Source organism: Streptomyces sp. NPDC001668, assembly GCF_042893155.1.
Classification (GTDB): domain Bacteria; phylum Actinomycetota; class Actinomycetes; order Streptomycetales; family Streptomycetaceae; genus Streptomyces.
In genome coordinates this window covers 961,474-1,017,020 of the sequence record NZ_JBIAUQ010000001.1, presented here as the reverse complement: position 1 = coordinate 1,017,020, position 55,547 = coordinate 961,474, and the positions used below count along the sequence as shown (strand labels likewise).

General features: G+C 71.8%; 51 protein-coding genes, 1 pseudogene and 1 riboswitch (1 of these 53 running past the window's edge). Of the genes and pseudogenes, 27 read left to right on the top strand and 25 right to left on the bottom strand.

The window, feature by feature from the left end; translation table 11 throughout:
* The 3 genes in view from ACFYZ8_RS04575 to ACFYZ8_RS04565 are tightly spaced (at most 12 nt apart) and all read right to left on the bottom strand, a layout consistent with a single transcriptional unit that may run on beyond the window.
* On the bottom strand, window positions 1-1,045 hold the 5' portion of the coding sequence (locus ACFYZ8_RS04575; protein WP_388535702.1) for a bifunctional RNase H/acid phosphatase. The gene continues 86 nt to the left of window position 1, outside the view; 1,045 of the gene's 1,131 nt are visible here — the first part of the coding sequence; it begins with the start codon at window positions 1,043-1,045; its stop codon lies off the left edge, out of view.
* 12 nt (window positions 1,046-1,057) lie between these two features.
* Window positions 1,058-1,801 (bottom strand): zinc ribbon domain-containing protein, encoded by a 744-nt coding sequence (locus ACFYZ8_RS04570; RefSeq protein WP_082319556.1) that lies wholly within the window; start codon window positions 1,799-1,801, stop codon window positions 1,058-1,060.
* Window positions 1,798-2,637 carry a Nif3-like dinuclear metal center hexameric protein gene (locus tag ACFYZ8_RS04565; protein WP_388535704.1) on the bottom strand — a complete coding sequence of 280 codons (840 nt, stop codon included), beginning with the start codon at window positions 2,635-2,637 and terminating at the stop codon, window positions 1,798-1,800. Before ACFYZ8_RS04565 ends, ACFYZ8_RS04570 begins: the two co-directional genes overlap by 4 nt.
* A gap of 574 nt (window positions 2,638-3,211) precedes the next feature.
* Between ACFYZ8_RS04565 and ACFYZ8_RS04560 the strand changes: the two genes are divergently transcribed.
* Both ACFYZ8_RS04560 and ACFYZ8_RS04555 read left to right on the top strand, forming a co-directional pair.
* Window positions 3,212-4,414, top strand: a complete 1,203-nt coding sequence (locus ACFYZ8_RS04560) for a hypothetical protein (RefSeq protein WP_388536328.1) — start codon at window positions 3,212-3,214, stop codon at window positions 4,412-4,414.
* Between the two features lie 96 nt (window positions 4,415-4,510).
* Window positions 4,511-4,663, top strand: a complete 153-nt coding sequence (locus tag ACFYZ8_RS04555) for a hypothetical protein (RefSeq protein WP_212672426.1) — start codon at window positions 4,511-4,513, stop codon at window positions 4,661-4,663.
* Between the two features lie 63 nt (window positions 4,664-4,726).
* Here the strand turns inward: ACFYZ8_RS04555 and ACFYZ8_RS04550 are convergent, their stop codons facing one another.
* From ACFYZ8_RS04550 to ACFYZ8_RS04540, 3 genes are read right to left on the bottom strand one after another with little or no spacing between them, the layout of a single operon-like run.
* On the bottom strand, window positions 4,727-5,689 hold the full coding sequence (locus tag ACFYZ8_RS04550; protein WP_388535706.1) for a 3-oxoacyl-ACP reductase: 963 nt from the start codon (window positions 5,687-5,689) through the stop codon (window positions 4,727-4,729).
* A 9-nt stretch (window positions 5,690-5,698) separates the two neighbouring features.
* Entirely contained in the window at window positions 5,699-6,775 is a 1,077-nt protein-coding gene (locus ACFYZ8_RS04545) for a Zn-dependent alcohol dehydrogenase (RefSeq protein WP_388535708.1), read from the bottom strand.
* A gap of 31 nt (window positions 6,776-6,806) precedes the next feature.
* Window positions 6,807-7,682, bottom strand: a complete 876-nt coding sequence (locus tag ACFYZ8_RS04540) for a MaoC/PaaZ C-terminal domain-containing protein (protein ID WP_359032470.1) — start codon at window positions 7,680-7,682, stop codon at window positions 6,807-6,809.
* A 278-nt stretch (window positions 7,683-7,960) separates the two neighbouring features.
* On the opposite strand from ACFYZ8_RS04540, the gene ACFYZ8_RS04535 reads away from it, so the two are divergent.
* Both ACFYZ8_RS04535 and ACFYZ8_RS04530 read left to right on the top strand, forming a co-directional pair.
* On the top strand, window positions 7,961-9,310 hold the full coding sequence (locus ACFYZ8_RS04535) for a histidine kinase (RefSeq protein WP_388535710.1): 1,350 nt from the start codon (window positions 7,961-7,963) through the stop codon (window positions 9,308-9,310).
* Between the two features lie 157 nt (window positions 9,311-9,467).
* Entirely contained in the window at window positions 9,468-10,100 is a 633-nt protein-coding gene (locus ACFYZ8_RS04530; RefSeq protein ID WP_388536330.1) for a response regulator, read from the top strand.
* Between the two features lie 13 nt (window positions 10,101-10,113).
* On the opposite strand, the gene ACFYZ8_RS04525 is transcribed toward ACFYZ8_RS04530, so the two are convergent.
* The 3 genes from ACFYZ8_RS04525 to ACFYZ8_RS04515 are packed head-to-tail and all read right to left on the bottom strand — an operon-like array spanning window position 10,114 to window position 12,956.
* On the bottom strand, window positions 10,114-10,902 hold the full coding sequence (locus ACFYZ8_RS04525) for a hypothetical protein (RefSeq protein ID WP_388535712.1): 789 nt from the start codon (window positions 10,900-10,902) through the stop codon (window positions 10,114-10,116).
* 29 nt (window positions 10,903-10,931) lie between these two features.
* Window positions 10,932-11,471, bottom strand: coding sequence for a SigE family RNA polymerase sigma factor (locus ACFYZ8_RS04520; protein ID WP_359032476.1), 540 nt, complete (start codon window positions 11,469-11,471; stop codon window positions 10,932-10,934).
* A gap of 51 nt (window positions 11,472-11,522) precedes the next feature.
* The gene (locus tag ACFYZ8_RS04515; RefSeq protein WP_388535715.1) at window positions 11,523-12,956 is read right to left on the bottom strand and encodes an MFS transporter; all 1,434 of its coding nucleotides are present in this window, start codon (window positions 12,954-12,956) and stop codon (window positions 11,523-11,525) included.
* 157 nt (window positions 12,957-13,113) lie between these two features.
* Here ACFYZ8_RS04515 and ACFYZ8_RS04510 point away from each other — a divergent pair, with 157 nt between their 5' ends.
* The 7 genes from ACFYZ8_RS04510 (at window position 13,114) to ACFYZ8_RS04480 (ending at window position 19,643) form a co-directional block, all read left to right on the top strand.
* Complete coding sequence (locus ACFYZ8_RS04510; protein ID WP_388535718.1) at window positions 13,114-14,847, top strand: MFS transporter; 1,734 nt, start codon at window positions 13,114-13,116, stop codon at window positions 14,845-14,847.
* A 634-nt stretch (window positions 14,848-15,481) separates the two neighbouring features.
* The gene (locus tag ACFYZ8_RS04505; RefSeq protein ID WP_359032482.1) at window positions 15,482-16,135 is read left to right on the top strand and encodes a class I SAM-dependent methyltransferase; all 654 of its coding nucleotides are present in this window, start codon (window positions 15,482-15,484) and stop codon (window positions 16,133-16,135) included.
* 22 nt (window positions 16,136-16,157) lie between these two features.
* On the top strand, window positions 16,158-17,057 hold the full coding sequence (locus ACFYZ8_RS04500) for an N-acetylmuramoyl-L-alanine amidase (protein ID WP_388535721.1): 900 nt from the start codon (window positions 16,158-16,160) through the stop codon (window positions 17,055-17,057).
* An 86-nt stretch (window positions 17,058-17,143) separates the two neighbouring features.
* Window positions 17,144-17,980 carry a hypothetical protein gene (locus ACFYZ8_RS04495; RefSeq protein WP_359032486.1) on the top strand — a complete coding sequence of 279 codons (837 nt, stop codon included), beginning with the start codon at window positions 17,144-17,146 and terminating at the stop codon, window positions 17,978-17,980.
* A 103-nt stretch (window positions 17,981-18,083) separates the two neighbouring features.
* Window positions 18,084-19,094 (top strand): LLM class F420-dependent oxidoreductase, encoded by a 1,011-nt coding sequence (locus ACFYZ8_RS04490; protein WP_388535723.1) that lies wholly within the window; start codon window positions 18,084-18,086, stop codon window positions 19,092-19,094.
* Window positions 19,091-19,309 (top strand): hypothetical protein, encoded by a 219-nt coding sequence (locus ACFYZ8_RS04485; protein ID WP_388535726.1) that lies wholly within the window; start codon window positions 19,091-19,093, stop codon window positions 19,307-19,309. The genes ACFYZ8_RS04490 and ACFYZ8_RS04485 overlap by 4 nt, the downstream gene beginning before the upstream one ends.
* Window positions 19,310-19,349: 40 nt before the next feature.
* On the top strand, window positions 19,350-19,643 hold the full coding sequence (locus ACFYZ8_RS04480) for a hypothetical protein (protein WP_037721172.1): 294 nt from the start codon (window positions 19,350-19,352) through the stop codon (window positions 19,641-19,643).
* Between the two features lie 96 nt (window positions 19,644-19,739).
* Here ACFYZ8_RS04480 and ACFYZ8_RS04475 read toward each other — a convergent pair whose 3' ends face one another.
* From ACFYZ8_RS04475 to ACFYZ8_RS04465, 3 genes are read right to left on the bottom strand one after another with little or no spacing between them, the layout of a single operon-like run.
* The gene (locus ACFYZ8_RS04475; protein WP_388535728.1) at window positions 19,740-20,810 is read right to left on the bottom strand and encodes a prenyltransferase; all 1,071 of its coding nucleotides are present in this window, start codon (window positions 20,808-20,810) and stop codon (window positions 19,740-19,742) included.
* Window positions 20,807-21,550: a class I SAM-dependent methyltransferase gene (locus tag ACFYZ8_RS04470; RefSeq protein WP_388535730.1), complete on the bottom strand. Its 744-nt coding sequence runs from the start codon at window positions 21,548-21,550 to the stop codon at window positions 20,807-20,809. Before ACFYZ8_RS04470 ends, ACFYZ8_RS04475 begins: the two co-directional genes overlap by 4 nt.
* A complete protein-coding gene (locus ACFYZ8_RS04465) occupies window positions 21,544-22,944 on the bottom strand; it encodes a glycosyltransferase family 4 protein (RefSeq protein ID WP_388535733.1) in 1,401 nt (466 codons plus the stop codon). Before ACFYZ8_RS04465 ends, ACFYZ8_RS04470 begins: the two co-directional genes overlap by 7 nt.
* Window positions 22,945-23,126: 182 nt before the next feature.
* Between ACFYZ8_RS04465 and ACFYZ8_RS04460 the strand changes: the two genes are divergently transcribed.
* A complete protein-coding gene (locus ACFYZ8_RS04460) occupies window positions 23,127-23,807 on the top strand; it encodes a TetR family transcriptional regulator (protein WP_388535734.1) in 681 nt (226 codons plus the stop codon).
* Between the two features lie 116 nt (window positions 23,808-23,923).
* Here ACFYZ8_RS04460 and ACFYZ8_RS04455 read toward each other — a convergent pair whose 3' ends face one another.
* From ACFYZ8_RS04455 to ACFYZ8_RS04445, 3 genes are all read right to left on the bottom strand, one after another.
* A complete protein-coding gene (locus tag ACFYZ8_RS04455) occupies window positions 23,924-24,787 on the bottom strand; it encodes a tetratricopeptide repeat protein (protein WP_359032499.1) in 864 nt (287 codons plus the stop codon).
* Window positions 24,788-25,089: 302 nt separating this feature from the next.
* Window positions 25,090-25,323 carry a ferredoxin gene (locus tag ACFYZ8_RS04450; protein ID WP_359032501.1) on the bottom strand — a complete coding sequence of 78 codons (234 nt, stop codon included), beginning with the start codon at window positions 25,321-25,323 and terminating at the stop codon, window positions 25,090-25,092.
* Window positions 25,324-25,329: 6 nt separating this feature from the next.
* On the bottom strand, window positions 25,330-26,787 hold the full coding sequence (locus tag ACFYZ8_RS04445; RefSeq protein WP_388535737.1) for an aldehyde dehydrogenase: 1,458 nt from the start codon (window positions 26,785-26,787) through the stop codon (window positions 25,330-25,332).
* A 168-nt stretch (window positions 26,788-26,955) separates the two neighbouring features.
* On the opposite strand from ACFYZ8_RS04445, the gene ACFYZ8_RS04440 reads away from it, so the two are divergent.
* From ACFYZ8_RS04440 to ACFYZ8_RS04420, 5 genes and pseudogenes are all read left to right on the top strand, one after another.
* Window positions 26,956-27,981, top strand: a complete 1,026-nt coding sequence (locus ACFYZ8_RS04440) for an MBL fold metallo-hydrolase (protein ID WP_388535740.1) — start codon at window positions 26,956-26,958, stop codon at window positions 27,979-27,981.
* Window positions 27,982-28,053: 72 nt separating this feature from the next.
* Window positions 28,054-28,124: riboswitch (cobalamin riboswitch) on the top strand.
* Window positions 28,125-28,206: 82 nt separating this feature from the next.
* Window positions 28,207-28,515: pseudogene (locus tag ACFYZ8_RS04435) on the top strand (energy-coupling factor transporter transmembrane protein EcfT); the annotation flags it as partial.
* A complete protein-coding gene (locus tag ACFYZ8_RS04430; protein ID WP_388535741.1) occupies window positions 28,512-30,212 on the top strand; it encodes an ABC transporter ATP-binding protein in 1,701 nt (566 codons plus the stop codon). The pseudogene ACFYZ8_RS04435 and the gene ACFYZ8_RS04430, both read left to right, overlap by 4 nt.
* Window positions 30,209-31,018 carry an ECF transporter S component gene (locus tag ACFYZ8_RS04425; RefSeq protein ID WP_388535744.1) on the top strand — a complete coding sequence of 270 codons (810 nt, stop codon included), beginning with the start codon at window positions 30,209-30,211 and terminating at the stop codon, window positions 31,016-31,018. Before ACFYZ8_RS04430 ends, ACFYZ8_RS04425 begins: the two co-directional genes overlap by 4 nt.
* A 285-nt stretch (window positions 31,019-31,303) precedes the next feature.
* On the top strand, window positions 31,304-31,723 hold the full coding sequence (locus tag ACFYZ8_RS04420; RefSeq protein ID WP_359032517.1) for a transglycosylase SLT domain-containing protein: 420 nt from the start codon (window positions 31,304-31,306) through the stop codon (window positions 31,721-31,723).
* A gap of 43 nt (window positions 31,724-31,766) precedes the next feature.
* On the opposite strand, the gene ACFYZ8_RS04415 is transcribed toward ACFYZ8_RS04420, so the two are convergent.
* The gene (locus tag ACFYZ8_RS04415) at window positions 31,767-33,017 is read right to left on the bottom strand and encodes an alpha/beta hydrolase (RefSeq protein WP_388535746.1); all 1,251 of its coding nucleotides are present in this window, start codon (window positions 33,015-33,017) and stop codon (window positions 31,767-31,769) included.
* A gap of 104 nt (window positions 33,018-33,121) precedes the next feature.
* On the opposite strand from ACFYZ8_RS04415, the gene ACFYZ8_RS04410 reads away from it, so the two are divergent.
* Window positions 33,122-33,820 carry a YoaK family protein gene (locus tag ACFYZ8_RS04410; protein ID WP_388535748.1) on the top strand — a complete coding sequence of 233 codons (699 nt, stop codon included), beginning with the start codon at window positions 33,122-33,124 and terminating at the stop codon, window positions 33,818-33,820.
* Between the two features lie 30 nt (window positions 33,821-33,850).
* Here ACFYZ8_RS04410 and ACFYZ8_RS04405 read toward each other — a convergent pair whose 3' ends face one another.
* Entirely contained in the window at window positions 33,851-34,684 is an 834-nt protein-coding gene (locus ACFYZ8_RS04405) for an alpha/beta hydrolase (protein WP_359032523.1), read from the bottom strand.
* Window positions 34,685-34,817: 133 nt separating this feature from the next.
* Here ACFYZ8_RS04405 and ACFYZ8_RS04400 point away from each other — a divergent pair, with 133 nt between their 5' ends.
* Entirely contained in the window at window positions 34,818-37,082 is a 2,265-nt protein-coding gene (locus ACFYZ8_RS04400; protein WP_388535751.1) for an ATP-binding protein, read from the top strand.
* Window positions 37,083-37,139: 57 nt separating this feature from the next.
* Here ACFYZ8_RS04400 and ACFYZ8_RS04395 read toward each other — a convergent pair whose 3' ends face one another.
* Window positions 37,140-38,309 carry a steroid 3-ketoacyl-CoA thiolase gene (locus tag ACFYZ8_RS04395; RefSeq protein WP_359032527.1) on the bottom strand — a complete coding sequence of 390 codons (1,170 nt, stop codon included), beginning with the start codon at window positions 38,307-38,309 and terminating at the stop codon, window positions 37,140-37,142.
* Window positions 38,310-38,539: 230 nt separating this feature from the next.
* On the opposite strand from ACFYZ8_RS04395, the gene ACFYZ8_RS04390 reads away from it, so the two are divergent.
* Window positions 38,540-39,778 carry a cytochrome P450 gene (locus tag ACFYZ8_RS04390; RefSeq protein ID WP_388535753.1) on the top strand — a complete coding sequence of 413 codons (1,239 nt, stop codon included), beginning with the start codon at window positions 38,540-38,542 and terminating at the stop codon, window positions 39,776-39,778.
* Here ACFYZ8_RS04390 and ACFYZ8_RS04385 read toward each other — a convergent pair.
* On the bottom strand, window positions 39,771-41,807 hold the full coding sequence (locus ACFYZ8_RS04385; RefSeq protein ID WP_388535756.1) for a bifunctional glycosyltransferase 87/phosphatase PAP2 family protein: 2,037 nt from the start codon (window positions 41,805-41,807) through the stop codon (window positions 39,771-39,773). The genes ACFYZ8_RS04390 and ACFYZ8_RS04385 overlap by 8 nt on opposite strands.
* A gap of 311 nt (window positions 41,808-42,118) precedes the next feature.
* Between ACFYZ8_RS04385 and proP the strand changes: the two genes are divergently transcribed.
* The gene (proP, locus tag ACFYZ8_RS04380) at window positions 42,119-43,483 is read left to right on the top strand and encodes a glycine betaine/L-proline transporter ProP (RefSeq protein WP_359032533.1); all 1,365 of its coding nucleotides are present in this window, start codon (window positions 42,119-42,121) and stop codon (window positions 43,481-43,483) included.
* Window positions 43,484-43,568: 85 nt separating this feature from the next.
* Window positions 43,569-44,240 carry an O-methyltransferase gene (locus ACFYZ8_RS04375; RefSeq protein ID WP_359032535.1) on the top strand — a complete coding sequence of 224 codons (672 nt, stop codon included), beginning with the start codon at window positions 43,569-43,571 and terminating at the stop codon, window positions 44,238-44,240.
* A gap of 10 nt (window positions 44,241-44,250) precedes the next feature.
* Here ACFYZ8_RS04375 and ACFYZ8_RS04370 read toward each other — a convergent pair whose 3' ends face one another.
* The 4 genes from ACFYZ8_RS04370 to ACFYZ8_RS04355 all read right to left on the bottom strand — a co-directional run bounded on the left by ACFYZ8_RS04370 (window position 44,251) and on the right by ACFYZ8_RS04355 (window position 48,693).
* Window positions 44,251-44,643, bottom strand: coding sequence for a hypothetical protein (locus ACFYZ8_RS04370; protein WP_020116060.1), 393 nt, complete (start codon window positions 44,641-44,643; stop codon window positions 44,251-44,253).
* Between the two features lie 157 nt (window positions 44,644-44,800).
* Window positions 44,801-45,457: a hypothetical protein gene (locus ACFYZ8_RS04365; RefSeq protein WP_388535759.1), complete on the bottom strand. Its 657-nt coding sequence runs from the start codon at window positions 45,455-45,457 to the stop codon at window positions 44,801-44,803.
* A 6-nt stretch (window positions 45,458-45,463) separates the two neighbouring features.
* Window positions 45,464-46,159: a hypothetical protein gene (locus tag ACFYZ8_RS04360; RefSeq protein WP_359032539.1), complete on the bottom strand. Its 696-nt coding sequence runs from the start codon at window positions 46,157-46,159 to the stop codon at window positions 45,464-45,466.
* Between the two features lie 494 nt (window positions 46,160-46,653).
* Window positions 46,654-48,693 carry an MDR family MFS transporter gene (locus ACFYZ8_RS04355; protein WP_359032541.1) on the bottom strand — a complete coding sequence of 680 codons (2,040 nt, stop codon included), beginning with the start codon at window positions 48,691-48,693 and terminating at the stop codon, window positions 46,654-46,656.
* Between the two features lie 160 nt (window positions 48,694-48,853).
* Here ACFYZ8_RS04355 and ACFYZ8_RS04350 point away from each other — a divergent pair, with 160 nt between their 5' ends.
* Window positions 48,854-49,801, top strand: a complete 948-nt coding sequence (locus ACFYZ8_RS04350) for a peptidoglycan-binding domain-containing protein (RefSeq protein WP_388538406.1) — start codon at window positions 48,854-48,856, stop codon at window positions 49,799-49,801.
* 64 nt (window positions 49,802-49,865) lie between these two features.
* Here the strand turns inward: ACFYZ8_RS04350 and ACFYZ8_RS04345 are convergent, their stop codons facing one another.
* Both ACFYZ8_RS04345 and ACFYZ8_RS04340 read right to left on the bottom strand, forming a co-directional pair.
* Window positions 49,866-50,534 carry an HAD-IA family hydrolase gene (locus tag ACFYZ8_RS04345; protein WP_388538408.1) on the bottom strand — a complete coding sequence of 223 codons (669 nt, stop codon included), beginning with the start codon at window positions 50,532-50,534 and terminating at the stop codon, window positions 49,866-49,868.
* 181 nt (window positions 50,535-50,715) lie between these two features.
* Complete coding sequence (locus ACFYZ8_RS04340) at window positions 50,716-51,294, bottom strand: TMEM165/GDT1 family protein (RefSeq protein ID WP_359032547.1); 579 nt, start codon at window positions 51,292-51,294, stop codon at window positions 50,716-50,718.
* A gap of 344 nt (window positions 51,295-51,638) precedes the next feature.
* Between ACFYZ8_RS04340 and ACFYZ8_RS04335 the strand changes: the two genes are divergently transcribed.
* From ACFYZ8_RS04335 to ACFYZ8_RS04320, 4 genes are all read left to right on the top strand, one after another.
* Complete coding sequence (locus tag ACFYZ8_RS04335; RefSeq protein ID WP_359032549.1) at window positions 51,639-52,283, top strand: HNH endonuclease family protein; 645 nt, start codon at window positions 51,639-51,641, stop codon at window positions 52,281-52,283.
* 71 nt (window positions 52,284-52,354) lie between these two features.
* On the top strand, window positions 52,355-54,025 hold the full coding sequence (locus tag ACFYZ8_RS04330; protein WP_388538410.1) for an alkaline phosphatase D family protein: 1,671 nt from the start codon (window positions 52,355-52,357) through the stop codon (window positions 54,023-54,025).
* Between the two features lie 216 nt (window positions 54,026-54,241).
* Window positions 54,242-54,691: a DoxX family protein gene (locus tag ACFYZ8_RS04325; protein ID WP_359032553.1), complete on the top strand. Its 450-nt coding sequence runs from the start codon at window positions 54,242-54,244 to the stop codon at window positions 54,689-54,691.
* A gap of 175 nt (window positions 54,692-54,866) precedes the next feature.
* Window positions 54,867-55,493: a VTT domain-containing protein gene (locus ACFYZ8_RS04320; RefSeq protein ID WP_359032555.1), complete on the top strand. Its 627-nt coding sequence runs from the start codon at window positions 54,867-54,869 to the stop codon at window positions 55,491-55,493.
* The last annotated feature ends 54 nt before the right edge of the window (window positions 55,494-55,547 follow it).

Here is a 55,547-nt window from a genome sequence, read left to right as displayed (position 1 = left end):
CGGAGAGTTCCATGCGGAACAGGGACTCCGGCGGGGCGCCCAGAGCGAGGCGGACGAACGTCTTGATCGGGGTGACGTGGGTGACGAGCAGGACCGTGCGGCCCGCGTACGCCGCGACGAGCTTGTCCCTGGTCGCCGCGATCCTCGTCGCCGTGGCCGCGAAGCTCTCGCCGCCGCCGGTGGGTTCGGCCTCGGGGTCCGCGAGCCACTTGGTCAGGTCGTCGGGGTAGCGCTCGCGCACCTCGCCGAAGGTGAGGCCCTCCCAGGCGCCGAAGTCGGTCTCGATGAGGCCGTCCTCAATGGTGACCTCGATACCGAGCCGCTCGGCGACGGCGGCGGCGGTCTGGCGGGTACGGGTCAGCGGCGAGGCCAGGATGTGCTGGATCGTGCCTCGCCCGGCCAGCGCTTCGGCCGCCCGCTCGGCCTGTTCGCGCCCGACCTCGGAGAGGGAGGGATCCGTACCGCCGCTCCCGGAGAACCGCTTCTGGGGGGTCAGCGGAGTCTCGCCGTGCCGCAGGAGCACGAAGGTGGCCGGTGCGCCCATGTCGGCCGGGGCCCAACCGGGGCTCGCCACGGCCTTGGCCGCCCGTACGTCTGCCTTGGCGTCGGCGTCGGACAGCTTCCGTACCGAACTCGCCGAACCCTCGGAGTCCATCGCCTCGTTCGCCAATCGGTCCGCCCGCTTGTTCTGCTCGCGCGGGATCCACTCGTATGTGACCTGCCCGGGCGGGAACACCCGCCCCGCCTCCAGGGCGAGCGGCTTCATGTCGGGGTGCTTGATCTTCCAGCGGCCCGACATCTGTTCCACGACCAGCTTGGAGTCCATGCGGACGTGCACGCGGGCGGAGGGGTCGAGGTCGCGCGCGGCGCGCAGGCCCGCCAGCAGGCCCCGGTACTCGGCGACGTTGTTGGTGACGACGCCGAGGTACTCGTACGTCTCGACCAGGGTCTCCCCCGTCGCCGCGTCCAGCACCACGCAGCCGTAGCCGGCCGGCCCGGGGTTGCCCCGCGAGCCGCCGTCGGCCTCGACGATGAACTCCCGCACGCCCGGCGTCCCTTACAGGCCGGAGTCGGACGTGCGCACCAGGATGCGACGGCAGTTCTCGCAGCGCACCACGGTGTCGGGCGCGGCCGCGCGGACCTCGTTGAAGTCCGTGATGGACAGCTCCTGGCGGCAGCCCTGGCAGGTGCGCTGGTACAGCTTGGCCGCGCCGACGCCGCCCTGCTGCTCGCGGAGCTTCTCGTAGAGCTTGAGGAGGTCGGCGGGGACGGAGGCGGCGATGACCTCGCGCTCCTTGGTCACGGAGGCGATCTCGCCGTCGAGGGTCTCGAAGGCCGCGTCCCGGCGGGCGGTCGCGTCCTCGATCTTCGACTGGACGGAGGAGACGCGTCCGGTCAGCTCGGCCACCCGCTCCTGTGCGGACTCCAGACGCTCCATGACCTCAAGGACGACGTCCTCCAGGTCGCCCTGGCGCTTGGCGAGGGAGGTGATCTCGCGCTGGAGGTTCTCCAGGTCCTTGGGCGAGGTCACGGCGCCGGAGTCCAGGCGCTGCTGGTCGCGGGCGGCGCGCTGGCGCACCTGGTCCACGTCCTGCTCGGCCTTGGTCTGCTCGCGGGCGGTGTCGCTCTCCTCGGTCTGTGCGGCGACGAGCAGGTCGCGCAGCTGGGTGGCGTCCTTGGTGAGCGACTCGATCTCGGCGTGCTCGGGCAGCGACCGGCGCTTGTGGGTGAGCTGCTGGAGGCGGACGTCGAGGGCCTGGACGTCGAGAAGGCGGATCTGGTCGGCGGGCGCGGCGTTCAGTTGGGGGCTCCAGGTGAAGGGGAGTGGCTGGTCCAGGGGTCGGTGACCGTCTTGGAGACGTGCACACGCAGGTTCCAGCCGTGGCGGTCGGAGATCTCGTCGAGCTGGGCGGCGGCCAGCTCGCACCAGGGCCACTCTGTGGCCCAGTGCGCCGCGTCGAGCAGCGCGAGGGGGTTCTGGGCGCGGGCTTCGGACACCGGGTGGTGGCGCAGGTCCGCGGTGAGGAAGGCGTCGACGCCGGCCGCGCGCACCTGGTCGAAGAGGCTGTCGCCGGAGCCGCCGCTGACGGCGACCGTGCGGACGACCGCCTCGGGGTCGCCGGCGACGCGGATGCCCTGCGCGGTGGCGGGCAGGCGCTCGGCGGCCCGCGCCGCGAGTTCACGGACCGTGGTCGGGGGGTCGAGCTCACACACCCGCCCGAGACCCCGGCGCCCTTCCGGGTCCATCGGGTCCGGCACCAGCGGTCGTACGACCCTGAGGTCGAGCGCGCCCGCGAGGGCGTCCGAGACGCCGGGGTCGGCGGTGTCGGCGTTGGTGTGGGCCACGTGCAGCGCGATGTCGTTCTTGATGAGCGTGTGGACGACGCGGCCCTTGAAGTGCGAGGCCGCCACGGTCGTCGTACCGCGCAGGTAGAGGGGGTGGTGGGTGACCAGCAGGTCCGCGCCCAGCTTCACCGCCTCGTCGACGATCTCCTGGACCGGGTCGACGGCGAACAGGACCCGGGTGACCTCCTGGTCGGGTTCGCCCACGACGGTGCCGACCGCGTCCCAGGACTCGGCCCGCGCGGCGGGCCACAGGTTCTCCAGCGCGGCGATGACTTCAGACAGACGGGGCACGGGGAAAGGCTACCTGCCTGGTCTGTCCTGCTGAACCTGAGCCGCCCACGGCTGTCCCGCTCAGCACAGTCGCCCCGGTTTCCTCAGGCGAATCGTTCCTGGGCCACCCCTTTGTGTGAAGCGGAAGCCCGCCCGTCCCACGCCAGTGCGTGCGAAAACTACTTTCGTGGCCGGAGGTGACCGGACGATGACGGCCTGTGCCATCGAACCCGCGGCGGCGAACGAGGAGAGCGGGGGGAACGGGGAAAGCGGGGAGAACGGGGAGAACGGGGACGGCGAGACCCCGCGGACGGAGCGCGCGATCACCGAGGGCGACGAGACACCACGGACGGGGTACGCCGGCACCGAGCACGGCGCGACACCACGCACCCCGTACGCGATCACGGGGAACGGTGAGACCCCGCGCACGGACCTCGCGAACACCGAGCACGGCGCGACACCGCCCACGGGGTACGCCGACGCCGAGCACGACGCGACACCCCGAACGGACCTCGCGAACACCGAGCACGGCGCGACGCCACGGACGGGGTACGCCGACACCGAGCACGGCGGGACACCCCGCACTCCATACGCGATCACCGGAAGCGGCGAGACCCCGCGCACCGAGTGCACCATCACCGTCGACGGCTCCTACGCGGCCCGTCTCGCCCGGGACGGCGGCGGCTCCTGGTTCCCGGAGCGGTGGACCCTGGACGGCCCGGAGCCCTACGCGGTGCCGCTGCCCGGCAACCAGCCCGAGGAGCCCGGCACCGAGGTGCAGCCGATGGGCGACGGGCGGGTCCTGATCAGGCGGTTCGCCGACCGGCGGCACGCCTTCTCGCTGCTCTACCCGACCGGCCCCCAGACCGGCGAGCTGCCGCTGGGCGCGGTCGAGTGCCCGGAGGCGGAGACGGTCCTGCGTCTGCTGCCGCCGGCGCCGGGCGGCGAGAAGGCGTACGCCCTCGCCGTGGGCCGCCGCTCCAGTGCCGTGTGGCTGGTGGCGGGCGGTGCTTTCGGGCCGGAGCACCTCGCGGAGATCCCGGGCCGTTGCTCGGGCGGGGTGTGGCTGGACCGGGCCGGGCGGATGCTGGTCCTGGACCGGGAGCTCGGCGGGCGGACCAAGGCGGTGGTGGTCGATCTGGAGCGGGGCGGGGAGATCTCCCCCCTCCTCCAGATCGCCGACGGCAGTGACGACCGGCTGCTGCTGGCCGACCCGGACAGCGGGCTGCTGCTGATCTCCTCGGACGCGCCGTCGCCCGGGCGCGCGCGGCTGGGCTGGGGGGTACTGGGCAGCACGCTGCCGGTGCGCTTCCCGGAGTGCCTGCGGATGCCCGAGTGCGTGGTGACGCCGTTCGCGATCCAGCCGGGGCAGGTGCTGATGCCGGAGAGCTGCGGGGTGGCGCTGCGCGTCGACGGCCCGGCGGCAAGCTGGGTGGGCGTGTGGCGGCCCGCCGCCCGGCAGGTCCAGCATCTCCCGGCGCCCGAGGGGTGGTTGGCGGGTTCCGGGTTGTGGACCGAGGACGGGGAGCTGCTCCTGCCGTACGCCACGGTGGAGGCGCCGTGCGGGGTGGCGCGGTGGGCGGCGGCTGCACGGAACGGGGCCCTCACCGGGGAAGCGGAGGGCCCGGGGGAAACGGGGGGAACCGGGGGAACGGGGGCGGGGGACGCGGGCCCGGAGGATCCGGAGGGCGGCGGCGGTACGGCCGCGCAGCCGCCCGAACCGGGTCCTCCGGAGCCTGTCGTGGCACGTCCTGTGCCCCTGCAGCAGGCCCCGTTGGGCAATCTTGTAACGAAGTAGTGCCGGTTGGTCTTGCCGCCTGGATTCGCCCCGCGGTGTGCCGGTTAAACTCGCCCCGCTGTAAGAAAGATCATGTTGACGGGGTGAATTACTTCCATGAGCGACGCCAGCACGAACCAGTCGACTGCAGACGTCCAGGAGTCCACGGGACGCGGTAAGCACCGGGGTCCGGTCTCGGTCCAGGACAGCGAGACGGCCCCGCGTGGCCGTCACCGCAAGTCGGTCGAGCAGACCGAGGCCGCGGCCTGAGGCAGACGACGACACACGGCCCCGCCCTGCTCACTCGCAGGGGGTGGGGCCGTTTCGTCGTCTCTACTCCCGCCTGAGGCCCAGTACTTCGGCCGCCGCGAAGGTCTCCCCCGCCGGCCGTCGCGCGTAGTGCGGGGTGAGCAGCGCGTCCAGTTCGTCGTAGGTGAAGGCGTCCTGTTTGCTGTCGAACTTGGCCTGCACCCGCGGTCGTTCGACGATGACGACCATCCCTCCGTGTACGACGAGCAGCTGTCCGTTGACGCGCTCGGCGGCCGGTGAGGCCAAGTAGCCGACGAGCGGGGCGACATGCTCGGGGGCGAGGGGGTCGAGTCCCGACTCCGGCTGCTCGAACCCCGCTCCGGAGAAGACGTCCTCGGTCATCCGGGTGCGGGCGCGCGGGCAGATGGCGTTGGCCGTCACGCCGTACTTGGCGAGGGCGAGGGCCGTCGAGGTGGTGAGTCCGACGATCCCGCCCTTGGCGGCCGCGTAGTTGGGCTGTCCGGCGGACCCGGCGAGGAACGCCTCCGAGGAGGTGTTGACGATACGGCCGTACACCGGCCCGCCCGCCGCCTTGGACCGCTCGCGCCAGTGCGCGGACGCGAACCGGGTGGTGTTGAAGTGGCCCTTGAGGTGGACCCGGATCACCGCGTCCCACTCGCCCTCGGTCATGGAGAAGACCATGCGGTCGCGCAGGATGCCCGCGTTGTTGACGAGGATGTCGAGCTTGCCGAACTCGGCGATCGCCAACTCGACCAGTTCCCTGGCCTGTTGGTGGTCACCCACGTCCCCGGTGTGGGCGATCGCCTGGCCGCCCGCGGCCCGGATCTCGTCGGCGACCTGCTCGGCGGGGCCCGCGTCGGCCTCGCCGGAGCCGTCCCGGCCGGGCTGTCCGTAGTCGTTGACGACCACGGCGGCGCCGAGCCGGGCCAGCTCCAGCGCCTCAGCCCGGCCGAGCCCCCGGCCGGCGCCGGTGACGATCGCCGCGAGCCCCTCGAGTGGCAGTGGCCGTGGCAGTGGCACGGTCATCGCGGCCCCTCAGATCTCGATGCAGGTACGGAGGGAGGTCCCGGTGCGCATCTGGTCGAGCGCCTCGTTGATCTCGCTCAGCGGCACCCGGTGGGTGATCAGGCCGTCCAGGTCGACGCGGCCGGCCCGCCACAGGGCGATGGTCCGCTCGTAGGAGCGCAGGACGTCCCCGCCGCCGTACATGGAGGGCAGGATGCGTTTCTCGTCGAAGAACAGCTCGAACATGTTGAGTTGGAGGAAGTCGTCCATGGCGCCCGCGCCGACGACGACGAGGGTGCCGCCGCGCCGGGTGGTCTCGTACGCGGTGCGGGCGGTCGTGGACCTGCCGACGACCTCGAAGACGTAGTCGAAGCCCTCGCCGGCGGTCACCTGCTGCTTGGCGTCGGCGAGTTCGTCCGGGGAGACGGCCCGGGTGGCGCCGAACCTCAGGGCGGCCTCGCGGCGGGAGGCGACCGGGTCGACGGCGACGATCTCGGCGGCGCCCTTGAGGCGGGCCCCCTGGATCGCGGAGATGCCGACGCCTCCGCAGCCGATGACGGCGACCGACGAACCGGCCTCCACGTCCGCGGTGTTGAGGGCGGCGCCGAGTCCGGTGGTGACCCCGCAGCCGATCAGCGCGGCGATGTCGAAGGGCACGTCGTCGGGTATCGGCACCGCGCAGCCCGCGTCGACGACGACCTCCTCGGCGAAGGTGCCGGTGCCCGCGAAGCCGAAGACATCACCGCCGGGGCGGCGGAAGTTGGGAGTGCCCGCGTTCATGAATCCGGCGAGGCACAGTTCGGTCTGGCCGCGCTTGCAGGCGGGACAGGCGCCGCAGGCGGGCAGCCAGCAGACGACGACCCGGTCGCCCGGCTTCAAGTGGCCGACATCCTCCCCGACTTCGAGGATCTCGCCCGCGCCCTCGTGCCCGGGGACGAAGGGCGCCGGCTGCGGGAGGACCCCGCCCATCGCGGACAGGTCCGAGTGGCACAGCCCCGTGGCCCGCACCCGGATCCTGACCCTGCCGGGGCCGAACCCCACCGCCTCGACGTCGTCGTGGACTTCGAGCTTTTCCTGGCCGATCTCGTGCAGTACGGCTGCGCGCATGGTGCGGCTCCCCTCGTACGGCGTGCTGGGTTCAGGAGTGTTCGACGACGGTGTCGGCGAGGACGGGCGCGTCGTCGCGTTCCACGGCACTGACGGCGACCCTGGTGGACTCCGGTGTGTGCCACATCCGGATCCGCAGGGTCTCCCCCGGGTAGACGACCCCGGCGAACCGGGTGGTGTAGGACCGCACCCGGGTCACGTCCCCGCCGAGGAGTGTGTCGACGACCGCCTTGAGCGTCATGCCGTAGGTGCACAGCCCGTGCAGGATGGGCCGTTCGAACCCGGCGACCTTGGCGAACTCCGGGTCGGCGTGCAGCGGGTTCCAGTCGCCGGAGAGACGGTAGAGCAGGGCCTGGTCCTCGCGGATCGGGCGCTCGACGGTCCGGTCGGGCTCACCGGTGGGGGGCTCCAGGCGGGCCGAGGGGCCCCGGTCGCCGCCCCAGCCGCCCTCTCCGCGTACGAAGATCTGGGCGTCGTTGGTCCACAACGGGCCCTCGCCGTCCGCGACTTCGGTCCGCATGACCAGGACGGCCGCCTTGCCCTTGTCGTACACGGCGGCGATGCGGTGGGTGGCGGTCGCGGTGCCCTGGGCGGGCAGGGGGCGGTGGACGACCAGTGACTGGCCGCCGTGCAGGACCTTGGCGAGATCGACGTCGATGCCGGGCATGGACAGACCGCTGATCACTCCCGGCGATCCCGAGCCCGCGACCGTGGCGAAGCTCGGCAGGACGTGCAGCCGGGATTCGAGGGTGTAGCGCAGTTCGTCGGGGTCGGTGGCGGGGCTGGGCTTGTCGGGGTGCGAGCCCGCCCCGATTCCCAGGTGATAGAGCTGGACGTCCTTGGAGTTCCAGGAGATCTCGCCGGTCCGGGGTTCGGCGGCGAGGGCCTTGGCTGCGTCGATGGGCATACGGCTCCTGACAGGGGCGGAGTCAAGACCTCGGTACGGCCGTCCGCACCGTCGGCCGCACCGAGGTCGTCGCGGGCCGATCTAGAACGCGTTCCAGTCCGGCGCCCTCTGTATAGCCGAGCCCACCGCACTTGTGAAGGCTCCTGACGGTGTGTCAGGTCTGGTCGGCCCGGTGTATCAGGCCGGTCCCCGGGGTTCCGCCGCCGTGACATTTGTACTGCCCAAGTCCGTACACGCACATCTGCCGGGCAGGGTCCGCGATGCGTAGCGTCGTCGGTATGACACAGGGGATGCGCGAGGCGGTGCGCTCGGCGCGGGAGCAGCAGCGGTGGTACAAGGCGAACAAGGAACGCCTCAAGGCCGAGTGCGAGACCGCGCGCAAGGCCGGGGAGGTCCCCACGGAAGTCGGCCTCGGCAGCGGGTTCGGGCTGCTGCCCTGGCTGCTGATGGGGATGGGCGCCTGCTCCAACCTCTTCAAGGGCGAGACCCCCAACCCGTGGATCGGCGGCCTCGGGCTGCTCGCCTTCAACTCGCTCTACGTCTACGTCGCGTTCCGCGCCTTTCGCAAGGAGACCCGGGAGGCCACCTCCACGCGGGTGGCGCTGGTGCTGATGGGCCTGGTGACCTGCGGTCTGGCGCTGGGATACGGCGGCAACTGGCTGCTGTTCTTCCCCCTGTTCGGGCTCGCGACGGGTGCGATCGTGCGGCTGCCGCACCTGCGATGGGTGGGAGCGGTCGTGACCGTCATCGCCGGCGCGGCCTCCGTCCTCCGCGACGGCTGGGGCGGGCTCGACGCCGCGTACGCCACCTGGATCTCCACGATGGTCACGGCCGCGATCATGTCCCTCTCCGAGGCGGTACGGCAGTTGCGGGAGGCCCGCGAGGAACTGGCCCGGCGCGCGGTCGAGGAGGAACGGCTGCGGTTCTCCCGGGATCTGCACGATCTGCTCGGGCACACGCTGTCGGTGATCGTGGTCAAGTCGGAGGCGGCCCGGCGCCTCGCACCACGCGACCTGGACGCGGCACTCGTCCAGGTCGGCGACATCGAGTCGGTGGGACGGCAGGCGCTCACCGAGATCCGCGAGGCGGTGACCGGCTATCGCGAGGGCAGCCTCAGCACCGACCTCGACCGTGCCGTCTCGGCCCTGCGCGCCGCGGGCATCGAGCCCGCCGTCCGCCGCTCCGGTCACCCGCTCACCGCCCAGACCGAGGCCCTGCTGGGCTGGGTGGTCCGCGAGGCGGTGACCAACGCGGTACGGCACAGCGGGGCGAGGCGATGCGAGATCTCGGTGGAGGGCTCGGCGGAACGGGTGCGGCTGCGCGTCTGGGACGACGGCCGGGGGACGACGGCGGCCACAGGGGCGACCGTGGGTGACGACACCCTCGACAAGGTGGGTGACGGCACCCTCGGCACCATGGGTGAGGGCGCCCCCGACAAGGGCGGCACCGGTCTCAAGGGGCTCGCGGAGCGGCTGGCCGCGGCGGGTGGGCGGCTGGAGGCGGAGCCGGGGCCGCGGGGCGGGTTCGTGGTGCGGGCCGAGTTGCCGGTCGAGTCGGTGGAGCCGTTGCCGCCCGGCGGGCCGGCGGAGGACGCGCGCCGGGCCCGGATCGGGGATGCGGCCAGGTGACGCCGTACAGGCCCGGCCGCCCCTCCGCACCCCCCGGCCGCCCCCTCCCCTTCCCCCCTCTTCACTCTTCTGTTCTCAAGGATCGGGCGCCTCAGCGCAACGGAGTCACACCCCCACCGAGCCCGCCCCCGCGCCCTACGCTTGGGCCGTGAACGAGATGCCCCGGGATCACCGGCCCGCCAAGTCGATCCGCGTGCTGCTCGCCGAGGACCAGGGCATGATGCGCGGGGCGCTCGCGTTGTTGCTCGGGATGGAACCGGACATCCAGGTCGTGTCCCAGGTCGCGGCGGGGGACGTGATCGTGGACGCGGCGCTCACGCACCGCCCCGACGTGGCGCTCCTCGACATCGAGCTGCCGGGGATGAGCGGTCTGGACGCCGCCGCCGAACTGCGCGACCAGGCGCCGGACTGCCGGGTGCTGATCCTGACCACCTTCGGACGACCTGGCTATCTGCGCCGGGCCATGGAGGCGGGTGCCGCCGGTTTCCTCGTCAAGGACGGTCCCGTCGAGGAGCTGGCCGCCGCGATCCGCCGAGTCCTGACCGGCGAGACCGTGATCGACCCCGCCCTCGCCGCGGCCGCCCTCAGTGCCGGCCCGAACCCCCTCACCGCCCGTGAGTGCGATGTCCTCAAGGCCTCCGCGGACGGATCGACGGTGGCCGACATCGCCGACGGACTCCGTCTCTCCGAGTCCACCGTCCGCAACTACCTCTCCGCCGCCATCGGCAAGACCGGCACCCGCAACCGGATGGAGGCACTGCGGGCGGCCCGGCAGCAGGGGTGGCTGTGAGTCCGGCGGTGCCCTACTCGACCACCTCCGCCGTCTTGTACTCGGCCCCCTTCGGCGCCAGGCACACGAACCAGTCGTAGGGGGAACCCTCCGCCGGGCGGATCGCCTCGACGTCGGTGCCGGTGCCGGAGGCGGCCCGCTCCACCACGGTCGCCGTCCGGTTCGTCCAGGCGCAGTTGACGCGCTGGGCGGTCTTGGCGACATAGCCGATGACGAGACGGACGTCCTTCGTGTCGCCGGGTTCGAGGGGCAGGGAGCCGGACATGAGATCCGTGCCCGTCAGAGCGTCCGACTCGGGGACGGTGTTCTCCATGACTTTCCTCGACTCGCCGCCGTAGTCGAGGTGCACGAAGTAGGCGATCCTGCCCACCAGGTCCGAGGCCTCGCGGACGTCGGGCGGGGACTCGCCGTGGGCCCGCATCGCGTTCATCGTGGCCCGGGCCTCCGCCGTGTCGACCGGCGCCTGCCATGAATCGAGGGTGACCCGCCACTCCTTGCCGTCATCCGTGCCGCTCGCCAGCGTGGTCCGGTTGACGGGCTCGAACGCGCGGGGCGTGCCGGTGGCCGACGGCCGGGTGGCCACCGCGCCCCCGCCACCGTCGCCACCGTCGCCACCCGGCAGCCCCGCCACCGCGAGCGTCGCCGAGGAACCCGCGAGAACCAGTGCCGTGGCCGCGGCCACCGCCCAGCGGCGGGCCCGGCGCCTGCGGCCACCGCGGAGCACCTCCTGGTAGGGGGCTATGCCGATCTCGACCTCGTCGGCGGCGTCGGCCAGCAGGAGGGCGATGTCGCTGTCGCTCATGTCGTGGTTCCTCTCCCGGTCCGCGCTCATCACTTCCGCCCTCCCTGCGTCACCATGTCGGCCAGTCCTGGTATGGCGCGGAGTTTCGCGATCCCCTTGGCCGCGTTGCTCTTCACCGAGCCGACCGAGCAGCCCATCGCCTCGGCCGTCTGGGTCTCGGTCAGGTCCTCCCAGTACCGCAGGACCACTGCCTCCCGCTGCCGGGGCGGGAGTTGGGCCAGCGCCGTCAGCAGGGCGCCGCGGTCGTCGGCCTGGGCGATGCGGTCACCGGTGTCGGCGATCTCGCGCACCAGGCCCGAGTCGTCCCCCCGCGCCAGGAACTCCCTGAGCCTCTTGCGGTGCTTGCGCGCGTGAGCGTTGATCATCACGCGCCGTACGTACGCCTCCGGATCGTCCGCCGAGCCGACCCTGCGCCAGGCCACATAGACCTGTTCGAGCGTCGACTGGACCAGGTCCTCCGCCGCGTGCTGCTCCCCCGTGAGGAGAAATGCCGTCCGCATCAGCCGCGGCCAGCGGCCGACGACAAAGCTCTGGAACTCCTCGTCCCGAGCCTGTTTCCGATCCCCCATGGGCACCTCCTAGATGTCTTAAGGAGTCCATGAGCGGCCCGGACCGTTGCCTCACGCCCCCGGAATTCTCCGAGGCAGCCACACCAGCATGAGCACCACCCCTGCCAGCAGCACCCCGGTCCCCACTCGGAACGCCAGCGCGTACCCCTCCGTCAGCGCCTCCGGCGCCTCCACATCCCCCGTCCGGGCCGCCGCCAGCGTCGACAGGACCGCGAGCCCGAGCGAGCCGCCCATCGTGCGCGACGTGTTCACCAGGCCCGACACCAGGCCGGCCTCTCCCGGTGCCGCCCCCGAGGTGGCGAGCGAGGCGAGCGGGGTCGAGGCGAGGCCCGCGCCCAGCATCATCAGGATCCCGGGGCCCATGATCGAGGTGACGTAGCCGCCGTCCGCGGTCATCGTCGACTGCCAGCCGTAGCCGGCCAGCGCGACGAGCGTCCCCAGGACCGCCACCCGGCGCGCCCCGAGTCCGTGCATGAGGCGGGGCGCGAGCTTGGAGCCGAGCACGATCGCCAGGGAGCTCGGCAGCATGGAGAGCCCGGCTTCGAGCGGGGAGTATCCGAGGACGTTCTGGGCGTACAGCGTGATGAAGTACCACGTGCAGAACAGGGCGGAACCGGTCAGGAACATCGCCGCGTTCGCCGACGCCACCGCCCGCACCCGGAGCAGTCCGAGCGGCATCAGCGGGGCCGCCGTACGGGACTCGACGAGCAGGAAGCCGCAGATCAGCACCAGCCCGACCGTCAGCGGGACCAGTGTGGCGGCCGCCGTCCACCCCTCGGCCCCGGTCTGCGAGATGCCGTACGCCAGCACCGCCAGTCCCCCGGTGACCAGCAGCGCGCCCGGCAGGTCCAGGCGCCGCCCGTCCCCTCTGCGGCTCTCGGTCAGCCACCACAGCGAGCCCAGGAGCACCACGGCGCCTACGGGGACGTTGATCAGCAGCACCCAGCGCCAGGACAGGGTGTCGACGAGGAGTCCGCCGAAGAAGCCGCCCGCCGCGCCGCCGCCCGCGCCCACCGCCGTCCAGGTGGCGATGGCCCGGGCCCGCGCGGGACCTTCCGGGACCGCCGAGGTCACGATCGTCAGCGTGGCGGGGGCGAGGACCGCCGCGCCGAGGCCCTGCGCGGCCCGGGCGGCCAGCAGTTCGCTGCCCTGCCGGGCCAGGCCGCCGGCCAGCGAGGCCGCCGTGAACAGGCCGAGGCCGACCAGGAACATCCGCTTGCGGCCGTAGAGGTCACCGGCCCGGCCGCCGAGGAGCATGAACCCGGCGAAGGCGATGGAGTAGGCGTTCACGACGAACTGCAGGCCGGACTCGCTCATGCCCAGGTCGGCGCGTACGGAGGGCAGCGCCACGTTGACGACGGACACGTCGAGGACGACCAGGAACTGGCCCGCGCACGCCAGCGCGACCACGAGCCAGGCGGGCGGAGCGGGTCGGGTACGGCGGGGTCCGCGGGCGAGGTCGGCGGCTTCCAGCATGGTCGTCATGCTCTCAATCCGGCTCCGCTTCCCCAAGAGAATATAAAGAAATCGTTAGTACGCCGAAGCATCGGAATAGTTGCCCACGCATACGTAGTTCAAGCCACACGTAACCAGAGTCCACGTCCCACACAGCCCCATCTCCAGGCCCGGAGGCCTCCCTCACATGACGCACACGCCGACCGACCAGCCCACCCGGAGAGCGTCCGGCGCTGTCGTCCCGGTGCTCGCCTTCGCGGGCATCGTGGTCGCGGTGATGCAGACCCTGCTCGTCCCGGTCATCAAGGACCTGCCGCAACTGCTGGACACCGAGCCCAGCAACGCCACCTGGGTCCTGACGTCCACCCTGCTCTCGGGCGCCGTCGCCACCCCGATCATGGGCCGCCTCGGCGACCTCTACGGCAAGCGCCGCATGCTCATCCTCAGCCTCGCCGTGATGGTGGTCGGCGCCTTGGTCAGCGCCCTCACCAGCGAGCTGCTCACGATGATCGCCGGCCGCACGCTCCAGGGCTTCGCCATGGGCGCGATCCCCCTCGGCATCGGCCTGATGCGCGACATGCTGCCGCGCGAGAAGCTCGGCTCGGCGATGGCCCTGATGAGCTCCTCCATCGGCGTCGGCGGCGGCCTCGCGCTGCCCCTCGCCGCCCTGATCGCCCAGCACGCCGACTGGCACGCCCTCTTCTACGGCGCGGCCGGCATCGGCGCCCTCTCGATCGCCCTCACCCTCCTCGTCGTACCGGAGTCCCCGGCACGCGCCGAGGGCACCTTCGACGTGCTGGGCGCGATCGGCCTCTCCACCGGACTCGTCCTCTTCCTCCTCCCCATCACCAAGGGCAGCGACTGGGGCTGGACCTCGGGCACCACGCTCGGCCTCTTCGCCGCCGCCGCGGTCGTCCTCGTCCTGTGGGGCGTCATGGAACTGCGGGTGAAGGCCCCCCTGGTCGACCTGCGCACCACGGCCCGCCCGGCGGTCCTCTTCACCAACCTGGCGTCGATCATGGTCGGTGTCTCCTTCTACGTCGTCTCGCTCGTCCTTCCCCAGCTGCTCCAGCTCCCGAAGGCGACGGGCTACGGCCTCGGCCAGTCGATGGTCGTCGCGGGTCTGCTGGTCGCTCCGCTGGGCCTGACGATGATGTTCACGGCGCCGGTGTACGCGCGGCTGTCGGCGAAGTACGGCCCCAAGTTCACCCTCATCCTCGGCATGCTGGTCATCGCGATCGGCTACGGCGCGGGCCTCGGCCTCATGAGCGCGGCCTGGCAGAGCCTCGTGATCGCGGTCGTGCTGGGCGCGGGCATCGGTCTCGCGTACTCCTCCCTCCCCGCGCTGATCGTCGGCGCGGTGCCGGCCTCGGAGACGGGCGCGGCCAACGGCCTGAACACGCTGATGCGGTCCATCGGTACGTCCGTGTCGAGCGCCGTGATCGGGATGGTGCTGGCGAACACCGCGAACAACGTGGGCGGCGTCGCGGTACCGACCATGCACGGTTTCCGGGTGTCCTTCCTCATCGCGACCGGTGCGGTGGCGATCGGCCTGCTGATGGCCCTGTTCCTGCCGAAGCCGAACAAGGCTCCGCAGCTCCGGGCCACCAGTGAGGAGGAGACGGCCATCGAGCGCGCCGAGGAGGTGCTGCGGGGCTTCCGTGGCCGGGTCCTGGACGCCTCCGGCTCTCCCGTCGCCCGCGCCAAGGTCACGCTGATCGACCAGCGGGGCCGACAGGCGGGCGCCACCCTCTCCGCCGACGACGGCTCCTACGTCCTCACCGTCCCGGCCCAGGGCTCCTACGTCCTCGCCGCCCGAGCCACCGGGCACGGCCCGCTGGCCTCCTCGGCCACCCACGCGGGCGACGACCGGGCGATCGACCTGGACCTGGCCCTGCCGGGGGAGACGGTCACGGCCTGACCGGTCCCCTGAACACACCGCACCCCCGTCCCGGGTTGTTGGGGACGGGGGTGCGGTGTGTTTGGGGGGTGGCGTGTCCGGGGGTGCCGGTGTGATCGGGAGTGCGGGGTAATCGGAGGTGCGGGGGTGATCGGGGGTGGTGTGTCCAGCGGTGCGGTGTGTCCGGCAGCTGTGCGTCCGCAGGCGGTGCGTCCGGAGGCGGTGCGTCCGAAGGTGCGTGGAAGGGCGTAGGCCGGAGGTCTGCCTGCGGTCATCGGCCCCAGGTCCGCGCGTGGCCGTCGGGTCGCCGGGGTCGCCGGGATCGGCTGGCCGCGGGGCTGATGTCGGCTGGCGGAGGGCTGATCGGGGGCAGGGGCCGCCTGCACGGACGGCGGGGGACGGAGCCGGCTCGTGGGGGACGGCGGCAGGTCGGAGCCGACCGACGCGGGACGACGGAGAGCCGGGACGCAGGCCGCAGGTCGCAGGCCGCAGGTCGCAGGCCGCAGGTCGCAGGCCGCAGGCCGCAGGCCGCAGGCCGCAGGCGACCGCAGGTCAGGTCGGCCTGCGTCACGGCCGCTCACGCCACCGAGCCGCCCACCACTGCAATCCCCCGCCCCCTTAGGCTGCCCGTACCGGACGACTGGAAGGAACCCCCATGGCCGCGGCCGCACCCAAGCCCGAGATCCTCGCCGCCTTCGAGGCCGCGAAGGGGTTCATGCCGGTCGGCGAGGGGCTGGCCCTCTACGAGGCCGCCCTGGACGCCGGGCGGCTCGGGCTGCCGTTGCTTGAGGTCGGGACGTACTGCGGCCGTTCCGCGATCCTGCTCGGGGACGCGGCCCGCGAGGCCGGTGTCACCGCGCTGACCGTCGACCACCACCGCGGCAGCGAGGAGCAGCAGCCGGGGTGGGAGTACCACGACCCGGAGACCGTGGACCCGGAGCTCGGGGTGATGGACACCCTGCCGACCTTCCGCAGGACCCTGTACCGGGCCGGCCTGGAGGACCACGTGGTCGCCGTCGTCGGACGCTCCCCGCAGATCGCGAAGATCTGGCACACCCCTCTCGCCCTCGTCTTCGTCGACGGCGGCCACACCGACGAGCACGCGAACGCCGACTACGAGGGCTGGGCCCCGCACGTGGCCGAGGGCGGGCTGCTCGTCATCCATGACGTGTTCCCGGAGCCGGAGGACGAGTTCACCGGGCAGGCCCCCTACCGTATCTACCTCCGGGCCCTGGCCTCCGGGGCGTTCACGGAGGTCTCCGCGACCGATTCCCTGCGGGTGCTGCGGCGAACGCGGGCGGGGATCTGAGAGCAGGGTTAGAGTCGCAGACGTGTCGTACGCAGGCCCTGAATTCGATTCCCCCCAGCCCCGCCGCCCCCGGCCCCGGCCGCTGGCCCTCTCTCTCGCCGTCCTCGTGCCGGGCGCGTTGCTCGGGTGGCTCGTGTACGCGGGCGTGAGCGGGGCCGCCGACGGCAACGGGACGGCGGCCGAGGCGAGTCCGCGGGCGAGTGCTCCGCCGGCCGTCTCCTCCACCACCGCCGACGACAAGGAACCCACCTCGCTCAGGGGCAAGGTCGTCGTCATCGACCCGGGGCACAACCTCACCAACTTCCGGCACACGGCCGAGATCAACCGCAAGGTCGACATCGGCACGAACCGCAAGGAATGCGACACGACGGGGACGTCCACCAACTCCGGTTACGCGGAGGCCAAGTTCACCCTCGACGTCGCCCACCGGCTGCGCACGCTGCTGGAGAGGCAGGGCGCGACGGTGAAGCTGACGCAGGACGGCGACCGGCCCTACGGGCCCTGCGTGGACGAGCGGGCCAGGATCGGCAACCGGGCCAAGGCCGACGCGGTGGTGTCGATCCACGCGGACGGCGCGGGCGCCGGGCAGCGCGGCTACCACGTGATCCTGCCGGGCCGCGTCCACCAGGGCATCGCCGACACCCGCCGTATCGTCGCCCCCTCGGCGCGACTCGGCAAGGACGTCGCGGCCGACTTCCGACGCGCGACGGGCACGCGCCCCTCCAACTACGTCGGCGACGGCACCGGCCTGGTCACCCGCACCGACCTGGGCGGCCTCAACCTCTCGACGGTCCCCAAGGTGTTCATCGAATGCGGCAACATGCGCGACAGCAAGGACGCGGCACTCCTCACGAGCGCGGCCTGGCGCCAGAAGGCCGCGCAAGGAATCTCTGAGGGAATCGTGAGTTTCCTGCGCGGGTAACGATCGGCGCGCAGATCCCGTCGTACGCTCCGCCCCGCCGGGCGATAGGGTCTACCGACGACGAGACGACCTACGAAGGACTTGAAGTGAATATCCGCTCCCTCACTCGAGGCGACGGCGTGGTGATCGGTGCAGCGGTGTTGCTGTTCATCGCGTCGTTCCTCGATCTGTACTCGGTCGACGGAGCCCCCGACGACGCCGACCTCCCCAGCGCCTGGGCGAGCGGTCCGGTCGTGATGGGGGTTGTCCTCGCGGGCATCATCGGCGCCGCCCTCGTCGTCGTGTCGCGCGGGCTGCCGCAGCTTCCCAAGCCGGCGGGGCTCGACCTCGGCCAGGTCGGCACCGCGTTCACGGTGTTCGCCGCGTGGAGCGCGCTCGGGAACGTCTTCGACCCGCTGAGCGCCGCGGACTACGGCTCCAGTTCGGACACCGTCAGCGCCGGCATCGGCCTGATCCTCGCTCTCGTCGCCACCGTGGTGATGGCCGGGGCCGCCATCGCCACCCCGCTCGTCCCCGCCCTCCAGGCCGGCCTGATCCCGGCCCCCAAGCCGCCCCAGCCGCAGCCCTACGGCGCCCAGCCGCCCGGTGGTTACGGCTACCCGGGTGCCCAGCAGCCGGGGCAGCAGGGCGGGCACGGGCAGCCGTACGGCGGTCAGCCGCAGCCGGGGCAGCCGTTCGGCTCGCAGCCCCAGCCGCAGGCGCAGGCCCCGCAGCCGCCGGCCGCCGAGTTCTCGCCGTTCTGGTTCGCCGTGCCGGTGCCGCGTCCGCTGTTCGCGGAGGACGGCTCGCCGACGCCGATCGCCGAACTCGCCCCGGGCACCTGGTACCTGGCCGTGGAGCAGCGTGGTCCGGCTCTGGTCGCCCAGACGCAGGACGGCCGCCGTGGCGTGCTGCAGGACACGAGCGGCATTCAGCGCGGCTGAGCCCTTCGAGGTCGTACGACGGCCCCTCGCCCCTTCCGGGCGGGGGGCCGTTGCCGTACATTCGCGAGCGGCCCTGATAGCTGACGAACCGTCAGGAGGTGTCGTGCGACTCGGACTTGCGCTCGGCTACTGGGGCCGCGGCCCCTCCCCCGACCAGGTGCCGCTGGCCCAGGAGGCGGAGCGGCTCGGCTACCACTCGGTGTGGACGGCCGAGTCGTGGGGGTCGGACGTGTTCACACCGCTCACCTGGATCGCGGCGCGGACCTCAACGATCAGGCTGGGTACGGCGGTTGCGCAGATGGCGGCCCGTTCGCCGACCACCACCGCCATGCACGCCCTCACCCTGGACCATCTCTCCGGCGGCCGGGTCATGCTCGGGCTCGGGCTGTCGGGGCCGCAGGTCGTCGAGGGCTGGTACGGCCGTCCGTTCCCCAAGTCGCCGCTGACCGCGACCCGGGAGTACGTCGACGTCGTACGGCAGGTGCTGAGGAGGCAGGCGCCGGTCGCGCTGGACGGGCGCTTCCACTCCCACCCCTACCGGGGCCCGGACGGCACCGGGCTCGGCAAGGCGCTCAAGCCGATCACCCATCCCCTGCGGGCCGATCTGCCGATCCTGCTGGGCGCGGAGGGTCCGAAGAACGTCGCCCAGACCACCAGGATCGCGGACGGCTGGCTGCCGCTGTACTGGTCACCGAACCGGCCCGAGGTCTACGAGGCCTCGCTCACCGAAGCCCCGGAGGGGTTCCTCGTCGCCCCCATGGCCCAGGTGCGGGTCTGCGACGACGTGACCGAGGGGCTGCTGCCCGTCAAGACGATGCTCGGCTTCTACATCGGCGGGATGGGCCACGCGGCCCGCAACTTCCACGCCGACCTGATGGCCCGCATGGGGTACGAGGAGGAGGCGCGCAGGATCCAACGGCTGTTCCTGGAGGGCCGCCGCGAGGAAGCCGTACTGGCCGTACCCGACGCCTTCGCCGACGAAATCTCCCTGGTCGGCCCACGCGAACGCATCGCCGAGCGGCTGGAGTCCTGGCGCAAGAGCCCGGTGACCGACCTGCTGGCACTGGCCCCGGACCGCGAATCGCTGCGGGTCCTCGCGGAACTCAACACATGAGGCCGAGAATCCCGCGGCGGCTCCCGGATCGCCGCCGCCGCCCAGAGGCCGTACTGGCCGTACCCGACGCCTTCGCCGACGAAATCTCCCTGGTCGGCCCACGCGAACGCATCGCCGAGCGGCTGGAGTCGTGGCGCAAGGGGCCGGTGACGGACCTGCTGGCGCTGGCCCCGGACCGCGAATCGCTGCGGGTCCTTGCGGAGCTCAACGCTTGAGGCCAGGTTTCGCCCGAGAAATCGCGGCCATTCGAACACCATGTCCACTCATACGCGCCGTGGTGCCAACTCAGCCGGGACGGTCATAGCGGTCGTCGCCGACATCATGGCCCTCATCCTGGGCCTGTGGATCCTCATGTACCTGCTGGATGCCAACCGCGCGAACGACTTCGTGCAGTTCATCCACGACGCCGCCCGCTGGCTCGCCGGCTGGTCCTACAACCTCTTCACGTTCGACGAGGCGTGGGCCCGGGTCGTCGCCGGCTACGGCCTGGCAGCGGTGGTCTACCTGTTCGTGGGTCACGCCATCGCGAACCGGGCCCATCGCCACTGAGCGCTCCACCGGGGGTGCCGTCGTCGGCTGCGGCGCCGTCGTGGCTGGTCGCGCAGTCCCCCGCGCCCCTTCACGGCGCTGCCGCACCCCGCGTTCTCAGGCGCAGCAGTCAGGATCGAGCCCAAGCGGCAGACGCTCTCCGCCGAACACCGCGCACGTCGCCTCATGACCCCCGAGCGCGGCGACGGCCAGGAGCAGAGACCCGGCCGTCCACGTCGTGAGCTCCCGCGGCCAGATCGCCGAGTCCTCGAAGACGTACCCGGTCCAGTACAACCCGCTCTCCGCGTCCCGCAGATGCTGGATCGACTGGAGTATCTCCAGCGCCCGGTCGGACTCGCCCGTCACCCACAGGGCCAGGGCGAGTTCGGCCGACTCGCCGCCCGTCACCCACGGGTTGGGGACGACGCAGCGCACCCCGAGGCCGGGTACGACGAACCGCTCCCAGCCCTCCTCGACACGGGACTTGGCCTCCGCGCCGGTCAACGCCCCGCCCAGGACCGGGTAGTACCAGTCCATGGAGTAGCGGTCCTTGTCGAGGAAGCGCTCCGGGTGCCGGCGGATCGCGTGCCGCAGCGCGCCGACGGCCAACTCCCAGTCGGGCTGGGCCTCTTCGCGCTGTTCGGCGATCGCGAGGGCGCACCGCAGCGCGTGGTGGATCGACGAAGACCCGGTCAGCAGGCCGTCCGCGACCGCCGTACCGTCGTCGTCCCGCTTCCACCCGATCTGGCCACCCGGCTGCTGGAGTTCGAGGACGAACTCCATCGCCGCGTACACGGTCGGCCACATGCGGTCGAGGAACGTGTCGTCCCCGGTGGACAGGTAGTGGTGCCACACTCCTACGGCTATGTAGGCGACGAAGTTCGTCTCGCGCCCCCGGTCGGTGACCTCCGTGAAGTCACCGTCCTGGTAGGCGGCGTACCAGGAGCCGTCCTCGTTCTGGTGCCGCGCGAGCCACTCGTACGCCCGCTCGGCGGCCTCGTGCTCGCCCGCCGCGTCCAGAGCCATCGCGGCCTCGGTGTGGTCCCACGGGTCCAGGTGATGGCCGCGGAACCACGGGATCGCCCCGTCCTCGCGCTGCGCGGCCAGGACCCCGGCGACGGTCTGGGCGGCCTGCTCGGCGGTCAACACCCCGGGCAGGACAAGGTGTTCGGTGCGCGAAGTCGTCACCGCGCGTCCACGGAGGACATGGCGGGCAGGTGGGGCTTGGTCGCGTAGGCCACGAAGCTCTTGCCGATCAGCGGGTTGAGCGCCTGTTCGGCGACCCGGGTGGCCAGCGGCTTCTTCATGATGTCCCAGACCAGCAGCTTGTGGTACGCCTGCACCGGCAGCGCCTTGTCGTTGTCGACGCCGAACGCGCACTTCAGCCACCAGTACGGGGAGTGCAGGGCGTGCGCGTGGTGGGTGCCGTACGGCTTGAGGCCGGCCTCGCGGATCTTCGCGAGGAGTTCGTCCGCCTTGTAGATGCGGATGTGGCCGCCCTCGACCTCGTGGTAGGCGTCGGACAGGGCCCAGCAGACCTTCTCGGGACCGTAGCGCGGGACGGTGATCGCGATGCGGCCGCCGGGCTTCAGCACCCGGACCATCTCGGCGAGTACGCCCTTGTCGTCGGGGATGTGCTCCATCACCTCGGAGATGATCACGACATCGAAGGACTCGTCGGGGAAGGGCAGGGCCAGGGCGTCGCCCTCCATGGCGGTGGCGGTGGCGCCCTCGGGGGCCTCCCCGGCCTCCTTCATCGCCGCGAACCACTTGGCGACCTCGCGGATCTCCTCGGCGTTCTGGTCCAGCGCCACGACCTGCGCGCCGCGCCGGTAGCACTCGAAGGCGTGCCGGCCGGCCCCGCAACCGAGGTCCAGGACGCGGTCGCCCGGCGCGAGCGGGAACCGGGAGAAGTCGACGGTCAGCACGTGGCCCTGCTTTCGGGATAGACACCGGTGTCTGTGGTCGGGGGTGCGGACTCGGGAGCCCAGGTGGCCGCGGAGCGGCGCGTTGGCGTGGGGGCCGGGCCGGCGATCGCCTCGCGGTACCGGGACACCGTGCCCTCCGCGGCTTTCGCCCAGGTGAACTTGGCCAGTACCCGCTCACGTCCGGCCCGGCCGAGCCGCGCCCTGAGGTCCGGGTCGGCCAGGAGACGGCTGAGGGCGGTCGCGAGTGCCCCCGGGTCCCCCGGCGGTACCGCGAGGCAGGTCTCGCCGTCCCGCCCTGCGACCTCGGGGATCGCGCCGCCCGTCGTGGCGACCAGCGGGGTTCCGGTCGCCATCGCTTCGGCGGCCGGCAGGGAGAAGCCCTCGTAGAGCGACGGCACGCAGGCGACCTCCGCCGAGCGGACCAGGTCGACCAGTTCCGCGTCCGAGATGCCCTTCACGAAGTCGACGGCGCCTTCGAGGCCGTAGCGCTCCACGGCCTGGGCGACCGGGCCCTCGGTGGGCCGGGTGCCGACGACGACCAGGTGGGCGCCGGGATGTTCGGTGCGTACCTTCGCCAGCGCCTCGACGAGGAAGACCAGGCCCTTGAGGGGCACGTCGGCGCTGGAGGTCGTGACGATCCGGCCCGGTATCACGGGGACCGACGGATCCGGCGAGAACTGGTCGGTGTCGGCGCCGATGTGGACGACGTGGATGCGGTCGCCGCGGACGCCCAGGTGGTCGACGATCTCTTGGCGGGAGGTGCCGGAGACGGTGAGCACGGACGGCAGGCGGCGGGCCACCCGCTTCTGCATGCGGGTGAAGGCGTACCAGCGGCGCTTGGACAGCCGCTGCTGCCAGCCCTCGGCCGCGTCCAGCTCCAACTGGCGGTCCACGGTGATGGGGTGGTGGATGGTGGTCACCAGCGGCGCGCCGACGTCGCCCAGCAGGCCGTAGCCGAGGGTCTGGTTGTCGTGAATCACGTCGAACTCACCAGTGCGGGCCCGGAGATGGCGTCGGGCCCGCAGGGAGAAGGTGAGCGGCTCGGGGAAGCCGCCGGTCCACATCGTGGCGACTTCCAGGGCGTCGATCCAGTCCCGGTACTCGTCGCGTCGGGGAGTGCGGAAGGGGTCCGGGAAGCGGTAGAGGTCCAGGCTGGGCAGCTCGGTCAGGCTCAGGCCGTCGTAGCCCGGGTCGAGGACCGGGTACGGCTGGGAGCCGATGACCTCGACGCGGTGGCCGAGGCGGGCCAACTCGCGCGAGAGGTGCCGTACATAGACGCCCTGCCCGCCGCAGAACGGGTTCCCTTTGTAAGTGAGGAGCGCGATACGGAGCGGTCGCTCGCCGTCGACTGCCAGGTCCTCGAAGGCCCCGGCCTGACTGGCCTCAGCGGTCACTCTGGGCCCCCTTCTGACTGCACTGTCCCGCGAGATTACGACGAGACGGTAATCTAGAACAAGTTTCAGACTTGATCGTTCAGGAGGCTCTGAATCTACCGGCAGGTAGGGGTCCTGTGAGCGGTGGATCAGGTGATTCACGCCACGAACGCCGCGTCCGCGCCACGGCCCGGCACCCTGCCATGCTGTGTGATCGCAAGCCCTCACGGACTGTCACGGAACCCAAGGTGGACAAGGTGGCCAAGCCGGCCGGAGTGGAAGCCAGTACCGCACGGGCGGTCACGCCACCGCTGACCGAGCGGCAGGAGGCGCGGCGCCGCCGCATCCTGCACGCGAGCGCGCAGTTGGCGAGCCGCGGCGGGTTCGACGCGGTGCAGATGCGGGAGGTCGCCGAGTCCTCGCAGGTGGCGCTCGGCACTCTTTACCGCTACTTCCCTTCCAAGATCCATCTGCTGGTCGCGACCATGCAGGACCAGCTGGAACACATGCACGGCACGCTCCGCAAGAAGCCGCCGCAGGGCGAGACGGCGGCCGAGCGGGTCGCGGAGACCCTGATGCGGGCCTTCCGCGCCCTCCAGCGCGAACCGCATCTGGCCGACGCGATGGTCCGCGCGCTGACCTTCGCGGACCGCAGTGTGAGCCCGGAGGTCGACCAGGTCTCCCACCAGACCACGCTGATCATCCTGGACGCCATGGGCCTCGCGGACCCGACGCCCGAGCAGCTCTCCGCGGTCCGCGTCATCGAGCACACCTGGCACTCCGCCCTGATCACCTGGCTCTCGGGCCGTGCCTCCATCGCCCAGGTGAAGATCGACATCGAGACGGTGTGCAGACTGATCGACCTCACGGAGCGCAGGCCCTAGCCGACCCCCGTCCCGACCCGCCTCCGCCAGGCCGACCCCCGTCCCCGGTTCGCTTCCTCCTGGCACCCCGGACGGGCCTGCCTCCACCTCGCCCCCCGGTCCCGGCCCGCCTCCCCCTAGCCGACCGCCGCGAGCCCGCTCCAGCTCCGGCCGATCGGCGTCTCCCCCGCCCACCGCTCCAGCAGCCGCCGGGCCTCCTCCTCGGGGGCGCCGAGGGAGACCTGCTGAGCGCCTGCCTCGACCGAACGCTCCTGTTCGTGGGTGCCCTCGCTGCAGCAGGCGCACAGCATGCGGACGCTGCTCGCCGGTTCGGCGCCGAAGCCGTGGTCGGTGAAGAGTTCGACCAGGGCGTGCAGGTCGGATGTGTCGCCCGCTGCCACCGTGACCTCCAGGGTGGGCAGTTCGGACGCCTCGAAGAGCAGGAGTTCGTCGAAGACGGGGTAGGGGGCGCCCTCGACAACCCGCTCGCCGTTCGGTTCGCCGTCGTGGACGACGATCTCGCCGTAGCGCCGGCCGCCCGTGACGGGCACGTTGACGACCCGGCCGCGGGTCGGGCACAACCGCTCGATCCAGACGACCTCGCGCTCGCCTCCGGTGTCGAGGCGCACGCAGGCGTGTCCGAAGCGGCCGTCGATCGGCCCCTCGCCGTCCGGGAGCTCGATGCCGAAGCCGCTCCACGCGTCCCGTGCCGTTGCCCAGTCCCGCTGGATCGTGGCCGCGATGCCGAGGTTCCAGTACGCCGGGTCGCCCTCACCGCGCGGAGAGCGGGCCGCGGCCTCCCGGCCCAGTTCGTACGCCTTGGCCCAGTTCCGCAGGAACTTGTGGGCGAGCGCGGCGTCGTACCACCACACCGCGCTGGCCTCCAGGTCCGGGAAGTGCGCGAGCACCCGCTCGTACAGCTCGGCGGCGCGCAGCCACTCCTCGGCGTCCCAGGCCGCACGCGCCTGCTCGATCAGCTGCCTGGCCTCGGACTTCTTCACGCTTTCCCACCCCATCGGTCCCGGTTGACGACCGCAGGAGCGTACGCCCGCACGCGAGGGACCCACGAGACGGGTTCCCTTCGCCGGCATGGTCCGGATCAGGTCCTGGGGGTCGCCGTCGAGCCTTCCCGCTGCTCTCCGGCCTCTCAGCCCTACCGTCGACGTCGGCCCCGGCGGACGCCTTCGCGTCCCGCCCGAGTCGGCTACTCCGGTCGGACTCCCTCACTCGCCTCGTGGGCCTACGTCCAGAATAGAACGCGCGTCCGTGAATGAAACCCCCTGAACCATGATTTTCCGGGCCCTCACTCCTCCGGCGGGAACACCGGCTCCCCGCTCCCCAGCAGCCTGATCATGATGGCCTCCACCGGGCAGTTCTCGGCCGCCGCCAGGATCTGCTCGTTGGCATCGGTCTCCGGGTCGGCCGGGTGGGACTGGCGGGCGGTGTCCAGGCGGAAGCCGCCGGGGGCGGTGTGGACGCACTGGGCCGAGCCGATGCACAGGGTTCGGTCCACCTCGACGTTCCAGCGGTCCCCCATCGCTGCTCACGCCTCCCAGCCGGCCGGAAGATGGATCATCTTGTGCTCCAGGTACTCGCCGTAGCCCTCCGGGCCGAACTCCCTTCCCAGGCCGGAGTTCTTGTAGCCGCCGAAGGGGCCGAGCATGTCGAGGCTGAAGGTGTTGACGTTGTAGGTACCGGTACGCACCTGCCTCGCGACCTCGATGCCGCGCTCCACGTCGGCCGTCCACACGCTGCCGGACAGGCCGTAGTCGGAGTCGTTGGCGATCTTCACGGCCTCGGACTCGTCTCCGTACGGGAGCAGGCAGATCACCGGGCCGAAGATCTCCTCACGCGCGATCCGCATCGAGTTGTCGACGTCCCCGAAGAGCGTCGGCTCGACGTACCAGCCGCGGTCCAGGCCCGCCGGGCGCCCGCCGCCGGTGAGGATCTTCGCGCCCTCCTCCTGGCCGATCCTGATGTAGTCGAGGTTGCGGCGCTGCTGGCGTGCGGCGACCAGGGGCCCGACCTGGGTGGCCGGGTCGAGCGGGTCGCCGACGACCAGGGAACTCGCCGCCGCGGCGAGGGCTTCGGCGAACTCGTCGTAGCGGGAGCGGGGCAGCAGGATGCGGGTCTGGGCCACGCAGGCCTGTCCGTTGTTCATCCAGGCGGACGGGACGATCCCGGCGACGGCCGCCTCGACGTCCGCGTCCGGCAGGACCACGGCCGCCGACTTCCCGCCCAGCTCCAGCGTCACCCGCGTGAGGTTGCGGGCGGCGACCTCCATCACGCGCTTGCCCGCGCCCACCGAACCGGTGAAGGAGACCTTGTCGACGCCGGGGTGTCCGACCAGGTACTCGCTGACCTCGCGGTCGGCCGGGAGGACGGAGAGGACCCCCTCCGGCAGCCCGGCCTCCTTGGTGATCTCGGCCAGGATGTACGCGTCCAGCGGCGACTCGGGCGACGGCTTGAGCACCACCGTGCAGCCGGTGAGCAGCGCGGGCGCGAGCTTGGCGGCGGCGACGAACTGCGGGACGTTCCAGGGGACCACGGCCGCCACGACCCCGACGGGCTCACGGCGGACGAGGATGCGGCCGAGGACTCCGTCGCGGGTCTCCTCGTACGTGAAGTTCCGGGCGACCGTGATCGCCGAGTCCCAGACCATCATCGCGCCGAGGGCCTGCGCGAGGACGCTCCAGGAGTACGGGGAGCCGTTCTCGGAGGAGATCACGCGGGCGATCTCCTCGTGCCGTACCGCGATGGCGTCCTTGATCCTGGTGACGACCTCGATCCGCTCGTCGAGCGTCATCCGCGGCCAGGGCCCCTCGTCGAAGGCGGTGCGCGCCGCGGCGACCGCCGCGTCCACGTCCGCGCGCGAGGCGTGCGGCACCCGTCCGATGACCTCCTCGGTGTGCGGGGAGATCACCTCGATGACGTCCTTGCCCAGGGGGTCGGTCAACTCCCCGCCGATGAACAGCTGTCCGTGTTCCACGAGCTCGGTCATGGCGACTGCCTCCCCGGGGCGGCTTACTGACGATCCATCAGATACCGAACTGATACCAGTTCCACTCCGAGGAGTCCACGGGCCGCACACCACGGCCATTGGTGACCTCGGGCTACCGTCGAAACCCGTTCTAGTTATAGTTGCCGGAACGCGGTGATTGGGGAACTCATGGCGCAGGTGTACGACCACGGCGGCGGTGTCCGGTCCGTCCAGGTGCCCATCCCCGACAACCCCCTCGGCCACACGCTCGTGTACGTCGTCGAGACCGGCCGCGGCCCGGTGCTGGTCGACACCGGCTGGGACGACCCGGCCTCCTGGGACACCCTCGCCGAGGGGCTGGCGGACTGCGGTACCTCCGTCGACGAGATCCACGGCGTGGTCATCACCCACCACCACCCCGACCACCACGGCCTGTCGGGCAGGGTGCGGGAGGCCTCCGGCGCCTGGATCGCGATGCACGCGGCGGACTCCGCGATCGTGCGGCGCACCCGGGAGACCCGGGCCGAGCGCTGGTTCACCTATATGACGGCCAAGCTGGAGGCCGCGGGCGCCCCCGAGGAACACGTGGCCCCCCTGCGCACCGCCCGCCGCCGCGAACTCCCGGGCTTCTCCCCCGCGTTGCCCGACCGCGAGATCGTCCCCGGCGAACTCCTCGACCTCCACGGCCGCAGACTCCGCGCGATCTGGACCCCGGGACACACGCCCGGCCACGTCTGCCTGCACCTGGAGGAGGAACACCCGGCCCAACTCCAGGGCCACGGACGCCTGTTCTCCGGCGACCACCTCCTCCCCGAGATCACCCCGCACATCGGCCTGTACGAGGACCCCGACGACACCACCGTCACCGACCCCCTCGGCGACTACCTCGACTCCCTGGAACGCGTCGGGCGGCTCGCCCCCGCCGAGGTCCTCCCCGCCCACCAGCACGTCTTCACCGACGCGGGCGCCCGGGTACGGGAGCTGCTCGCCCACCACGAGGAACGCCTCACCGGCCTGCGCTCCCTCCTCGCCGAGCCACTCACCCCCTGGCAGCTCGCCGAGCGCATGGAGTGGAACCGGCCCTGGGACCAGATCCCCTACGGCTCACGGAACATCGCGGTCTCCGAGGCCGAGGCGCATCTGCGGCGGCTGGTGAAGCTGGGCCGGGCGGAGGCGGTGACGGGGAGTGATCCGGTGAGGTATGTGGCCGTCTGAGGGGACACAGGGGGCTCTCAGGCGCTTCCCTACGGGCGAGTACAGTAGCCAGGTCGTCATCACACCGTACGGGGGGAAGCCGGTGCAATTCCGGCGCTGACCCGCAACCGTGAACCGTCCCAAGACGGTGAGCCGGACTGCCCCGTACGGCTCGTGACCGGCTCGCGCGCACCGGCAACCGGCCGGTGTGCGGCACCGTCGAGGTACACGGAGCCGAGCCGCCCGGGCATCCCCGTCCTCCTCGCCGGTCTCACCGCCGCCCTCGCGGGCCTGCGTCTGGGCGGCCGCCGCACCCCGCGCACCCGGTACCGCCCGGACCGCTGGACCGCCCGGTCCCTCCTGGTCGCCGGTTCCGGCGCGGCCGTGGCGGCGGCGATGTTCCTCGCGGGCGCCGGCGACCCGGCGGCCCTGCACCCCGGGGTGCTGCCCCTCGTCGCTCCCGCCCTCCCCGTACGGCCGGCCGCCGCGATCCTCCTGGGTCTGCTGCCGGCCTTCCTCGCCCCAGCCCCCGCCTTCAAGGAGCCGTCGTCGTGATCCGCTTCGAGGATGTCTCCGTGACGTACGACGGGGCGCCCGAACCCACCGTCCAGGGCGTCGACTTCGAGGTGCCGGAGGGTGAACTCGTGCTGCTCGTGGGCCCGTCGGGGGTCGGCAAGTCCACGGTCCTCGGCGCGGTCAGCGGGCTCGTCCCGCACTTCACCGGCGGCACCCTGCGCGGCCGGGTCACCGTGGCCGGCCGCGACACCCGCACCCACAAGCCGCGCGAACTGGCCGACGTGGTCGGCACGGTGGGCCAGGACCCGCTGTCGCACTTCGTGACGGACACGGTGGAGGACGAACTCGCCTACGGGATGGAGTCGTTGGGGCTGGCCCCCGCGGTGATGCGGCGCCGGGTGGAGGAGACGCTGGACCTGCTGGGCCTGGCGCCCCTGCGCGACCGCCCCCTCGCCACCCTCTCCGGCGGCCAGCAGCAACGTGTGGCGATCGGCTCGGTCCTCACCCCGCACCCGCGGGTCCTGGTCCTCGACGAACCCACCTCCGCGCTGGACCCCGCCGCGGCCGAGGAGGTCCTCGCCGTCCTCCAGCGCCTGGTCCACGACCTCGGCACGACGGTCCTCATGGCCGAACACCGCCTGGAACGCGTCATCCAGTACGCCGACCAGGTCGCCCTCCTGCCCGCCCGCGGGAAGGCACCGGTCCTCGGCACCCCGGCCGAGATGATGGCCGTGTCGCCGGTGTATCCGCCGGTGGTGGACCTGGGACGCCTGGCGGGCTGGTCTCCGCTGCCACTGACGGTGCGGGACGCGCGGCGCAGGGCGGGGGACCTGCGGGAGCGGCTCGCCGTACGACAGCCCGGGGCCGCCGCGGACTTCGCACCCGACGACGAAAGTTGGACGGGTGGTGCGGGTGAGAACAACAACCCGGCCGAAGGCCGGGCCCGCCGACCACGCCGCCGCAAGCAGCCCGCCGAAACCACCTCCCACCTCGCCGAAGTCCACGACCTCACCGTCCGCCGAGCGAACATCCAAGCCCTCACCGACCTGGATCTCACCATCCGCCCCGGCGAGACCATCGCCCTCATGGGCCGCAACGGCGCCGGAAAGTCCACCCTCCTCAACACCCTGGTGGGCCTTGTGACGCCCTCCAGTGGAAAGGTCCAGGTAGGCGGCGCCCAGCCACACCGCACCGCGCCCCGCGACCTCGTCCGCCGAGTGGGCCTCGTCCCCCAGGAACCCCGCGACCTCCTCTACGCCGACACGGTCGCCGAGGAATGCCGGGCCGCCGACCAGGACGCCGGCGCGGCATCGGGCACCTGCCGCGCCCTCGTCACCGGGCTGCTCCCCGGCGTGAGCGACGACACCCACCCCCGTGATCTCTCCGAGGGCCAGCGGCTCGCCCTCGCCCTCGCCGTGGTCCTGACCGCCCGCCCTCCCCTCCTGCTCCTGGACGAGCCCACCCGCGGTCTGGACTACGCGGCGAAGTCCCGCCTGATCGGCCTGCTCAGGGAACTCGCCGCCACCGGTCACGCGATCGTGCTGGCCACCCACGACGTGGAGCTCGCCGCCGAAATCGCCCACCGGGTGGTCCTGCTGGCCGAGGGCGAGGTGATCGCCGACGGCCCGGCGAGGGACGTCATCACGTCCTCCCCGTCCTTCGCCCCGCAGGTCAGCAAGATCCTGGCCCCCCAGCGGTGGCTCACGGTCGCGCAGGTGCGGGAGGCCCTGTCATGACCCGCGCCGTCCACCTCGGCCCCCGCTCCCTCCTCGCCCTCGCCCTGGTCAGCGCCGTCGGTGTCGTCGCCTTCGGCTGGCCCTTCCTCGCCCCGCCCACCTCGCAGGTCGGCACCCACACCCAGGACGCCCCCTGGCTCTTCGCCGGACTGCTCGTCCTCCTCGTCGCGGTGGCCGCCGCGGCGCTCGCCGAGTCGGGGCTCGGCCCGAAGGCCGTGGCCATGCTGGGCGTACTCGCGGCGACCGGCGCCGCGCTCCGGCCGATCGGCGCCGGCACCGCCGGTATCGAGCCGATGTTCTTCCTGATGGTGCTCAGCGGCCGGGTCCTCGGCCCCGGCTTCGGTTTCGTGCTCGGCAACGTCACGATGTTCGCGTCCGCCCTGCTCACGGGCGGGGTGGGGCCGTGGATGCCGTTCCAGATGCTGGCGATGGGCTGGTTCACGATGGGCGCGGGCCTGCTGCCGGTGCCCGCCCGTGCGGGGGCCCGCGCCGAGGTCCGGATCCTGGCCGTCTACGGGTTCCTCGCCGCCTTCGCCTACGGCACCGCCATGAACATGGCCGGCTGGCCCTTCATGGGCGCCCTGGCCTCGGACATCGCTTTCGACCCTCACGCCGGCGTGCCCGCCAACCTGGCCCGTTTCGTCGCGTACTGCGTGGCCACGTCCCTCGGCTGGGACCTCGGCCGGGCCCTGGTCACCGTCGTCCTCACGCTCACCCTCGGTCCGGCCCTCCTCAGAGGGCTGCGCCGGGCCACCCGCCGCGCGGCCTTCGAGGCCCAGGTCACATTCGAGGCGCCCGAGCGGTGAAGCACCCCACATGACCCAGCTCACCTACTAAGGGGAACAGTAGTAACATTTCAGACATAACGTCCACAGCGCACCCCCTCTGACCTGCATATTGAGAGCCGGATCACACGGACTACCATTCCCGGCGATTCGACCACAACTAGTAAAAGGGGTCATTGCGGACGCCTTCCGAGCCTGTTTCTGTGGATGACGTCGCACGGCGCCGACAAGCCCACGGGCCTCGGCGCCGACGCATGTCCCCCGGGACCGCGAGCGGCACCACCGTCCCCGAAGAAAAGGTTCCTCGTGTCCGTCTCCCGCATCGCCCGCCGCATCGCTTCTCCGAAGAAGGCCATCACCACCGTCGCGATGGCCGCCGCCACCGCCGGCCTGGTCCTGACCGCGGCGCCGGCCCAGGCGGCCACCACCAACTCGCCCGCCCAGGCCAAGGCCATCGCGCACCAGATGATCCCGAACGCCGCGCAGTACAACGCGTTCAGCAAGATCGTCGAGCACGAGAGCGGCTGGGACGTCGACGCCACGAACTCCTCCTCCGGCGCCTACGGCCTGGTCCAGGCCCTGCCCGGCTCCAAGATGGCCTCCGCCGGCTCCGACTGGAAGACCAACGCCAAGACCCAGATCAAGTGGGGTCTGGACTACATGAACTCCCGCTACGGCAGCCCGACCGGCGCCTGGGCCTTCTGGCAGGCCAACGGCTGGTACTGAGCCGCCGCGCAGCACCGCCGTACAGCCGAGAGGACCGCACAGGTCACCGCCGTACGCCGTCGAAGAACCGCACCACCCGCGGGGCCGACACCAGGACCGAACCGAAGTGGTCCACCGGCCCCTGATCGACCACCCGCACCCTCGCTCCCTGACCTGCGAGGGTGCGGGCGCATGTCTGGGTGTTGCCGAGGGGCACGTCGGTGTCGCCGCCCGCGGCGTACAGCCGCACCGGCACGTCCGGTTTCCAGGCGCAGGTGCCGTCGGCGGCGCGCATCGCGTCCAGCACGGCGCCGGACGGGTGCCGCAGACGCTCGTGGAAGGCGGGCGTGAGCAGCCGCTTCACCGAGGGCGCGAGTCCCCTGACGACGTCCTCCTGCTCATGGCTCCCGTCGAGCAGACTCTCCACCCGGCCCGCGTAGGGCGCGCGGAACACCTCGGAGGGGTCCTGGTAGAGGGGGTGCAGGCGGTTCTGCGCGACCAGCCAGTACGCGATGTAGAGGACCCCGCTGGTGTCGTTGACCCGGCCGTCGAACAGCGCGGGCATCTCCTGGCCCTCCAAGTCGTACGGGCCGCTCACCGGCGCGAGCGCCCGCAGCCGGAAGTGCCGGTCGGCACCGGCGTCCAGGGCCTTGGCGAGCGCCATGGCGACCTGGCCGCCCTGCGAGAAGCCGGTCGCGTACACGTCCCCGGTGAGCGGGCGGCCGAGCCGTTCCGCGGCCGTCCGGGCCGCGCGCAGCATGTCGACGGAGGCGGTCACCGACGAGGCGGTGTCCATGTAGGGGTGCGGGCCCGGGCCCTTGCCGAGGCCGAGGTAGTCGGGGGCGGCGACCGCACGGCCCGCGGCCGCGTTGAGATACGACGGCACCCGCCCGAAGTCCTCGCTCGCCGAGGGCGCGTAGTCGCGGTCGACCATCGTGCCGTGGGTGTCGGAGACCAGGTCGAGGCGGTGGCCGCCGCCCCTGGGCAGCGTCAGCAGCCCGGTCGCGGTGGTGGGTGCTCCGTACGGGTCGACGGTCCGGTACGTCAGCCGGTACGCCCGTAAGCCGTAGCGCACCACGTCGGCGTCGACGTCCCACCCGGCCAGGAACGACCTGACCTGCCCGGCGTCCCGGTCGGCGACCGGCGTGACGGCGACCAGGTCACCGCGTCGCGTCTGCTGCGTCCGCTCACCGGCGGCCGCCGCCACCGGGGCCGCGGCGAGCCCGGCGAGCAGCAGGGCGGCCGCTGCGGCGAGCCCCCTCCGCGTGCGCCGGCTCGCCCGTGATCCATGGGATGTGCGCGTCTCGTCACTCATGTCCTCGACGCTACGGACGCGCAGGTCACCCCCGACATCCGAGAACCCCCCGCATCCGTGGTGGACTTGGGTGCACCCCGACCGTCCGGCCGTCCGGAGACCCGATGAGCGAACAGAGCGGCACCGACACACAGGCAGCCGGAGATCCCGAGGCGCGCGGCCTGCGCCTGGTCGTCGTGCTGCTGGGGCTGACGGTGGTCAGCGGACTGATCGACGCCGTCAGCTACCTCGGCCTCGAACACGTCTTCACCGCGAACATGACCGGCAACGTGGTCGTGCTCGGGTTCGCGGCGGCCGGGGCGCCCGGCTTCTCGGTGGAGCACACGCTGACCTCGCTGGCGTCCTTCGTGGTGGGCGCGATCGCGGGCGGCCGGGTCGCCGTACGGCTCGGCGGGGGCTCCCGCCGCACCTGGGCCCGGCTCACGCTCGCCGCCGAGGCGGTGCTCCTGGGTGTGTCGGCCGTGGTCGCCTTCACCGCGCCCGGCGCCACGGCCACCGCCTACACCCTCATCGCCGTCACGGCCTTCGCCATGGGCCTGCGCAACGCCACGGTCCGCAAGCTCGGCGTCCCCGACCTGACGACGACCGTGCTGACCATGACGTTGACCGGCCTCGCCGCCGACTCCCGGGCCGGCGGCGGCCCCGGCACCCGCTCCCCCCGTCGTACGGCGTCGGTGATCGCGATGGTGGCCGGGGCCGCACTGGGCGCGTGGCTGGTCCTCCACCACGGCCTCGCGATCCCGCTGGCGATCGCGGCGGGGCTGGTGGCCCTGCTGGCGCTGACCGCCTCGGGGCGCGAATGACCCGGGCCCGATGGCCACTTGACCGGAGAACTACTTCGCGAGGAAAGCCAGCAGCGCCGCGTTGACCTCCTCCGCGTACGTCCACAGCAGCCCGTGCGGCGCGCCCTCGATCTCGACGTACTCGGCGGAGGGCAGCAGCGCGTGGAAGGGCCGTCCGGTCGAGTCGATCGGCAGGATGCGGTCGCCGGTGCCGTGCACGATCAGCGACGGTACGTCGATCTTCGCCACGTCGGCCCGGAAGTCGGTGATCCAGGTCGGCACGCAGGCCACGGAGGCGTGCGCCGAGGAACTCGCGGCCACGTTCCAGCTGTTGCGCACGGCCGCCTCGCTGATCCGGCTGCCGAGCGTCTCGTCCAGGTTGTAGAAGTCCTGGTAGAAGGCGTCGAAGTAGGCGTACCGGTCCTTGGTGACGGCCTCCAGGATGCCGTCGAACACCGACTGGTCCACGCCCGTCGGGTTGTCGTCGGTCTTCAGCAGGAAGGGCTCGAGGGAGGCGAGAAAGACGGCCTTCGCGACCCGCCTGGAGCCGTAGGTGCCCAGGTAGCGGCCCACCTCGCCGGTGCCCATGGAGAAGCCGACGAGGACCGCGTCGGTCAGGTCCAGGCTGGTGAGGACCTTGTCGAGGTCGGCGGCGAAGGTGTCGTAGTCGTAGCCCGTGGTCGGCTGCGAGGAGCGGCCGAAGCCGCGGCGGTCGTAGGTGATGACCCGGTGGCCGGCCTCCAGCAGCGCGGGGAGCTGCTTCTCCCAGGAGTGGCCGTCGAGCGGGTAGCCGTGGATCAGCACGACGGGCTGGCCGGTGCCGTGGTCCTCGTAGTAGAGCTCTATGGGCGCGCTGTTCTCTTCGCCAACGGTGATGTAGGGCATGTCGGTTGTCCTCTCGCTGTGGAGCCCCCAGCTCATCAGGAGCGGCCGGGTGGCACCAGGCAGAAGACAGGCGGAAGTACGGGCGCGAGGGAAGTACGGGCGCAACGAGAGAGCGCTTGTTCTAATTGTCGTGATGACCAGTCATGTGCCTGAACCACCGCGACCCCAGATTCCCTCCGGCGGCACCACCTTCGGGGTGACGCTGCGCTCCCTGCGCCGGGCCGCCCGGCTGACCCTGGAGGAGTTGTCCGAGGCGTCGGGGGTGAGCGTGCGCGCGCTCGGTGACCTGGAGCGCGGTCGCAGCCGGGGGCCGCAGCGCCGTACGGTCGACGCGCTCGCCGCCGCCCTCGGTCTGGACGCCGAGCGGCGCGAGCGGTTGCAGCGGCTGGCCGACGTGGGCCGGGAACGAGCGGGGGCGCCGGCGGCGCCGTATCTGCTGCGGACCGTGCCGGACTTCACCGGCCGGGAGCAGGAGTTGGCGGATCTCCAGGCGCTGGCCACCGGCACGCGCACACGTGCGGCGGTGCTCTTCGGGCCCGGCGGACAGGGCAAGACCACGCTGGCCGCGGAAGCCGTGCGACGACTGAGCGGCTCCTTCCCGGACGGCTGTGTCTGCGTCCAGCTGCACGGTATGAGCGACTCCCCGCTGCCGGCCGCCGAGGCGCTGGTCCTGCTGCTGACGGCCCTCGGCCATCCGTCCGACCGGATCCCGGTGGACCCGGTCGCCCGGGAGGCCGTCTACCGGGCCACGCTCGCCGGCCGCCGGGCGCTGGTCGTCCTGGACGACGCGGCCGACGAGGCCCAGACCAGACCGCTGCTGCCGGACGCCGAGGGCAGCTTCGTGCTGGTCACCAGCAGACGCCCGCTGGCCGGACTCGAAGGCGTACGGCGGATCAGGCTCGGCGGGCTCAGCGGCGGGGAGTCGACGAGGCTGCTGGAGCGGATCCTCGGTGCTCCGCGGACCGACGGACAGTCCGAGGCGGTCACCCGGCTGACCGAGCTGTGCGGCCACCTCCCGCTGGCCCTGCGGATCGTCGGCAACCGCCTCTCCAGCCGCCCGAGTTGGACCCCCGCCCGACTGGTGGACCAACTCGCCGACGAGGAGCGCCGGTTGAGCGGCCTGGTGGCGGGCGACCTGGCCGTACGCAGCGCCCTCGCCCTCTCCTACGGCCAACTCACGCCGTCCCACCGGCTGTTGTTGCGCCGCCTCGCCCTGGTCCCCGGTCACGACACCGGTCCCGACCTGGCCGCGGTCCTGACCGGCGAGGACCCGCTCACCGTCGAGGACTCCCTCGACCTGCTGGTCGACCGCGGCCTGCTGGAGGAGACCGCGCCCGGCCGGTACGCGCTGCACGATCTCGTACGGCTCTTCGCGCGCGAGCGGCTGAGGGACGAGGAGGAGACCGTGGGCGCGGTCCGACTCGGCATGGCCGACTGGCTGTTGCGGTCGGCCTCCGCGGCGGGGCGGCTGTTCGAGGCGCCGGGTGCGCCGGAGCCCTGGCCGGGCGAACCCGGCGCCTTCGCCCCGTCCTCCGCCGACGAGGCGGAGGGGTGGCTCACCGCCGAACGCTCCAACTGGGCGGGCGCCCTGCCCCTGATGTCCGAGGCGGGCCGGCACGCGGAGATCCTGCACACCTCGCGCACCCTGTACTGGTTCTCCGACCGCTGGAGCCCCTGGCCCGAGTGGCGGACCCTCTTCTCCCACGGCGCCCGGTCCGCGGCCGCCCTCGGAGACCGGGCTGCCGAGGCCCACCAGCTCAACTGTCTCGCCTGGGCCCACTCGGTCGGCGCCTTCCGGTACGCGGAGGCCGAGCAACTCGCCCGTCGGGCACTGGAGTTGGCGACCGAGGTCGACGACCTCGAACAGCAGGCCTGGGCGTGGTCGTACATCAGCGGGGCCTGCGGGGGGCTGAATCGGCACGCGGAGGCGGCGGATGCGGCCGCCAGGGCCGCCCGGCTCTTCGAGGCGACCGGCGACTTCGCGGGCAGGGCGGTCTCCCAACGGGTCCTCGGCACCGCGCTGCGCGAGTCCGGCCGGGCCGAGGAGGCGCTGGCCCTGCACCGGGACCTGCTCGGCGCCCGGACCGGGGACGTTCCCGACCTGAACGAGTTCCTCGCGGCCATCCTGCGCTACGAGATCGCCAGCGACCTGCTGGCCCTGGAACGCTGGTCCGAAGCGGCGGACACCTTCCGGTCCGTCGGCTCCCCCTCCACCCACAGCGGCGCCGAGGACCGCCTCAGGGCCCGAGCCCTCCTCGGTCTCGCCACGGCCCTGGAACACTCCGGCGAGCCGACCGAGGCGCGCGAGCACTACACCCGCGCCCGGGCCCTGTTCACGGCGGTAGGCGACGTGGCGGCCGCGAGGGAGGCGACGGCGGGCTCGGCACGCCTCGGGTAGCCGGGCCGGCAGGTGATCAGCAACCGTCAGGTTGATCAGTACGCATCAAGCCCCGTTCTACAACCGCTGGATGATCGTCCCCGTCGCCAGCGCCCCGCCCGCACACATCGTGATGAGCGCGAACTCCTTGTCCGCGCGCTCCAGTTCATGCAGCGCGGTCGTGATGAGCCGGGCCCCGGTCGCCCCCACCGGGTGCCCGAGCGCGATCGCGCCGCCGTTGACGTTGACCTTCTCCAGGTCCTGTTCGAAGACCTGGGCCCAGCTCAACACCACGGACGCGAAGGCCTCGTTGATCTCGACGAGGTCGATGTCCTTCAGGGACATGCCCGCCTTGCCGAGCACCGCGCGGGTGGCGTCGACGGGACCGTCGAGGTGGAAGTGCGGGTCGGCGCCGACCAGTGCCTGCGCCACGATCCGGGCCCGCGGCTTCAGCTTCAGCGCTCGCGCCATCCGCTTCGACGCCCACATGATCGCCGCCGCGCCGTCGCTGATCTGCGAGGAGTTGCCCGCCGTGTGGATCGCCGTCGGCATCACCGGCTTCAGGCCGGCCAGCGCCTCCATGGACGTGTCCCGCAGCCCCTCGTCCCGGTCGACGAGCCGCCACATGCCCTGCCCGGCCCGCTGTTCGTCCTCGGTGGTCGGCACCTGGACCGCGAAGGTCTCCCGCTTGAAGCGCTCCTCGGACCAGGCGACGGCCGCCCGCTCCTGGGAGATCAGCCCGAGCGAGTCGACGTTCTCCCGGGTCAACCCCCGGCGCCGGGCGATCCGTTCGGCCGCCTCGAACTGATTGGGCAGGTCGACGTTCCACTCGTCCGGGAACGGCTTGCCGGGCCCGTGCTTCGAGCCCGAGCCCAGCGGCACCCGGGACATCGCCTCGACACCGCAGCTGATGCCGACGTCGATGACCCCGGCCGCGACCATGTTGGCGACCATGTGGGAGGCCTGCTGCGAGGAGCCGCACTGGCAGTCGACGGTCGTCGCCGCCGTCTCGTACGGCAGCCCGACCGTCAGCCAGGCCGTGCGCGCGGGGTTCATGGACTGCTCGCCGGCGTGGGTGACCGTGCCGCCGACGATCTGTTCCACCGCGTCGGCGGGGATGCCGGCGCGGCCGAGGAGTTCACGGTAGGTCTCGCCCAGCAGATAGGCGGGATGCAGATTGGCGAGCGCGCCGCCGCGCCTGCCGATGGGGGTGCGGACGGCTTCGACGATCACGGGTTCGGCGGCCATGGGTGCGGGTCCTCTCCTCCGAACGGATCCCTGGAACTCCGGAACTAGTACGTGTTCTAGTTAGCGCGTAGCTTGCAGTCTGCGGACGATCCGGCCACCACCGCAAGGGTCTTGCAGGCAATTGGGGCCTCCGCGCCCCTTGCCTCTTGTAGAACCCGTTACTACCGTCACGGCAGCTCTGTTCCTGATGGCCCGTCAGAAAGCTGTCGAACGGCTGGAGTGAGTTGCCGATGACGTGTCCAGCACTCCCCGAGGGGTTCGACTTCACCGACCCCGACCTGCTGCAAAGCCGCGTACCGCTGCCGGAGTTCGCCGAACTGCGCCGGGCCGAACCGGTGCGCTGGATCCCCCAGCCGGGCAATCTCGCCGGCTTCCAGGACGAGGGGTACTGGGCGGTCACCCGGCACGCGGACGTCAAGTACGTCTCCACCCACCCGGAGATCTTCTCGTCGTACCTCAACACGGCGATCATCCGCTTCAACGAACGCATCGAGCGCGACGCGATCGACGCGCAGCGCCTGATCCTGCTCAACATGGACCCGCCGGAACACACCAGGGTCCGCGGGATCGTCCAGCGGGTGTTCACGCCCCGGGCCATCCGCGCCCTGGAGGAACGCCTGCGCAACCGCGCCCACGCGATCGTCGAGAGCGCGCGCGCCCTGCCCGGCGCCTCCTTCGACTTCGTCACCCAGGTCGCCTGCGAACTGCCGCTCCAGGCCATCGCCGAGCTCATCGGCATCCCGCAGGACGACCGGGCGAAGATCTTCGACTGGTCCAACAAGATGATCTCGTACGACGATCCGGAGTACGCGATCAGCGAGCAGGTCGGCCAGGAGTCGGCCATGGAGGTCATCGCCTACGCGATGAACATGGCCGCCGACCGCAAGCAGTGCCCGGCCAAGGACATCGTCACGACCCTGGTGGCGGCGGAGGACGAGGGCAACCTGAACTCCGACGAGTTCGGCTTCTTCGTGCTGATGCTGGCGGTCGCGGGCAACGAGACGACCCGCAACGCCATCACCCACGGCATGCACGCCTTCCTCACCCACCCCGACCAGTGGGAGCTGTACAAGGCCGAGCGTCCCTCGACGGCGGCCGAGGAGATCGTCCGCTGGGCGACCCCCGTCAACGCCTTCCAGCGCACGGCCACCCAGGACACCGAACTCGGCGGCAAGCAGATCAAGAAGGGCGACCGGGTGGGCATCTTCTACGCCGCCGCCAACCACGACCCCGAGGTCTTCGAGAACCCGGACGTCTTCGACATCACCCGCGACCCCAACCCCCACCTCGGCTTCGGCGGCGGAGGCCCGCACTACTGCCTCGGCAAGTCCCTCGCCGTCCTGGAGATCGACCTGATCTTCAACGCCATCGCCGACGCCATGCCGGACCTACGAGCGGCCGGCGACCCCCGCCGCCTGCGCTCGGCATGGATCAACGGCGTCAAGGAGCTCCAGGTAAGGCTCAGTTGAGGCTCTCAGGGGCGCGGGGCCGTACCGTCTTCACCCGCGCCTGTTCCTCATCGGCCTCCGCCGCCACCCGAACCACCCGGGCCCGCGGCCCCTGGAAGACGTACGACAGCCCGAACCCACCGCCGACGACCACCGCACCTCCCACCGCGTCCAGCACCCAGTGGTTACCGGTGGCCACGATCGCCGACACGGTGAAGAACGGGTGCAGCAGCGCGAGCGGCTTCATCCACCACTTCGGGGCGACGATCGCGATGACCACCCCGCACCACAGGGACCACCCGAAGTGCAGCGACGGCATCGCCGCGTACTGGTTGGTCAGCGCGGTGAGCGTCCCGTAGTCCGGCTTGGAGAAGTCCTGCACCCCGTGGACCGTGTCGATCATGCCCAGCGCCGGCATGAGCCGGGGCGGCGCCAGCGGGTAGAGCCAGAAGCCGACGAGGGCCAGCAGGGTCGTGAAGCCCAGTGAGGCCCGTGCCCACCGGTAGTCCACCGGCCGCCGCCAGTACAGGACGGCCAGCACGCCGAGCGGCACCACGAAGTGGAACGACGTGTAGTAGAAGTCGAAGAAGTCCCGCAGCCAGTCGACCTTGACGACCGCGTGGTTGGCCCAGCGCTCGATGTCGATGTGCAGCCACCGCTCCAGATCGAGGATCTGCTGCCCGTGCTTCTCCGCGGTGAACCGTCCGGCCGAGTTGCTGCCGCCGGTCGCCGCGAGTCTGACCTGCTGGTAGGCGGCGTAGGTGACACGAATCAGCAGCAGTTCCAGGAGCAGGTTCGGCCGGGTCAGCACCCGCCGCAGGAATGGCAGCAGCGGTACGTGCCGGAGCCGCGCGGGCACCGGATCGGCGTACCGCGTGGGGATCGGCGTGCGGTAGTACGGCGAGGTCCGCGGCAGGAAGGGGATCACGGTGGCGGCGGCGAGCGCGGCCAGCAGCACCACGTTGTCCCGCAGGGTGTACAGCGCCGAGATGTGCGGCAGCAGCATCGTCGCCGGGAGGGTCATCACCACGACGACGGCCACCGGCCACACATAGCGGTCGGAGGCGCGCTTGCCGACCCGCCCGACGACCGCGAGCAGCACCCACAGCAGCTGGTGCTGCCAGGTGGTCGGCGAGACGGCGATCGCCGCGCAGCCGGTGATCGCGACGGCGAGCAGCAGCTGGCCGTCGCGCGCGTAGCGCACGGCCCGGCGCACGCCCAGCGCGGCGACGGCCGCGCCGAGGACCAGGAAGAGGGAGATCTCCAGCGGCCCCGTCATGCCCAGGCGCAGCAGCAGGCCGTGCAGGGACTGGTTGGCGAGGTCGTCGGCGGCACCGCCGAGGCCGGTTCCGGCGATGTGGTGCACCCAGTAGGTGTACGAGTCGTGCGGCAGCGCGGCCCAGGCGAGCGCGGTGCTCGCGGCGAAGGTCGCGCCGGTGGTCAGGGCGGCCCGGCGGCGGCCGGTGAACCAGAGCAGGGGCGCGAAGAACAGGACCGTGGGCTGGAGGGCGGCGGCGAGCCCGATGAGCAGTCCGGCGACCCGCTCACCGCGTACGGCGAAGCAGCCGACCAGGACCAGCAGGACCGGCATGATGCTGGTCTGGCCCAGGTAGAGCGTGTTGCGCACCGGCAGCGACAGCATGAGGAGGCTGATCGCCACGGGCGCGGCGAGCAGGGAGGTGCGGCGGCCGACCGGCTGGGGCAGGGCGCGGGCGACGACGAGACCGAGCGCGACGACCAGGAGCAGGGTGCCGAAGGTCCAGCCCCAGCCGAGGGCCTGCTCGGCGGCCCGGGTGAGCGGCTTGAGGACGAGTCCCCCGAACGGGGTACCGGTGAACTGCGTCGAGTCGTACAGCGAACCCTTCACGTGCAGGACGCCGTCCGGGCCGACCCAGGTCTCCAGGTCCGTCAGCCGCTCTCCTCTCGGGGTACTGAGGACGACGGCGACCTGTCGGGCGGCGAGGACGGCCGCCACCAGCCACAGGGCGAGCCGGGCCGCGCGCAGCCGCGCCTGAACCTCGGTGGTCCCACCGTGCTCCGCATTCGCCACGCCGCGTGGCCTCCCGTCCCGTTCGTGCCACGGTTTCGCGAGGGGGGACGCAGGCAACCCCCGGTTCACCTGACGTGCGCCCACCTTTTGTCCGAATGACCATAGTCCGCACCCGGGTGCGGTGCCCTGTCAGGGCGCGAGATGGATCACACGCGTGGCGGGAAGAGGCGTCCGTGACCAGGGACGGGGTAGCTGCATAAGGCACGTTTATGTACGGTCCGCGACCGGACTTGCGCTTTACGTAAACCCGGCAAGTCGCCCTATGGTCGTTTTTTGCCCTTGTCCCCGACGAAAGGCAGGCGAGCGAAGTTTTGCCGAGTGCCACCGCCCCCGCTCATCCCGTCCGCACCCCTCGCAGTCCCGACACCCCCGAGGCCATCGCCGTCGACCCGGCCCTCGTGAAGCGCGCCGTGAAGGCCGCCGCGCTGGGCAACGCGATGGAGTGGTTCGACTTCGGTGTCTACAGCTACATCGCCGTCACCCTCGGCAAGGTGTTCTTCCCGTCCGGCAACCCGACCGCCCAGCTCCTGTCCACGTTCGGCGCCTTCGCCGCGGCCTTCCTGGTCCGCCCGCTCGGCGGCCTGGTCTTCGGCCCGCTGGGCGACCGCGTGGGCCGCCAGAAGGTCCTCGCCGTGACCATGATCATGATGGCGGCCGGCACCTTCGCCATCGGCCTGATCCCGTCGTACGCCACGATCGGCGTCGGAGCGCCCCTGCTGCTCCTGCTGGCCCGCCTGGTCCAGGGCTTCTCCACCGGCGGCGAGTACGCGGGCGCGTCCACCTTCATCGCCGAGTACTCCCCCGACAAGAAGCGCGGCTTCCTCGGCAGCTGGCTGGAGTTCGGCACGCTGGCCGGTTACATCGCCGGCGCGGGCCTGGTGACCCTCATGACGGCCCTGCTGTCCACCGAGGACCTGGTGTCCTGGGGCTGGCGGATCCCGTTCCTGATCGCGGGCCCGATGGGCGTCATCGGCCTCTACCTGCGGCTGCGCCTGGAGGAGACCCCCGCGTTCGCGGCCGAGGCCGAGAAGGCCGAGTCGAGCCGCCGCAAGGTCCCCCTGCGCGAGATGATCACCGGCCAGTGGCAGGCACTGCTGCTCTGCGTGGGCCTGGTCCTGGTCTTCAACGTCACCGACTACATGCTGCTGTCGTACATGCCGAGCTATCTGACCAGCGAACTCAAGTACGACGAGACGCACGGTCTGCTGGTCGTGCTCGCCGTGATGGCGCTGATGATGGTCGTGCAGCCCTTCGCGGGCGCCCTGAGCGACCGGATCGGCCGCCGCCCGGTGATCGCCGCGGGTTGCACGGGCTTCCTGCTCCTGTCCGTCCCCGCCCTGCTGCTGATCCGTCAGGGCAGCCTGTTCGCGATCGCCCTCGGCATGGGCGCGCTGGGCCTGCTGCTGGTCTGCTTCACGGCGGCGATGCCGTCCGCCCTCCCGGCCCTGTTCCCGACCCGGGTGCGCTACGGCTCCCTCTCTGTCGGCTTCAACGTCTCGGTGTCCCTCTTCGGCGGCACGACGCCGCTGGTGGTGACCGCGCTGATCGGCGCGACCGGGAACATGATGATGCCCGCCTACTACATGATGGCCGCGGCCGTGATCGGCGGGGTCGCCGTGTGGTTCATGACGGAGTCGGCGGGCCGGCCACTGCCGGGCTCGCCCCCGCAGAAGTAAATCCCTGACACGAGGTGGCGGCGCGACTATATTCGTTAGCGCAACTAGTTAGCGGATCTAACTAGCCTATGAAAGGCACAGGTGCATGAGCGAGTCGCAGTTCTGGGACGACGTCGACGACTACTTCACCACCCACCTCGCGCCCGAAGACGAAGCACTGCAGGCGGCCCTGCGCGACAGCGAGGCCTCCGGTCTGCCGCAGATCGCGATCACCGCACCCCAGGGCAAGCTCCTCCAGCTCCTCGCCCAGATCCAGGGCGCCCGCACGGTCCTGGAACTCGGCACGCTCGGCGGCTACAGCACCATCTGGCTGGCCCGCGCCCTGCCCGCCGACGGCCGCCTGGTCTCGCTGGAGTACGACCCGAAGCACGCCGAGGTCGCGAACCGCAACCTGGCCCGCGCGGGCCTCGACAAGGTCGTCGAGGTGCGCGTCGGCCCCGCCCTGGAGTCCCTGCCCAGGCTGGCCGAGGAGAACCCGCCCCCCTTCGACCTGGTCTTCATCGACGCCGACAAGGCCAACAACCCGCACTACGTGGAGTGGGCGCTCAAGCTCACCGCCGCGGGCAGCCTGATCGTGGTGGACAACGTCGTACGGGGCGGCCGGGTGGCCGACCCCGACAACCCCGCCCCCGACGTCCGGGGAACCCGTACCGCCCTCGAACTGATCGGCCGGCACCCGAAGTTGAGCGCCACCGCGATCCAGACGGTGGGCAGCAAGGGCTACGACGGTTTCGCGCTGGCGCGCGTGCTGCCGTGACCCGGCAGACTCACACCTCGTGGTAGAAGCCGACGTTGACGCTGCGCGGGGCGGTTCGGTCGCGGATGACGATCTCTCCGTTGCCGCCCCGGGGCAGTGTCACCGAGCCGCCGTAGACCAGCGGTTGCGCGTAGGCCCCGGCCACCAGCTGTACCTCGGACGAGGGATCGGGCTGCGAGCCCTGGAGCCAGGTCACCTGCCAGACGCCCTCGGGCCCGCACAGGAACTCCAGGTGCACCCGGGAGACGAACAGCCAGTCGTCGGGGGTCGCGAGCCGGCACACGGACTTGTCCCGGCCCACGCGCAGCACGGTGCCCGGGTCACTGGGCGCGTCGGCCATCTGCATGCCGGCCGTGGCACCCTCCTCCGCCGCGGTGACGACGGCCATGGTGAGTTCGAGCACGTGCGCTCCTCCTGAAAGGTTCCTTGCGCGGCAACCCCGTTGACCTGCCGCCGCCGCATGATAAATCGCCCGGCACGGCGGTGTCCGGCGCAAGACACCCAAGACGGCCTGCCGCCCGAGTCCGGGCGACAGGCCGCTCGTACGCATGCACGACGGGTCAGCTGTGCAGCAGCCGCTCCGTCAGCTCGCGGTAGTCCCGCAGGGCCAGCCGGAGTTGCTCCGTGTCCCCGGAGCTCACCGCCTTGTCCTTGCCGCCGTCGCCGGTCTGCCAGGAGTTGCGCAGGGTGCGCCGACGCTGCTTCACGGCGTCGGCGAACCGGGCGGCGACCTCCTCCAGCACCTGGTCGGCCTCCTCCACGGCGGACCGGGGTTCGTCCACGAACCCGGCCACGGCGTGCTGGAGCCGCGTGCTGAGCTTGTCGCACTCCTCGTGCGGCAACAGCCGGGCTTCGTGGCCGCCTTCATGACCCAGGTGGCCTTCGTGACTCTTGTGGCCCGAGGGTCCGCCGATGCCCGTTCCGACACCGCCGACGCCGTCGGAACCGGAGTCCCGCCGCTGCTCGGTCTCACGGCCGAGACCGGAGGCCCTGTCACGGCCGGCAGTCCGGTCACCGCCGAAGCCGCCCTCGTCACCGGCACCCGGCCCACGCCGCTCGGTGCCGGTCGTGCCCGCCGGGTCCGGATCCGGTGCCTCGGTCCCGGTGGGCGTCACCAGGGGGCTGTGCGAGCCCGCCGGGTCGTTGCCCGTACCCCTGCCGACCTTTCCCTCACCCCGGGCCCCGTCGGCGCCCGGCCTGCTGGTGGCATCCGTCATGTCAGCTCAACTCCCCTTCGCGTGACGCCTGTTGAATGCCCACGGCAGGTGGCCCCGGCTGTCGGTGCGACCGTCGCGGGCCTGGCCCGCGCGCGCGTGGGACTCGTCGGACGGTGTGCGGGACTCCTCGCGGCTGCGCGGCGGTCCGACGAGGTCCTCGAAGAGGGCCCGCGCCTCGACCATGGCGGCGCGCATGTCCTCCGTGTCCGTCCGGCCGTCGCCGTCCTGCCGGGCGTTCGCGCGGGCACCGGCCACCGCGTGCACCCGCCGGTAGCCGTGCACGTGGTGCGCGTGGTGCACGGACAGCGCGTTGAACTGTTCCTCGTACTGCCCACCGCCCGGGAAGCCCCGGGCCTCGGCGAGCTCGGCGAGCAGCCGGTCCGCCTCGGCGACGGCCTCCCGAGGAGAGTCGACGAAGCGTTCCTGGGCGGCCGTCCAGCGGTCCTCGTACCGCTGGCGCTCCGCCGGTTCCAGTGGCTGCTCGCGCAGGGATCCATGCCGCTCCACGCGCTCCGCGAGTTCGCGTTCGGCGGCCTTCTCGTCCCCGTCGTGCCGGGCCACGGCGCGGTCGTATTCGGGCCCGAAGCGTCGCTTCAGGCCCCGGCCGTGCTGCGCGCCCCGGCCACGCAGGGTCAGGACGGCCGCCACAACGAGGACGGCCGCCACGATCACGATCAGAGCGATGATCAGGCCTGTTGACATAACTGCCGGGTTGCCCTGGACAGTTCGTTCAAACCGTCTCCGCATATGTGTACGCGGCAATCAGGCCATACCAGGCCGGTGCGCTGGGCTTGGGCGGGGCGCCTATGGGGGTGCCGGGTGCGGCTGTTGGGCGGATGCGGGTCCGTCGTGGCTGGTCGCGCAGTTCCCCGCGCCCCTGGGTCGGGACGGTGGACGCTCCTCAAGCCGCTGACGGCGCGCAGGGGACGGGGTGGGGGGTGTCCGCCCGCAGCGGCCGGCGTCCGTTACCGAGACCATTTGAAGGGACCGAGCCGCCGGACCGAGGACGGATACCCCCCCCCCCCCCCCCCCCCCCCCCCCCCCCCCCCCCCCGGCCCCGACCCACCCACCGAACCGCACGCGCTACACAAGCCCCCACCGAAGCCGAGCCAGGCCGCCGCAGGCATCTCAGGGGCGCGGGGAACTGCGCAAAACGCCCGCCCCCACCCACCCGCACCCGCACACAACCGACAACCTCACCTCACCCCCACCCCACCATGCGGCTGTTCCCGATCCGACCCGCACAGCTCGTCGTTCAGATCCTTCACCAGCTGGGCGAGATCCGTGGGCCGGTCAGGCCCCCACCAGTCCCCCAACAGCTCCCCCAACGACGCCTCCCGCGCCGCCGCGAGCCGCTCCGCCACCGACCGCCCCGACTCGGTGAGCAGCAGATCGAGCCCCTGCCGCGACGCCAGCCCCCGCTCCTCCACCTGCCGAGCCGCCTCGATGATCGCGCCCAGCGGCACGGACGTGCGCTCGGCGAGCAGCGCCGGCTCCACCCACCCGTACCTCCGCATCCGCAGCACCAGCCAGCTCGACGCGGGCAACAGGTCGTACCCGGCCCGCGCGGTGATCTCCCGGTAGACCTCCCGCCGCCCCTCCCTGGTCCCGAGCACCGACAGCGCCCGGCACACCTCGTCGTACGACGACCGCTCCACCGGGTTGCTGGCCAGCGTCTCGGTCACGTCGGGTGCCGTGACCGACCCCCGCAGCCGGTCCTCCTTGAGGAACCACGCGAGCACGAACCCGAGGAACGCCACGGGCGCCGCGTAGAGGAACACGTCGGTGATCGAGGAGGCGTACGCGTGCAGCGCCTCGGGCCTGAGCGAACCCGGCAGCTCCGCGAGCCCCCGGGAGTCGGCCTCGATCCCCGACACCGAGACGCCGGGCGGCAGTTGGGCCCCGCGCAGGGCCTCGGCCAGCTTGTCGCCGAGCCGGTTCGCGAAGACCGTACCGAAGATGGCGACGCCGAAGGACGCCCCGATGGACCGGAAGAAGGTCGCGCCGGAGGTGGCGACGCCGAGGTCCTCGTAGGAGACGGCGTTCTGCACGATCAGCACCAGCACCTGCATGACCAGCCCGAGTCCCAGCCCGAACACACAGAAGTACAGGCTCATCACCCAGGTGGAACTGCTCTCGTCGAGCCGGTGCAGGAGCAGCAGCCCCAGCGTGGTGACCGCGGTCCCGGCCACCGGGAACACCTTCCAGCGCCCGGTACGGCTGACGATCTGCCCGGAGACGGTCGAGGACAGCAGCAACCCGAACACCATGGGCAGCATGTGCACGCCGGACATGGTCGGTGAGACTCCCTGCACCACCTGGAGGAAGGTGGGCAGATAGGTCATGGCCCCGAACATCGCGAACCCGACGATGAAGCTGATGACGGCGGACAGGGTGAAGGTCCGCACCCGGAACAGCTTCAGCGGCAACACGGGCTCGGCGGCCCGCCGTTCGACCGCCACGAACGCGACCCCCAGCAAAACCCCCAGTACGGCGAGCCCGACGATCTGGGGCGATCCCCACCCCCACGTGTTGCCGCCCAGCGAGGCCACAAGCACCAGACACGTGGCGACGGCCGCGATGAGGAAGGTCCCCAGGTAGTCGATGACATGCTTCGTCGACTTGCGCGGAATCCGCAGCACCACGGCGATCACGGCCAGCGCGACCACGCCGACCGGGAGGTTGACGTAGAACACCCACCGCCAGCTCAGATGCTCGGTGAACAGCCCGCCCAGCAGCGGCCCGAGCACGCTCGTCGCCCCGAACACCGCCCCGAACAGCCCCTGATAGCGCCCGCGTTCGCGCGGCGGGACGAGGTCGCCGACGATCGCCATCGACAGCACCATCAGCCCACCGCCGCCCAGCCCCTGAAGGGCCCGGAAGGCGATCAGCTGGGTCATGTCCTGGGACATGCCGCACAACGCCGACCCGACCAGGAAGATCACGATCGCGGTCTGGAACAGCCGCTTGCGCCCGTACTGGTCACCGAGCTTGCCCCACAGCGGTGTGGCGGCCGTGGACGCCAGCAGATACGCGGTCACCACCCACGACAGATGCTCCATGCCGCCGAGGTCGCTGACGATGGTGGGCAGCGCGGTGGACACGATCGTCTGGTCCAGCGCGGCGAGCAGCATGCCGAGCAGCAGCGCCCCGATCGAGACGAGGACGTTGCCGGACACATGCTGTTCCCGCGTGTCTCGCACATCGTCCGTCATACCGTGCGCATCCGCGGCCATGAAGACCTCCCGGGGCTCTCGTTACAGCTCCATCGTGAACGGTGTGACCAGTTATGGCCTGTTGAGTCCTGTTGGAAGCCGATATTCCGGGGGCTTCCGCACACCGGCTGTGGAGGGGGTCTGCATAATCTCTGGAGTTTGTGAGGGGAGGGACGAACACATGGCGGAGTCGAGCGGTCATCTGTGCCCGGAGTGCGGGGCACCCAGAGGGGCCGACAACACCCCGTCCTGCGGGTGCACCGAGCGCGCGTCGGACGCGCTGCGGGACGCGCGCACGGCGGAGGCGGCCGCGGCGGAGGACTTCGATCCGCTGCGCATACGGCCGTACGTGGAACTGGACGACGAGACCGCGCCGGTGCCGAAGGCGCCCGCGCCGGACGTCACGATGCCGCTGCGGGCCGTGCCTCCCCGGCCGGACCCCACCGACCTGAGCCTGTTCGAGGCGACCGGGACCCCGTCCGCCCCCGACGAGACCCGCGGCGACCGCCCGCGCCGGACCCGGCGCCGTACGGTCCTCCTCGCCACCGCCGGGGCGGCCGTGGCCGTGGTCGCCGCGGCGGGCCTGGCCAGCGGGCTGTTCGCGTACGAGCCGCCGTCGCGGGACCGGGCGGCACCGCAGGACGTGCGTCCGGCCGTCCCGGACGCCCCGACGACCGTGCCGTCAGCGTCCCCGTCCACCGCCACGACGTCCCTACGGCCGTCCTCCGCGCCCCCGTCCGCCCCGGCGAGTGCGAGCCGGTCGGCGTCACCGTCCCCGTCCCCGTCGCAATCCAGCGCCGTGCCGAGCCCTTCATCGCCGTCCGCGCCGCCGCCCACCCCGACGGCCTCCGGCGGCGCCGCGGACGACAAGGCGAGCGATGCGGACGCGGCCCGCGAGGCGGCGCCACCGGTGCTGCGGCGCGGGTCCGAGGGGCCGGAGGTGGTCGAGCTCGAACTGCGGCTCACCCAGCTGGGCCTGTACACGCGGAAGGCGAGCGGGCACTACAACGAGGGCGTCGAGGACGCGGTGAGCCGCTATCAGTGGGCTCGCGGGGTCCAGCCGACGGAGTACGGGGTGTACGACCTGGTGACCCGGCAGCGGCTGGAGTCGGAGACGGCCGAGCCCTAGGTCTTTTCTCGGGCGCGGCCCCGGTGGGGGCCGGCCGCGCGGTTCCCCGCGCCCCTGAAGGCTCTTACCTCACGTGGATCCGCAGCGTGCCGTCTTCCTGCGCTTCCACCTTCACCTGCGTCAGGTCGTTCACCGCCACATCCGGGCCGTGCAGACCTGCCCGCGGGCCGATCCCCACCACGCGCATCCCCGCCGCCTTCCCGGCGGCGATCCCGGCCCCCGAGTCCTCGAAGACCACGCAGTCCGCCGGGACCACGCCCAGCTCCGCCGCGCCCTTGAGGAACCCCTCGGGGTCCGGCTTGCTGGCGCCGACCGACTCGGCGGTGACCCGGACAGCGGGCAGCTCAAGCCCCGCCGCGGCCATCCGGGCCGCGGACAGCGGGACGTCGGCCGAGGTGACCAGCGCGTGCGGCAGTCCCGCCAGGGACGCCAGGAACTCCGGCGCCCCCGGTATCGCCACCACGCCGTCCACGTCCGCGGTCTCCTCCGCGAGCATGCGCTCGTTGTCCGCGAGGTTCAGCTCCACGGGCCGGTCCGGCAGCAGGGCGGCCATCGTGGCATGGCCCTGGCGGCCGTGGGCGACCTTCATGACCTCGTCGGCGTCGAGGCCGTGCCGGTCGGCCCAGCGGCGCCAGATGCGTTCCACGACCGCGTCGGAGTTGACGAGGGTGCCGTCCATGTCGAGCAGGAGGGCGCGGGCCGTGAGCACGGTGGGGGCGGCGGTGGCCGTCATCGGCAGCTCCAAGCGCAGAAGGAAGAGACAAGGCGGCCCCGCCCGCCGGTCAGGGAAAACGGGCGGAGGCCACTTTGTTTCTCTACGGTACAAAACCGGGACGGTTCCCGCCACCGCCTCCCGGGAACCGCCCGGCACCGTTCACCCGCCGTTCAGCTCGCCAGGACACGGCCGCACCCCGTCAGGACACGGCCTCGAAGAGGCTCCACACCCCGAGGCCGAGCATCAGCAGCGCCGCGACCTTGGTGATGAGCTTCAGCGGGACCCGCTTCATCAGGGCCTTTCCGCCGACGATGCCGAGTCCGGCCACCGCCCACAGCGCGAGCACCGCACCGAGACCGACGGAGAGCGGGTCGTCGTAACGGGCCGCGAGGTTGGCCGTCATGATCTGGGTCAGGTCCCCGAACTCCGCGACCAGGATGAGCATGAACCCGGCCCCGGCGACCTTCCAGAAGGACTGGTCCGCCGGGTCGCGGATCTCCTCGTCATCGTCGTCCTTCTTCAGGAGCAGTACGGCCGCGCCCCCCAGGAAGAGCACGCCTGTCACCGCCTGCACGATCTGCTGCGGCAGCAGGGTCAGCACACTGCCGGCGGCGACGGCGAGCGCGACATGCAGCGCGAAGGCGGCGGCCACGCCGGCGAAGACGTAGGAAGCGCGGTAGCGGGTGCCGAGGACGAGGCCGGCGAGCGCGGTCTTGTCGGGCAGTTCGGCGAGGAAGACGACGCCGAAGACGACGGCCGTCACGGTCAAGCTGATCAAGGGTCCTCAATCGGTCGGGGCCGCCCCACCGAGAGTGTTCCTGCGAAACGACGCCTCGGCACGGCAGCACACAGTCAGTGCACTACTGGCCGAAGGTCTCGCTGGCCGGTCCTGAAGACCTGCCTCCGGGCGCCGGCTCAGACGAGCTGAGCAGTATGTCGACGGTCCGGCGAAGAGCTACTCCCCTTCAACGCGATCCATCGTACGTGATCGTTTCGTCGTAAACCTTGTCGTGTCATGTACACGTCACTAACTTCTCATCGAACGCACATCTCCCCGCAACACGGAGCCGCGAGCATTCAACCGCTCGCGCTCCAACACCCCCGTCCCCCAAGGGAGTTCGCATGCCGAAGTTCTACGCGCGTCGACGGCTCAGCATACTCGGCGCGCTCACCGCGCTCATAGCCTCCGTCGCGGTCCTCAACGGCCCGACCGCCTCCGCCGCCCTCCCCACCCCGGTCAGCGCGGCCACCGCCCGCACCTACCTCGCCTCGCTCACCGTGGCGACCGAGAACCGCACCGGCTACGACCGGGACCTGTTCCCGACGTGGATCACCATCAGCGGCACCTGCAACACGCGCGAGTACATCCTCAAGCGGGACGGTTCCAACGTCGTCACCGACTCCGCCTGCGCCGCCACCAGCGGCAGCTGGTACTCCCCCTACGACGGCGCCACCTGGACCGCCGCCTCCGACCTGGACATCGACCACCTGGTCCCGCTCGCCGAGGCCTGGGACTCCGGCGCCAGCGCCTGGACCACGGCCCGCCGCCAGTCCTTCGCCAACGACGTCACCCGCCCGCAGCTCATCGCGGTGACGGACAACGTGAACCAGTCCAAGGGCGACCAGGACCCGGCCACCTGGATGCCGTCGGTCACCTCGTACCGCTGCACCTACGTCCGCGCCTGGGTGCAGGTGAAGTACTACTACGGCCTCTCCGTCGACTCCGCGGAGAAGACCGCGCTCACGAACTACCTCGCCAACTGCTGACGATTCGGTGCCGGAACCTCCCCGCCAGGCTCCGTCGTTCCGTACCGTACGGGGCGACGGAGGAGGATCACGTGGCTGATCTGCGGGTGGGACCACTGCTCAGGTACGTAGACGGCTCGTCGGCGACCGTCTGGGTCGAGACGAGCCGTCCGTGCACCGCCGAGGTGCGCTGCTCGGACGGCACCGGTGGTGAGACCCCCACCTTCCAGATCGCGGGCCACTACTACGCCCTCGTCCCGGTCGACGGCCTCACCCCGGGCACCGAGCGGTCGTACGAGGTGTTCCTGGACGGCACGCGCGTGTGGCCGCTGCCGGACTCGCCCTTCCCGCCCTCCCTGATCCGTACGACCACCGAGGAGGAGGCCATCCGCGTCGCCTTCGGCTCCTGCCGCTGGGCCGCGCCGCCGGAGGGCGAGAAGGACCCCGTCGGCCCCGACGCCCTGGACACCCTCGCGGCCCGCATCGCCGCCGAGCCGGAGGGCGAACGTCCGGACGTCCTCCTGCTGATCGGCGACCAGGTCTACGCCGACGAGACCTCCCGGGCCACGCAGGACTGGCTGGCCCGACGCCGCGATCTGAGCGACCCGCCGGGCGACCAGGTGGCGGACTACGAGGAGTACACCCACCTCTATTACGAGTCCTGGCTCGACCCCGAGGTGCGCTGGCTGCTGTCGACCGTGCCCAGTTGCATGATCTTCGACGACCACGACGTCATCGACGACTGGAACACCTCGGCGTCCTGGCTCGAGGACATGCGTGCCGTCTCGTGGTGGCGGGAGCGCCTGCTGAGCGGGCTGATGTCGTACTGGGTCTACCAGCACCTCGGCAACCTCCCGCCGGCCGAGCTGGCCGCCGACCCGCTCTACGCCGCCGTACGCCAGACCCCGGACGGCACCGACGAGTTGCGCGCCTTCGCCTGCCGGGCCGACGCCGACGCGACCTCCGCGCGCTGGAGCTACCGGCGCGACTTCGGGCGGGTGCGGCTGCTCATGGTGGACTCCCGCGCGGCCCGCGTCCTCGACGAGGACAGCCGGTCGATGCTGGACCCCGGCGAGGCCGCCTGGCTGCGCGAGCAGGCGCTGGAGGAGCGCTCCTCCTACGACCACCTCCTGATCGGCACCTCGCTGCCCTGGCTGCTGCCGCACCTGGTGCACGACGCCGAGGCGTGGGACGCGGCGCTGTGCCGAGGGGACCGCGGGGCGCGCTGGGCCCGGTTCGGGGAGGATCTGCGGCGCAAGGCGGACCTGGAGCACTGGGCGGCGTTCCCGGACTCCTTCACGGCGCTGGCCGACCTGATCGCCGAGGTGGGGTCGGGTCCCGAGGCGCCGGCGACGGTGCTGGTGCTGTCGGGGGACGTGCACCACGCGTACGTGGCCGAGCCGAAGTGGCACACCGGCGGCCCGGACGCCCGCGTCCTCCAGCTGACCTGCTCCCCCGTCCACAACTCCGTGCCCCGCTGGATCCGGTTCGGCTTCCGCTTCGGCTGGAGCGCTACGGCACGGGCGCTGGGGCGGGCGCTCGCCCGGCACGGGGGCTGCGCGCGACCGCCGGTGTCCTGGCGGCACACCGGCGGCCCCTGGTTCGGCAACCAGCTCATGACGCTGACGCTGACCGGGCGTTCGGCACGGCTGCGGCTGGACCAGGCTCGGGAGTCGGGCGAGAGCGGGACCCGGCTGGTGACCGTCTCGGAGTCCGTACTCACCGGGGAGACCGGCCGCGAGGCGCCCCAGGTCGCCCGGTAGCGGATTCGGACACGCTTTCGGTCGCCGGTGCGGCGGTGAAAGCTGTTTCTACGTGCGGCTGAGGGTGAAACGGAAGGGACAGCGGAGGCAAACCGGTGGCTAAATGTTGAACTTGTAAGCATTGGTCGGGGACACCTAGCGTGGATGACTCACTCGGTTCCATTCCCCCTGGGGCGACCCCCCTGCGGGACCGACCCGACCGAAGGAGTCCCCCACATGACCGGACGCCTGAACAGCGCCCAGCCATACGCCCTCGGCCTGTACCGCATCGTCGTCGGCCTGCTCTTCCTCTGTCATGGCGCAGCCTCCCTCTTCGGAGTCCTCGGCGGTGCACCCGGCACCGGCGGCGGCACCCTCGAAGCGGGCACCTGGCCCGGCTGGTACGCGGCCGTGATCCAACTCGTCTGCGGCAGCCTCGTACTGCTCGGCCTGGGCACGCGCGCCGCCGCGTTACTCGCGGCGGGATCCATGGCGTACGCGTACTTCAAGGTCCACCAGCCCATGGCCCTGTGGCCCATCGAGAACGGCGGTGAGGCCGCGGCGATGTTCTCCTGGGCCTTCCTGCTGCTGGTCTTCACCGGGTCCGGCGCGTTCGGCCTGGACCGGCTGTTCGCGAAGCGCTCGACCGAGGAACGCAAGCGCGCGGCGGAGCCTGTGGCCGTCTGAGGCGTTTCTGTACGGTGCCCTCCCCCGCTCCCTGGGGGAGGGCACCGGGCGCGTTCCGGCGACCCGGCAGCCGGGTGAACATGCCGCGTTCATCTCATGCGCCCCCCGTGAATCTCCTGTCACTGCCCGCGCGTACGCTGTATGGCTGTCTACGGGGGAATCACGGGGAGTCGCGGTGTTGGAGAGTCTGGGGTCACTGACCGGCAGTCCATGGATCTACGCCATGGTCGCGCTGTCGGTGCTCCTCGATGTGTTCGTGCCGTTGCTGCCCAGCGGGGTGCTCGTCATCACCGCCGCGACGGCCGCGGCGGCGGGCAGCGCGGCAGCGGGCGGCGCGGCGACCGGCAAGGTCCCCGACGTGATGGCCCTGATCCTGTGCGCGACGACCGCCTCCGTCCTCGGTGACCTGGCGGCGTACCGCCTCGCCTTCCGGGGCGGTGAGCGACTCGACCGCGCGATCGCGCGATCCCGGCGTCTCACGACGGCGCAGGAACGTCTCGGCGACGCGCTGTCCGCGGGCGGCGGGGCCCTGGTGGTCCTCGCCCGCTTCGCACCCGCCGGCCGCTCGGTCGTCTCCCTCCTGGCCGGCACCGCCCATCGCCGAGCCCGCGACTTCCTCCCCTGGTCCGCCCTCGCGGGCCTGTCCTGGGCCGCGTACAGCGTGGCCCTCGGCTATTTCGGCGCGCACTGGCTGGGGGCGACCTGGCTGGCGACGGGGGTGTCGGTGGCGGCACTGTTCGGGGCGGGGGCGGGGGCGGCGTATGTCATGCAACGGCGCCCGGAGCAGGCGGGGGCGCGCTGAGGGGACGGGACGCAGGCGGCGCTGTCCGGGCCGAGGGTGACAGCGGCACGCTGT

Bases quoted from the DNA above. Each gene is read 5' to 3' on its own strand.
- ACFYZ8_RS04515 (WP_388535715.1), bottom strand. From the start codon at position 12,956: ATGACGACCATGCTGGAAGCCGCCGACCTCGCCCGCGGACCCCGCCGT.
- ACFYZ8_RS04440 (WP_388535740.1), top strand. From the start codon at position 26,956: ATGGCGCAGGTGTACGACCACGGCGGCGGTGTCCGGTCCGTCCAGGTG.
- ACFYZ8_RS04355 (WP_359032541.1), bottom strand. From the start codon at position 48,693: ATGGCCGCGGATGCGCACGGTATGACGGACGATGTGCGAGACACGCGG.
- ACFYZ8_RS04410 (WP_388535748.1), top strand. From the start codon at position 33,122: ATGAGCGAACAGAGCGGCACCGACACACAGGCAGCCGGAGATCCCGAG.
- ACFYZ8_RS04485 (WP_388535726.1), top strand. From the start codon at position 19,091: ATGAGGCCGAGAATCCCGCGGCGGCTCCCGGATCGCCGCCGCCGCCCA.
- ACFYZ8_RS04550 (WP_388535706.1), bottom strand. From the start codon at position 5,689: ATGACCGTGCCACTGCCACGGCCACTGCCACTCGAGGGGCTCGCGGCG.
- ACFYZ8_RS04535 (WP_388535710.1), top strand. From the start codon at position 7,961: ATGACACAGGGGATGCGCGAGGCGGTGCGCTCGGCGCGGGAGCAGCAG.
- ACFYZ8_RS04400 (WP_388535751.1), top strand. From the start codon at position 34,818: ATGACCAGTCATGTGCCTGAACCACCGCGACCCCAGATTCCCTCCGGC.
- ACFYZ8_RS04445 (WP_388535737.1), bottom strand. From the start codon at position 26,787: ATGACCGAGCTCGTGGAACACGGACAGCTGTTCATCGGCGGGGAGTTG.
- ACFYZ8_RS04425 (WP_388535744.1), top strand. From the start codon at position 30,209: ATGACCCGCGCCGTCCACCTCGGCCCCCGCTCCCTCCTCGCCCTCGCC.
- ACFYZ8_RS04395 (WP_359032527.1), bottom strand. From the start codon at position 38,309: ATGGCCGCCGAACCCGTGATCGTCGAAGCCGTCCGCACCCCCATCGGC.
- ACFYZ8_RS04530 (WP_388536330.1), top strand. From the start codon at position 9,468: ATGCCCCGGGATCACCGGCCCGCCAAGTCGATCCGCGTGCTGCTCGCC.
- ACFYZ8_RS04325 (WP_359032553.1), top strand. From the start codon at position 54,242: ATGACCGGACGCCTGAACAGCGCCCAGCCATACGCCCTCGGCCTGTAC.
- ACFYZ8_RS04365 (WP_388535759.1), bottom strand. From the start codon at position 45,457: ATGACGGATGCCACCAGCAGGCCGGGCGCCGACGGGGCCCGGGGTGAG.
- ACFYZ8_RS04360 (WP_359032539.1), bottom strand. From the start codon at position 46,159: ATGTCAACAGGCCTGATCATCGCTCTGATCGTGATCGTGGCGGCCGTC.
- ACFYZ8_RS04390 (WP_388535753.1), top strand. From the start codon at position 38,540: ATGACGTGTCCAGCACTCCCCGAGGGGTTCGACTTCACCGACCCCGAC.
- ACFYZ8_RS04345 (WP_388538408.1), bottom strand. From the start codon at position 50,534: ATGACGGCCACCGCCGCCCCCACCGTGCTCACGGCCCGCGCCCTCCTG.
- ACFYZ8_RS04450 (WP_359032501.1), bottom strand. From the start codon at position 25,323: ATGGGGGACCGCTGGAACGTCGAGGTGGACCGAACCCTGTGCATCGGC.
- ACFYZ8_RS04505 (WP_359032482.1), top strand. From the start codon at position 15,482: ATGGCCGCGGCCGCACCCAAGCCCGAGATCCTCGCCGCCTTCGAGGCC.
- ACFYZ8_RS04555 (WP_212672426.1), top strand. From the start codon at position 4,511: ATGAGCGACGCCAGCACGAACCAGTCGACTGCAGACGTCCAGGAGTCC.
- ACFYZ8_RS04525 (WP_388535712.1), bottom strand. From the start codon at position 10,902: ATGAGCGACAGCGACATCGCCCTCCTGCTGGCCGACGCCGCCGACGAG.
- ACFYZ8_RS04540 (WP_359032470.1), bottom strand. From the start codon at position 7,682: ATGCCCATCGACGCAGCCAAGGCCCTCGCCGCCGAACCCCGGACCGGC.
- ACFYZ8_RS04405 (WP_359032523.1), bottom strand. From the start codon at position 34,684: ATGCCCTACATCACCGTTGGCGAAGAGAACAGCGCGCCCATAGAGCTC.
- ACFYZ8_RS04510 (WP_388535718.1), top strand. From the start codon at position 13,114: ATGACGCACACGCCGACCGACCAGCCCACCCGGAGAGCGTCCGGCGCT.
- ACFYZ8_RS04350 (WP_388538406.1), top strand. From the start codon at position 48,854: ATGGCGGAGTCGAGCGGTCATCTGTGCCCGGAGTGCGGGGCACCCAGA.
- ACFYZ8_RS04415 (WP_388535746.1), bottom strand. From the start codon at position 33,017: ATGAGTGACGAGACGCGCACATCCCATGGATCACGGGCGAGCCGGCGC.
- ACFYZ8_RS04520 (WP_359032476.1), bottom strand. From the start codon at position 11,471: ATGGGGGATCGGAAACAGGCTCGGGACGAGGAGTTCCAGAGCTTTGTC.
- ACFYZ8_RS04545 (WP_388535708.1), bottom strand. From the start codon at position 6,775: ATGCGCGCAGCCGTACTGCACGAGATCGGCCAGGAAAAGCTCGAAGTC.
- ACFYZ8_RS04460 (WP_388535734.1), top strand. From the start codon at position 23,127: ATGCTGTGTGATCGCAAGCCCTCACGGACTGTCACGGAACCCAAGGTG.
- ACFYZ8_RS04375 (WP_359032535.1), top strand. From the start codon at position 43,569: ATGAGCGAGTCGCAGTTCTGGGACGACGTCGACGACTACTTCACCACC.
- ACFYZ8_RS04335 (WP_359032549.1), top strand. From the start codon at position 51,639: ATGCCGAAGTTCTACGCGCGTCGACGGCTCAGCATACTCGGCGCGCTC.
- ACFYZ8_RS04480 (WP_037721172.1), top strand. From the start codon at position 19,350: ATGTCCACTCATACGCGCCGTGGTGCCAACTCAGCCGGGACGGTCATA.